The 57,671-nt window shown below is 65.3% G+C and carries 49 protein-coding genes and 1 tRNA gene (2 of these 50 only partly in view); 20 read left to right on the forward strand and 30 right to left on the reverse strand.

The window, feature by feature from the left end; all coding sequences use genetic code 11:
* The 4 genes from egtB to U1872_RS10500 form a co-directional block, all read right to left on the reverse strand.
* On the reverse strand, positions 1-1,228 hold the 5' portion of the coding sequence (gene egtB, locus U1872_RS10485) for an ergothioneine biosynthesis protein EgtB (RefSeq protein ID WP_332793610.1). Its footprint begins 32 nt before the window's first position; the window shows 1,228 of its 1,260 coding nt (coding positions 1-1,228); its start codon is at positions 1,226-1,228; the stop codon falls past the left edge of the window.
* An 88-nt stretch (positions 1,229-1,316) separates the two neighbouring features.
* The gene (locus tag U1872_RS10490) at positions 1,317-1,901 is read right to left on the reverse strand and encodes a cob(I)yrinic acid a,c-diamide adenosyltransferase (protein ID WP_332792854.1); all 585 of its coding nucleotides are present in this window, start codon (positions 1,899-1,901) and stop codon (positions 1,317-1,319) included.
* 24 nt (positions 1,902-1,925) lie between these two features.
* Entirely contained in the window at positions 1,926-2,165 is a 240-nt protein-coding gene (locus U1872_RS10495; RefSeq protein WP_332792855.1) for a twin transmembrane helix small protein, read from the reverse strand.
* A gap of 9 nt (positions 2,166-2,174) precedes the next feature.
* On the reverse strand, positions 2,175-3,134 hold the full coding sequence (locus tag U1872_RS10500; protein ID WP_443025370.1) for a glutamyl-Q tRNA(Asp) synthetase: 960 nt from the start codon (positions 3,132-3,134) through the stop codon (positions 2,175-2,177).
* A gap of 136 nt (positions 3,135-3,270) precedes the next feature.
* Between U1872_RS10500 and U1872_RS10505 the strand changes: the two genes are divergently transcribed.
* The 3 genes from U1872_RS10505 (at position 3,271) to ppc (ending at position 7,007) form a co-directional block, all read left to right on the forward strand.
* Positions 3,271-3,837, forward strand: coding sequence for an HNH endonuclease (locus U1872_RS10505; RefSeq protein ID WP_332792856.1), 567 nt, complete (start codon positions 3,271-3,273; stop codon positions 3,835-3,837).
* Between the two features lie 108 nt (positions 3,838-3,945).
* Positions 3,946-4,296 carry an EF-hand domain-containing protein gene (locus U1872_RS10510; RefSeq protein WP_332792857.1) on the forward strand — a complete coding sequence of 117 codons (351 nt, stop codon included), beginning with the start codon at positions 3,946-3,948 and terminating at the stop codon, positions 4,294-4,296.
* Between the two features lie 47 nt (positions 4,297-4,343).
* Positions 4,344-7,007: a phosphoenolpyruvate carboxylase gene (gene ppc / locus U1872_RS10515; protein WP_332792858.1), complete on the forward strand. Its 2,664-nt coding sequence runs from the start codon at positions 4,344-4,346 to the stop codon at positions 7,005-7,007.
* A 143-nt stretch (positions 7,008-7,150) separates the two neighbouring features.
* Here ppc and U1872_RS10520 read toward each other — a convergent pair whose 3' ends face one another.
* The 4 genes from U1872_RS10520 to U1872_RS10535 form a co-directional block, all read right to left on the reverse strand.
* Positions 7,151-7,777 (reverse strand): YbhB/YbcL family Raf kinase inhibitor-like protein, encoded by a 627-nt coding sequence (locus U1872_RS10520; RefSeq protein WP_332792859.1) that lies wholly within the window; start codon positions 7,775-7,777, stop codon positions 7,151-7,153.
* A gap of 65 nt (positions 7,778-7,842) precedes the next feature.
* Positions 7,843-8,232: an acyl-CoA thioesterase gene (locus U1872_RS10525; RefSeq protein WP_332792860.1), complete on the reverse strand. Its 390-nt coding sequence runs from the start codon at positions 8,230-8,232 to the stop codon at positions 7,843-7,845.
* Positions 8,229-8,804 (reverse strand): DedA family protein, encoded by a 576-nt coding sequence (locus tag U1872_RS10530; protein ID WP_332792861.1) that lies wholly within the window; start codon positions 8,802-8,804, stop codon positions 8,229-8,231. The genes U1872_RS10525 and U1872_RS10530 overlap by 4 nt, the downstream gene beginning before the upstream one ends.
* Positions 8,805-8,927: 123 nt before the next feature.
* Positions 8,928-10,988: a S9 family peptidase gene (locus U1872_RS10535; RefSeq protein WP_332792862.1), complete on the reverse strand. Its 2,061-nt coding sequence runs from the start codon at positions 10,986-10,988 to the stop codon at positions 8,928-8,930.
* 207 nt (positions 10,989-11,195) lie between these two features.
* Here U1872_RS10535 and U1872_RS10540 point away from each other — a divergent pair, with 207 nt between their 5' ends.
* The gene (locus U1872_RS10540) at positions 11,196-12,989 is read left to right on the forward strand and encodes an aminopeptidase P family protein (RefSeq protein WP_332792863.1); all 1,794 of its coding nucleotides are present in this window, start codon (positions 11,196-11,198) and stop codon (positions 12,987-12,989) included.
* On the opposite strand, the gene U1872_RS10545 is transcribed toward U1872_RS10540, so the two are convergent.
* Positions 12,979-13,113 carry a hypothetical protein gene (locus U1872_RS10545; RefSeq protein WP_332792864.1) on the reverse strand — a complete coding sequence of 45 codons (135 nt, stop codon included), beginning with the start codon at positions 13,111-13,113 and terminating at the stop codon, positions 12,979-12,981. The genes U1872_RS10540 and U1872_RS10545 overlap by 11 nt on opposite strands.
* An 80-nt stretch (positions 13,114-13,193) precedes the next feature.
* Here U1872_RS10545 and U1872_RS10550 point away from each other — a divergent pair.
* The 7 genes from U1872_RS10550 (at position 13,194) to U1872_RS10580 (ending at position 25,388) form a co-directional block, all read left to right on the forward strand.
* Positions 13,194-13,268 (forward strand) — tRNA-Thr (locus tag U1872_RS10550).
* Positions 13,269-14,982: 1,714 nt separating this feature from the next.
* Positions 14,983-15,486 (forward strand): RNA polymerase sigma factor, encoded by a 504-nt coding sequence (locus U1872_RS10555; protein WP_332792865.1) that lies wholly within the window; start codon positions 14,983-14,985, stop codon positions 15,484-15,486.
* Positions 15,483-16,520 carry a FecR family protein gene (locus U1872_RS10560; protein WP_332792866.1) on the forward strand — a complete coding sequence of 346 codons (1,038 nt, stop codon included), beginning with the start codon at positions 15,483-15,485 and terminating at the stop codon, positions 16,518-16,520. Before U1872_RS10555 ends, U1872_RS10560 begins: the two co-directional genes overlap by 4 nt.
* 108 nt (positions 16,521-16,628) lie before the next feature.
* On the forward strand, positions 16,629-18,959 hold the full coding sequence (locus tag U1872_RS10565) for a TonB-dependent receptor (RefSeq protein WP_332792867.1): 2,331 nt from the start codon (positions 16,629-16,631) through the stop codon (positions 18,957-18,959).
* A 93-nt stretch (positions 18,960-19,052) separates the two neighbouring features.
* On the forward strand, positions 19,053-21,158 hold the full coding sequence (locus U1872_RS10570) for a TonB-dependent receptor (protein WP_332792868.1): 2,106 nt from the start codon (positions 19,053-19,055) through the stop codon (positions 21,156-21,158).
* A 14-nt stretch (positions 21,159-21,172) separates the two neighbouring features.
* Complete coding sequence (locus U1872_RS10575; RefSeq protein ID WP_332792869.1) at positions 21,173-23,173, forward strand: S9 family peptidase; 2,001 nt, start codon at positions 21,173-21,175, stop codon at positions 23,171-23,173.
* Positions 23,174-23,267: 94 nt separating this feature from the next.
* A complete protein-coding gene (locus U1872_RS10580) occupies positions 23,268-25,388 on the forward strand; it encodes a prolyl oligopeptidase family serine peptidase (protein WP_332792870.1) in 2,121 nt (706 codons plus the stop codon).
* Between the two features lie 312 nt (positions 25,389-25,700).
* Here the strand turns inward: U1872_RS10580 and U1872_RS10585 are convergent, their stop codons facing one another.
* Positions 25,701-26,156 (reverse strand): Lrp/AsnC family transcriptional regulator, encoded by a 456-nt coding sequence (locus U1872_RS10585; protein WP_332792871.1) that lies wholly within the window; start codon positions 26,154-26,156, stop codon positions 25,701-25,703.
* 110 nt (positions 26,157-26,266) lie between these two features.
* On the opposite strand from U1872_RS10585, the gene phhA reads away from it, so the two are divergent.
* On the forward strand, positions 26,267-27,130 hold the full coding sequence (phhA, locus tag U1872_RS10590; RefSeq protein WP_332792872.1) for a phenylalanine 4-monooxygenase: 864 nt from the start codon (positions 26,267-26,269) through the stop codon (positions 27,128-27,130).
* Complete coding sequence (locus U1872_RS10595; RefSeq protein WP_332792873.1) at positions 27,127-28,329, forward strand: amino acid aminotransferase; 1,203 nt, start codon at positions 27,127-27,129, stop codon at positions 28,327-28,329. The genes phhA and U1872_RS10595 overlap by 4 nt, the downstream gene beginning before the upstream one ends.
* A 674-nt stretch (positions 28,330-29,003) precedes the next feature.
* Here U1872_RS10595 and U1872_RS10600 read toward each other — a convergent pair.
* The 3 genes from U1872_RS10600 to U1872_RS10610 all read right to left on the reverse strand — a co-directional run bounded on the left by U1872_RS10600 (position 29,004) and on the right by U1872_RS10610 (position 33,495).
* Positions 29,004-30,167, reverse strand: coding sequence for a CehA/McbA family metallohydrolase (locus U1872_RS10600; RefSeq protein WP_332792874.1), 1,164 nt, complete (start codon positions 30,165-30,167; stop codon positions 29,004-29,006).
* 65 nt (positions 30,168-30,232) lie between these two features.
* Complete coding sequence (locus U1872_RS10605) at positions 30,233-32,743, reverse strand: TonB-dependent receptor (RefSeq protein ID WP_332792875.1); 2,511 nt, start codon at positions 32,741-32,743, stop codon at positions 30,233-30,235.
* Between the two features lie 56 nt (positions 32,744-32,799).
* Positions 32,800-33,495: a TetR/AcrR family transcriptional regulator gene (locus U1872_RS10610; RefSeq protein ID WP_332792876.1), complete on the reverse strand. Its 696-nt coding sequence runs from the start codon at positions 33,493-33,495 to the stop codon at positions 32,800-32,802.
* Positions 33,496-33,598: 103 nt separating this feature from the next.
* Here U1872_RS10610 and U1872_RS10615 point away from each other — a divergent pair, with 103 nt between their 5' ends.
* On the forward strand, positions 33,599-34,192 hold the full coding sequence (locus U1872_RS10615) for a tannase/feruloyl esterase family alpha/beta hydrolase (RefSeq protein ID WP_332792877.1): 594 nt from the start codon (positions 33,599-33,601) through the stop codon (positions 34,190-34,192).
* Positions 34,193-34,314: 122 nt separating this feature from the next.
* On the opposite strand, the gene U1872_RS10620 is transcribed toward U1872_RS10615, so the two are convergent.
* The 7 genes from U1872_RS10620 to U1872_RS10650 form a co-directional block, all read right to left on the reverse strand.
* Positions 34,315-34,704: a nuclear transport factor 2 family protein gene (locus U1872_RS10620; protein ID WP_332792878.1), complete on the reverse strand. Its 390-nt coding sequence runs from the start codon at positions 34,702-34,704 to the stop codon at positions 34,315-34,317.
* 47 nt (positions 34,705-34,751) lie between these two features.
* Positions 34,752-35,930, reverse strand: a complete 1,179-nt coding sequence (locus U1872_RS10625) for an NADH:flavin oxidoreductase/NADH oxidase (protein WP_332792879.1) — start codon at positions 35,928-35,930, stop codon at positions 34,752-34,754.
* A 65-nt stretch (positions 35,931-35,995) separates the two neighbouring features.
* Positions 35,996-36,739, reverse strand: coding sequence for an SDR family oxidoreductase (locus U1872_RS10630; RefSeq protein WP_332792880.1), 744 nt, complete (start codon positions 36,737-36,739; stop codon positions 35,996-35,998).
* Between the two features lie 77 nt (positions 36,740-36,816).
* The gene (locus U1872_RS10635; RefSeq protein WP_332792881.1) at positions 36,817-37,920 is read right to left on the reverse strand and encodes an alkene reductase; all 1,104 of its coding nucleotides are present in this window, start codon (positions 37,918-37,920) and stop codon (positions 36,817-36,819) included.
* Complete coding sequence (locus U1872_RS10640; protein ID WP_332792882.1) at positions 37,917-38,366, reverse strand: SRPBCC family protein; 450 nt, start codon at positions 38,364-38,366, stop codon at positions 37,917-37,919. Before U1872_RS10640 ends, U1872_RS10635 begins: the two co-directional genes overlap by 4 nt.
* Positions 38,367-38,398: 32 nt before the next feature.
* Positions 38,399-39,055, reverse strand: coding sequence for an NAD(P)H-binding protein (locus U1872_RS10645; RefSeq protein ID WP_332792883.1), 657 nt, complete (start codon positions 39,053-39,055; stop codon positions 38,399-38,401).
* Between the two features lie 67 nt (positions 39,056-39,122).
* Entirely contained in the window at positions 39,123-39,509 is a 387-nt protein-coding gene (locus tag U1872_RS10650) for a nuclear transport factor 2 family protein (protein ID WP_332792884.1), read from the reverse strand.
* A 25-nt stretch (positions 39,510-39,534) separates the two neighbouring features.
* Here U1872_RS10650 and U1872_RS10655 point away from each other — a divergent pair, with 25 nt between their 5' ends.
* Complete coding sequence (locus tag U1872_RS10655) at positions 39,535-40,281, forward strand: TetR/AcrR family transcriptional regulator (protein ID WP_332792885.1); 747 nt, start codon at positions 39,535-39,537, stop codon at positions 40,279-40,281.
* A gap of 29 nt (positions 40,282-40,310) precedes the next feature.
* On the forward strand, positions 40,311-40,544 hold the full coding sequence (locus tag U1872_RS10660; protein ID WP_332792886.1) for a hypothetical protein: 234 nt from the start codon (positions 40,311-40,313) through the stop codon (positions 40,542-40,544).
* A gap of 162 nt (positions 40,545-40,706) precedes the next feature.
* Here U1872_RS10660 and U1872_RS10665 read toward each other — a convergent pair whose 3' ends face one another.
* Both U1872_RS10665 and U1872_RS10670 read right to left on the reverse strand, forming a co-directional pair.
* Positions 40,707-41,762: a sugar phosphate isomerase/epimerase family protein gene (locus U1872_RS10665; protein WP_332792887.1), complete on the reverse strand. Its 1,056-nt coding sequence runs from the start codon at positions 41,760-41,762 to the stop codon at positions 40,707-40,709.
* The gene (locus U1872_RS10670) at positions 41,759-42,889 is read right to left on the reverse strand and encodes a Gfo/Idh/MocA family protein (RefSeq protein ID WP_332793612.1); all 1,131 of its coding nucleotides are present in this window, start codon (positions 42,887-42,889) and stop codon (positions 41,759-41,761) included. Before U1872_RS10670 ends, U1872_RS10665 begins: the two co-directional genes overlap by 4 nt.
* On the opposite strand from U1872_RS10670, the gene U1872_RS10675 reads away from it, so the two are divergent.
* Both U1872_RS10675 and U1872_RS10680 read left to right on the forward strand, forming a co-directional pair.
* Positions 42,873-43,835 carry a 3-keto-disaccharide hydrolase gene (locus tag U1872_RS10675; protein ID WP_332792888.1) on the forward strand — a complete coding sequence of 321 codons (963 nt, stop codon included), beginning with the start codon at positions 42,873-42,875 and terminating at the stop codon, positions 43,833-43,835. The genes U1872_RS10670 and U1872_RS10675 overlap by 17 nt on opposite strands.
* A 111-nt stretch (positions 43,836-43,946) precedes the next feature.
* The gene (locus U1872_RS10680; RefSeq protein ID WP_332792889.1) at positions 43,947-45,167 is read left to right on the forward strand and encodes an MFS transporter; all 1,221 of its coding nucleotides are present in this window, start codon (positions 43,947-43,949) and stop codon (positions 45,165-45,167) included.
* 151 nt (positions 45,168-45,318) lie between these two features.
* On the opposite strand, the gene U1872_RS10685 is transcribed toward U1872_RS10680, so the two are convergent.
* Positions 45,319-47,691 carry a beta-glucosidase gene (locus tag U1872_RS10685; protein ID WP_332792890.1) on the reverse strand — a complete coding sequence of 791 codons (2,373 nt, stop codon included), beginning with the start codon at positions 47,689-47,691 and terminating at the stop codon, positions 45,319-45,321.
* Positions 47,692-47,756: 65 nt separating this feature from the next.
* Positions 47,757-48,854 carry an LLM class flavin-dependent oxidoreductase gene (locus U1872_RS10690; protein WP_332792891.1) on the reverse strand — a complete coding sequence of 366 codons (1,098 nt, stop codon included), beginning with the start codon at positions 48,852-48,854 and terminating at the stop codon, positions 47,757-47,759.
* Positions 48,855-49,049: 195 nt separating this feature from the next.
* Here U1872_RS10690 and U1872_RS10695 point away from each other — a divergent pair, with 195 nt between their 5' ends.
* Complete coding sequence (locus U1872_RS10695; RefSeq protein WP_332792892.1) at positions 49,050-49,625, forward strand: TetR/AcrR family transcriptional regulator; 576 nt, start codon at positions 49,050-49,052, stop codon at positions 49,623-49,625.
* Positions 49,626-49,940: 315 nt separating this feature from the next.
* The gene (locus U1872_RS10700; protein WP_332792893.1) at positions 49,941-50,552 is read left to right on the forward strand and encodes an NADPH-dependent FMN reductase; all 612 of its coding nucleotides are present in this window, start codon (positions 49,941-49,943) and stop codon (positions 50,550-50,552) included.
* A gap of 2 nt (positions 50,553-50,554) precedes the next feature.
* Here U1872_RS10700 and U1872_RS10705 read toward each other — a convergent pair whose 3' ends face one another.
* The 6 genes from U1872_RS10705 to U1872_RS10730 form a co-directional block, all read right to left on the reverse strand.
* Positions 50,555-51,511, reverse strand: coding sequence for a fumarylacetoacetate hydrolase family protein (locus U1872_RS10705; RefSeq protein WP_332792894.1), 957 nt, complete (start codon positions 51,509-51,511; stop codon positions 50,555-50,557).
* A 31-nt stretch (positions 51,512-51,542) separates the two neighbouring features.
* Complete coding sequence (locus U1872_RS10710) at positions 51,543-52,322, reverse strand: cyclase family protein (RefSeq protein WP_332792895.1); 780 nt, start codon at positions 52,320-52,322, stop codon at positions 51,543-51,545.
* 14 nt (positions 52,323-52,336) lie between these two features.
* Positions 52,337-53,785 (reverse strand): MFS transporter, encoded by a 1,449-nt coding sequence (locus tag U1872_RS10715; RefSeq protein WP_332792896.1) that lies wholly within the window; start codon positions 53,783-53,785, stop codon positions 52,337-52,339.
* Positions 53,786-53,820: 35 nt separating this feature from the next.
* Positions 53,821-55,515: a GMC oxidoreductase gene (locus U1872_RS10720; protein ID WP_332792897.1), complete on the reverse strand. Its 1,695-nt coding sequence runs from the start codon at positions 55,513-55,515 to the stop codon at positions 53,821-53,823.
* Positions 55,515-56,132 carry a gluconate 2-dehydrogenase subunit 3 family protein gene (locus U1872_RS10725; RefSeq protein WP_332792898.1) on the reverse strand — a complete coding sequence of 206 codons (618 nt, stop codon included), beginning with the start codon at positions 56,130-56,132 and terminating at the stop codon, positions 55,515-55,517. The genes U1872_RS10720 and U1872_RS10725 overlap by 1 nt, the downstream gene beginning before the upstream one ends.
* A gap of 145 nt (positions 56,133-56,277) precedes the next feature.
* Positions 56,278-57,671 carry the 3' portion of a TonB-dependent receptor gene (locus U1872_RS10730; RefSeq protein ID WP_332792899.1) on the reverse strand. It continues 943 nt past the right edge of the window, so 1,394 of the gene's 2,337 nt are visible here — the last part of the coding sequence; its start codon lies off the right edge, out of view; its stop codon occupies positions 56,278-56,280.

Genomic DNA, 57,671 nt, shown 5'->3' on the forward strand with positions numbered 1-57,671 from the left:
ACTGCCAGCGCTGATGCGGATAGAAGAAATTGCGATAGCTCGCACGCGCATGCCCGCGCGGCGTCGCGCACGATCCGCCGCGCAGCACGCACTGACCGCTCATGAACTTGCCATTGTACTCGCCGACCGCCCCTTCGACCGCGCGGAAGCCGGGATACGGGCGGAACGCGCTGCCGGTCCATTCCCACACGTCGCCGAAGAAAGCAGGGCCACCCGCCGACGGCCGCGGCTCGACCGGGCCCGCTGCGTCGAGTTGGTTGCCGCCGTTCGAATCGAAGCCGCTCGCCGCGACTTCCCATTCGGCCTCGGTCGGCAAGCGCGCGCCAGCCCAGCTGGCATAGGCATCGGCCTCGAAAAAGCTGACATGCGTCACCGGCGCGGCGGGATCGATCGCGCGCCGCCCGTCGAGCCCGAAGCGCGTCCAGCCCGACTCGGACTTTTCCCAATAGAGCGGCGCGACGATCTGCTCGCGCTTGACCCACGCCCAGCCGTCCGACAGCCAGTGGCGCGGCTCCGAATAGCCGCCGTCGGCGATGAACGCCGCCCATTCGCCATTGGTCACGGTCCGGTCGGCGATCGCGTGCGGACTGAGCAGCACGCCATGGCGCGGGCCCTCGGCATCGAACGCGAAGCCGTCGCCGTCATGGCCGATTTCGGCCACTTCGGCAGCACCTTCGATCCAGCAGATCGGGCCGGGCATCGCGACGGGCACCTTGCGCGCGGCGGGCCAGATCGCCGGCTCGACCGGATTCTGCGCCATCAGATGCAGGATGTCGGTGACGAGCAATTCCTGATGCTGCTCCTCATGATGGCAACCGAGCGCGATCAGCTCGCGCGCCGCCTCGGGCAGATCGGGCAAGGCGGCCAGCACCGCGGCATCGACATGCGCGCGGTAAGCGATGATCTCGTCGAGCGCCGGGCGCGTCACCATCCCGCGCCGGTTGCGCGCATGGCGCTGCCCTTCGGCTTCGTAATAGCTGTTGAACAGGAACGGGAAGCGCGCGTCGTAGAGCGTGTAGCCCGCCACGAAATCGCGCAGGACGAAGGTCTCGAGAAACCAGCTGGTATGTGCAAGGTGCCATTTGGCGGGCGAGGCGTCGTCCATCGACTGCGCGGTCGCGTCGGCATCGGACAAGGGCGCGACCAGAGCGACCGTCAGGTCGCGCACCGCACCGAAGCGCGCGGCGAGCATGGACTGGTCAAGCCGAGGAGCAGTGTGCGGTAGCATCGTCATGTCCCCGTTTCGAGCGACCCGCCGCCTGGCCGCCGCAATCGGACAACCTAACGGAAAGCGGAACCCGGCGGCGACGTCACGATCAACGCGTTGCACCCGGTCGCCACAGAACGTCGCCACCCGCCTTTTGGTTCACTGCCCGGGCGGCAACGAACAGATAATCCGACAGCCGGTTGAGATAGGCCAGCGCAAGCGGGTTGATCGCAACCTCGCGCGCTGCCGAAACGCCAGCGCGTTCGGCGCGGCGCACCGTGGCACGCGCGACGTGCAGCGCCGCAGCAGCAGGGGTGCCGCCAGGCAGGATGAAACTGGTCAGCGGGCTCAGCTCGCCGTTCATCCGGTCGATCTCGTCCTCGAGCCGATCGACCTGCGACGCGACGATCCGCAGCGTCATCTCTGATGGCGCGAAATCCTCGCCGGGCGTGGCCATGTCGGCGCCCAGATCGAACAGGTCATTCTGGATGCGCTCGAGCAAGGCGGCAAGCCATGCCAACTCGATTCCGCTGGCGCGAAGTGCCACGACGGCAACGCCGATCGTGCTGTTGGCCTCATCGACATCGCCGATCGCCGCCATCCGCGGGGCATCCTTCGGCGTGCGCGACCCGTCGACCAAGCCGGTCGTGCCGTCGTCACCGGTCCGCGTGTAGATGCGGTTGAGCTTGACCATCGATACCCCCCGCCGATCCGGTGCTCAGCTCTTGCCCGCGAGCCACATGAGCAAGACGACCAGGAAGATGGCGATCGCCTGGAACATCACGCGATATTGCATCATCTTGTTCGACTTGATCGACGAGGCGGAGACGCGATCGTTGGACGTCCCGTCGCGCAGATCCTGGCTCGCGCCGAGCAGGAAAACCACCAGCCCGCGGACCAGAACGACGACCACCGCGATCATCGCGGCAACCAGCAGGATGGTGAGGAATGTGCTCATCGCATCAATCTAGGCGTTCGTCGCGACAAAGCCAATGCCCGCACGCAGCGACTCCGCCAGCGCCGCCCCGTCCTTTCCCGTCAGGCGCAGACTCTCGAGCGTCGCGGCCCCGTTGCGCTTGGCGAGCCGCGCGCCGTCGGGTCCCGCGATCAGCGCGTGATGATGATACACCGGCGTGGGGAGCCCGAGCAGTGCCTGCAGCAGGCGGTGAACATGCGTCGCGGCGAACAGGTCGACCCCGCGCACGACGTGCGTGACGCCCTGCGCGGCATCGTCGACCGTCACCGCGAGGTGGTAGCTGGCAGGCGCATCCTTGCGCGCGAGGATCACGTCGCCGTGCGAGAGCGGGTCGGCGATGACGGTGCCGGCGATCTCGTCGGTCCACGTCAGCGTCCCGCGTCCTCCCCTCCCTGGAAGGGAGGGGATCGAGGGGTGGGTCGGCCCGTTATCGAACGCCACGCCAGCCTCAGGCCGACCCACCCCCAGCCCCTCCCTTCCAGGGAGGGGAGGCGCGAGGGCGACCGCCTTGCCCATATCAAGCCGCCAAGCATGCTGAGCCCCACTCCCAATCCGCGCAGCGCGCGCGTCGTCGTGCAGCCCCCGGCAAATCCCCGGATACACCGCCTCGGGCCCATGCGGCGCACTCAGGCTCGCCGCAATTTCAGCGCGCGTACAGAAACACGGATAGAGCAGCCCCATCGCCCGCAGCCGATCGAGCGCGGCGGCGTAGACGTCGAGCCGCGTCGACTGGAACAGCACCGGCCCGTCCCACGCCAGCCCGAGCCAGCGCAGATCCGCCTCGATCGCTACGACATGCTCCGGCCGCGAGCGTGTCCCGTCGATATCCTCGATCCGCAGCAGGAACCGCCCGCCCGCATATCGCGCGCGATCATGCGCCTGGATCGCCGAAGCGGCGTGTCCCAGATGCAGCCGCCCGGTCGGGCTCGGCGCAAAACGCGTGACGATCACGGGCAGCTGGCCCTTGACCGCGAGTCGCCCGTCGTGCTGAAATCGGTAAAGACGGGTAGCGCTGTCATGACAGCGTCATCCTAATGGGCTTGAAGCCCGGCAGGAAGCGCCACTCAGTGGTAAAGGAGGGGCCGAAGTGTACCATCCCGATCTGATCCGCCACCCCGATGGCTGTCCCGCGCTCGTGCTCAACGCGGACTACACCCCGCTGAGCTATTATCCGCTGTCGGTCTGGCCGTGGCAGACCGCGATCAAGGCGGTGTTCCTCGACCGCGTCGACATCGTCGCCGAATATGAGCGCGAGGTGCGCAGCCCGACGCAGCGGATCAAACTGCCCTCGGTGATCGCGCTCAAATCCTATGTCCGGCCCAGCGCCTTTCCCGCCTTCACGCGCTTCAACCTGTTCCTGCGTGACAAGTTCGTTTGCCAATATTGCGGCGCGGGCAACGATCTGACCTTCGACCATATCGTCCCGCGGGCGCAGGGCGGCCGGACGACATGGGAAAATGTCGCGACCGCCTGCTCGCCGTGCAACCTCAAGAAGGGCGGCCGGACGCCCAAGCAGGCGAGCATGCCGCTCCACATCGACGCGATCCGCCCTACCAGCTGGCAGCTGCAGGAGCATGGCCGGCGCTATCCGCCCAACTTCCTCCACGATACCTGGCACGACTGGCTCTATTGGGACGTCGAACTCGAGGCCTGAGCTGCCGGGCCAGATCCCATCACCGGCACCGGAACGATCCCCGCGGCGCGCCGTTCACCCCTTCAACGGGAGAACATAATGCGCCGGCTAATGATTACGACTTGTCTAGTGCTGCTTGCCGGATGCGGGACCAAACCCAGCAACGACGAATATGCCGCCAATTTCGTGCCGCCGACGCTGCTCAAGCGCGCCGAATATGAGACCCTGCTCGAATCGCGCTGGACCCGGCTCGACCGCAATCTCGACGGCGACATCGTCCAGTCCGAAATTCCGGTCAAATATGCCGACCGGCTGACCGCGCTCGATGCCGACCATGACGGCAAGATCACCCACCGCGAATTCATCAGCGGCAGCCTCGCGCGCTTCGACCGCGAAGACACCAATCACGACGGATTGCTGACCAACGTCGAGAGCAGCGCTGCGCGCGCGGCCGAGAAAGCCGCCGGCACCGCGAAATAGCGCGGCAGGCGATTGACCCGCATGCTGCCGCAATGCAGCATGACGGGATGGCTGACCTCCCCGGTATCGCAAACAATCCCGACATCCGCTTCCTGGGCAAATTGCTCGGCGATGTCATCCGCACCTATGGCGGCGAAGCGCTCTATGCGCGCACCGAGTCGATCCGCACCGCCTCGGTCGGCCGCCACCGCGGCGAACGCGAGACCGAGCTCGGTCTCGATGCGCTGAGCCTCGACGAGACGCTCGATTTCGTGCGCGGCTTCATGCTGTTCTCGATGCTCGCCAATCTCGCCGAGGATCGCCAGGGCGTCGCGGCCGAGCAGGGCGCCGACCTCGCCTCAGCGCTCGAGCGGCTCGCCGGCGAAGGCATCGACAAGGCGCAGGTGATGGCGCTGCTCGACCATGCGCTGATCGCCCCGGTGCTGACCGCGCACCCGACCGAGGTGCGCCGCAAGTCGATGATCGACCATCGCAACCGCATCGCGGCGTTGATGCGGCTGCGCGATGCCGATGTCACCGAAACGCCCGACGGCGACGATGTCGAGGAAGCGATCCTGCGCCAGATCGCGCTTCTTTGGCAGACGCGCGTGCTTCGCCGCGAGCGGCTGTACGTCACCGACGAGGTCGAGATCGCGCTCTCTTACCTGCGCGACGTGTTCCTGCCCGCGCTTCCCGCGCTCTACCAGCGCTGGGACCGTGCGCTGGGCGAGCGCGTGCCGAGCTTCCTCAAGCCCGGCAGCTGGATCGGCGGCGACCGCGACGGCAATCCGTTCGTCACCGCCGACAGCCTCAAGACCGCGCTCGCCAAGGCGAGCGAGGCGGTGCTGGGTTACTATCTCGACGCGGTCCACGCGCTCGGCGCCGAACTGTCGATCTCGACCAATCTCGCGCCGGCCGACGATGCGGTGGTCGCGCTCGCCAACGCCAGCGGCGACACCGCCGAAAGCCGCAGCGACGAACCCTACCGCCGCGCGCTGTCGGGGATCTACGCCCGCCTCGCCGCGACGCACCTCGCGCTCACCGGCAAGCCCGCACCGCGCCCGGCGGCGCTCGACGGCGAACGGTACGCCGATCCGCAGGCGTTCCGCGCCGACCTCGTCACGATCGCGCGCGCGCTGCGTTCGGGCGGCGGAGCGCTGTCGTCGGGCGGCGCGCTCGGCCGGCTGATCCGCGCGTGCGAGACCTTTGGCTTCCACCTCGCCACGCTCGACCTGCGGCAGAACAGCGCGGTCCACGAACGCGTCGTCGCCGAGCTGCTCAAGCGCGCCGGCGTCGAGCAGGACTATCTCTCGCTGAGCGAATCGCAGCGCGTGTCGCTGCTGCGCCACGAACTGTCCAACGCGCGGCTGCTCGCCAGCCCGTTCGCCGACTATTCCGACGAGACGCGCTCCGAACTCGCGATCATGCAGGCCGCCGCACAGGCGCACGCGACCTACGGCCCGGCGTGCATCACGCAGCACATCGTCTCGATGGCGCAATCGGTGTCGGATCTGCTCGAGCTCAACGTGCTGCTCAAGGAAGTCGGGCTTTACCGCTCGGGCGACTCGGCGAGCGCAGCGATCATGGCGGTGCCTTTGTTCGAGACGATCGGCGATCTCGAGGCGGCGCCCGGCATCATGGCCGAATGGTTCGCGCTGCCCGAGGTGCGCGGCATCACCGCGGCGCGCAGCTTCCAGGAAGTGATGATCGGCTATTCCGATTCGAACAAGGATGGCGGCTACCTCACCTCGACCTGGAGCCTGTCGAAGGCGTCGACCGCGCTCAAGGGCGTGTTCGCCGGCGCCGGGGTCGGGATGCAGCTGTTCCACGGCCGCGGCGGCGCGGTCGGGCGCGGCGGCGGCTCGGCCTTCGCGGCGATCCGCGCGCAGCCGCCCGGCACGGTGCAGGGCCGCATCCGCATTACCGAGCAGGGCGAGGTGATCGCCGGCAAATATGGCACGCGCGAAAGCGCGATCACCAATCTCGAGGCGATGGCGTCGGCGACGCTGCTCGCCAGCCTCGAGCCCGACGCCCTATCGGCCGCCGACACGCGGCGCTTCTCGGCGGCGATGGACACGCTGTCGGCCTCCGCTTTCGAAGCCTATCGCGGGCTGGTCTATGGCACCGAGGGTTTCCGCACCTTCTTCCGCCAGATGACGCCGATCGTCGAGATCGCCGGGCTCAAGATCGGCAGCCGACCGGCGAGCCGCACCAAATCCGACAAGATCGAGGATCTGCGCGCGATTCCCTGGGTGTTCAGCTGGGCGCAGGCGCGCGTGATGCTGCCGGGCTGGTACGGCGTCGGCCAGGCGCTCACGGCCTTCGAAGACAAGGGCCTGCTTGCCGAGATGGCGCAGGGCTGGCCGTTCTTCGCCGCCAGCCTCGCCAATATGGAGCAGGTCATCGCCAAGTCCGACATGGCGATCGCCGCGCGCTATGCCACGCTGGTCGAGGACAAGACGCTCGCCGACGCGATCTTCCCGCGGATCAAAAGCGGCTGGCAGCAGGCGCATGACGGTCTGCTTGAGATCACTGGCCAATCGCGGCTGCTCGAGGCGCACCCCGCGCTCGACGCCTCGATCCGGCTGCGGCTGCCCTATATCGAGCCGCTCAACCTGCTCCAGATCGAACTCATCAAGCGCCGCCGCGCCGGCGACGAGGACGAGCGGATCGGCGAAGGCATCCTGCTGTCGATCAACGCGATCGCCACCGCGCTGCGCAATTCCGGATAAATCCTCCCCCGCGCAGCGGGGGAGGGGGACCCTGAGCATTCAGCGAAGGGTGGAGGGGGCCGATGCACAGCGCAGCGCGTGTGGCGGCCCCCTCCGTCAGCCTTCGGCTGCCACCTCCCCCGGTTCCCGGGGGGAGGATTGATTTACGCCAGTGCCGCTCCGCCGATCGCGCCCGTATCCCGCACCGGCGCATCGACCACCTCGCCGCGCGAATAGAGCCCGGTCAGCATCCCCGCGCCGATCACATGCCCCGCCATCGCGTTGAGCACAGCGCCGCGCCCCGGCCCGTCACCGAGATCCTCGGGCGGGCAGTCGAGCGCGAACAGCTGGAAGACATAGCGATGCTCGCCATGCCCGCTGGGCGGATCGGGCGCGAGCCAGCCTTGCGACAGATAGGAGTTGATCCCGATCGCGCCCGCCGCGCCGTCGGCCGCGATCGCGCCTTCGGCCAGCCCGGTGGTGGCGACGTTCATGCCCCACAGGATCGCGTGGACGAGCGGCGCCGGGGTCGGCGAATCGGCATCCTCGACGATCAAGGCGAGGCTCTGCGTGCCCTCCGGCACGGTGTCCCACTGCAGCGGCGGCGAAACGCTCGCGCCGTCGGCGGTGAAGCGCGCCGGCATCTCGCTCCAGTCACCGAAGGCAGGGCTGCTGAGCGCGATCGGCGCGAAGCCGCCGCCGAGCGCGGGCTGGACGATGGTGAGATGTTCGGCGCCGGCGCGGACGTTGCGCAGGCTCGCGCCAAGCCATTCGGGAAGATGTTCGAGCATCGCTGCGGCCTTTCAAAACCCTGAGACGATCAAGCCCTTGGGCGCGCTACAGGTTCCGCCCGCTTTTACAAAAACGGCGCGGCAATATCGTCGCGAACACGCGCGAGCCGCCCGGTCGCGCGGTCGAGCATCGCCCAGGTCGTCACCGCCTCGACCTTCACCTTGCCGTCGCTGCCGACAAAGCGCACGTGCCGGTCGAAGCGCGCGCCCTTGGGCGGCGCGGCGATCCACGTCTCGCCGGTCACCGTCTCGCCGACGCCGACATTGCCGCGATAATCGACCTCGTGCCGTGTCACGACCCAGACATAGGCCGCCTGGTGCTCGGCCGGCGCGACTGCGACCCAATGCGCGACCGCAATCTCCTGGATCCAGCGCACCCACACCGCATTGTTGACGTGCCCGAGCTCATCGATGTCGGCCGGCGTCGCGGTGATCGTCTGGCTGAAGCGCGTCATGCGTCGCTATGCCCGCGCGATCGCCACCAATGCACCCCGCCTACAATCACCGCGATCGCGACCAGTCCGCCTGCGAGATACAGGACGGTGTGGCCCTGCGGCATGAAACGCTCGATCAGCTTTTCGAAACTGTGCCCGAACAGATAGCCGATGCCGGTGAACACGATCCCCCACACCACCGCCGCGATCGCGTTGATGATCACGAACAGCCTGGTCTCGACCTTGGTCGTGCCGATCGCGATCGGGCTGATCGTGCGGAAGCCGTAGATAAACCGGAATGCGAAGATGAAGCCAATCGGGTAGCGTTCGAGCAGGCCCAGCGCGCGTGCGAAGATCGGGCGCTGCTGTTGGCGTTTCACCCATGCCTTGCCACGGAAATAGCGCCCGGCGCTGAAGAAGATCTGGTCGGCAACGAACGACCCCGCCGCCGCGGCCGCCATTGCGCCGGGCAAGGGCAGCAGCCCCTTGTGCGACAGCAGCCCACCGGCGACGACGACGGTCTCGCCCTCGAGGCCGGCGCCGAGGAACAGCGCGGCCAGGCCATATTTCGCGATGATCGTTTCGATGCTCATCGGCGCATAACACTCAACCCGTCACCCCGGGCTCGTCCCGGTGCCCACCGTGCCGCAAATTCTGCGCCGGCACTATGCGAACCACGGCGCCCCCGGCTTAAGGCCGGGGTGACGAAAGGCAGCTCACCCCTCGACGCCGAGCTGCCACAGCACGAAGGCATGCTCCTCGGCCGCCTCGCGCAAGCTTTCGAAGCGTCCCGACTTGCCGCCGTGCCCCGCGCCCATATTGGTCTTGAGCAGCAGCACATTGCTGTCCGTTTTCACGCTGCGCAGCTTGGCAGCCCATTTGGCGGGCTCCCAATAGGTCACGCGCGGATCGTTGAGCCCGCCCGAGATGAACATCGGCGGATAGGCCTGCGCCTTCACCTGGTCGTATGGCGAGTACCCCCGGATCAATTCGAACGCTGCGGTATCCTCGATCGGGTTGCCCCATTCGGGCCACTCGCCCGGCGTCAGCGGCAACTCGGCGTCGAGCATCGTGTTGAGCACGTCGACGAACGGCACGTCGGCGATCACCGCGCCCCACAATTCGGGATCCGAATTGACCACCGCGCCCATCAGCTCGCCACCAGCCGAACGGCCCGCGATCGCGATCTTGCCGGTCGAGGTCCAGCCGCCCGCGATCAACCCCTTCGCCACATCGACGAAATCGTTGAAGGTGTTGGCGCGCTTCTCGAGCTTGCCGTCGAGATACCATTGCTGGCCGAGATCGTCGCCGCCGCGGATATGCGCGATCGCATAGGCGAAGCCGCGATCGAGCAGCGACAGCCGCCCGGTCGAGAAGCCCGGCGGGATCGCATAGCCGTACGCGCCATAGGCATAGAGATAGATCGGCCGCGACCCGTCGCGCGGGAAGTCCTTGGGGTAGACGATCGACACCGGCACCTCGGTGCCATCGCGCGCGGCGATCTTGAGCCGCTCGGTGCGATATTTGTCGCCGTCATAGCCGGAAGGGATTTCCTGCACCTTGAGCGTCGTCAGCGTGCCCGTCGCGACGTCGTAATCATATTCGGTGCCCGGCGTGACCATCGATTCATAGCCGACGCGCAGCACGTCCATCGCATATTCGGGATTGTTGCCGAGGCCGGCATCGTAGCTCGCCTCGGGAAAGACGATCCGCTGCGGCGCGATGGCGTCGTCGTAGCGGTGGATCTCGATCTGATCCAACCCGTCCTCGCGCCCGTCGACGATAAAGAAATCGCGAAAGCAGTCGATCCCGGTCATGTAGAAATGCCGCGACGGCCCGATCTTCTCGACCCACTCGCCCGGCGCCGAGATATGCGCGGTGCACAGCCGGAAATTGGGGTCAGTGTCGTTGGTGTGGATGAACAGCGTGTCGCCGTGCATGTCGACATCGTACTCGCGCCCGACCTTGCGCGGCGAAACGCACAGCGGCGTGGCAAGCGGGTCGGTCGCCGGGAGCAGATAGATTTCGCTCGTCACATGATCGCCGCTCGAAATCACGATCCACTGGCGGTCGCTCGTCTCGCTGACGCCGACGCGGAAGCCCTCATCGGCTTCCTTGAACAGTTCGACATCGTCGGCGACGGGCGTGCCGAGCCAGTGCAGCCGCGCATTGTCGGTGCGCCACTGCTCGTTGGCGAGGCCGTAGAGGAAGCCCGTGTCGTCGGCGGTCCAGACGATCTCGGACAGCATGCCGGGGATGACGTCGGGCAGATGCGCGCCGCTCGTCAGATCCTTGACGCGCACCTCGAAACGCTCCGAGCCATTGTCGTCGATCGCATAAGCGAGCAGCCGCCCGTCGTTCGACACCGAAAAGGCGCCCAAACGGAAATATTCCTTGCCCTCGGCGAGCGCGACCTCGTCGAGGATCAGGTCGGGCTCACCCCCGCCGACCGGCTTGCGCCACCACTTGCGATACTCGCCGCCCGTCTCGAACGAGGTCCAGTACAGCCAGTCGCCATCCTTCTGCGGCACCGACGCATCGTCTTCCTTGATGCGGCCCTTCATCTCGGCATAGAGCCGGTCGATCAGGCCCTTGTGCGGCGCCATCACGCCTTCGAAATAGGCGTTCTCGGCCGCGAGATAGGCGAGCACGTCGGCATCGTCGACCTCGGGATAGTTGGGATCCTTGAGCCACGCATAGGGGTCTTCGATGGTCTGCCCGTGCGCGGTGAAGCTGTGCGGGCGGGTCTGGGCGACGGGGGGCGTGAGATCGGTCATCGCCAATCCCTACCCGCTCGCGGCAGGGCAAGTCGAGATGCGCGCCGTCAGGCGATCGCCAACACGTCGGCCGAAGCGCGCGTGCCCGGTGGCGTGGCACCGCTTCGCGCGCGCCCCCTGTTTTCGGGCCGCGCGTTCTGCCAAGGTCGCGCGACGCCGCGATCGATCCTGCATCGCCCCCGCCACCCGCAGCCACGAGACCCCAGCATGTCGATCCACTCCAGCCGCCTCGCCGCGCTCCGCGCCCAGCTCGCCCGCGATGGGCTCGACGGCTTCGTCGTGCCGCTGACCGACGAGCATATGAGCGAATATGTCGGCGCCTATGCCCAGCGGCTCGCCTGGCTCACCGGCTTCCAGGGCTCGGCCGGCAGCGCGGTGGTGCTGGCGGACGCGGCCGCAATCTTCACCGACGGGCGCTACACGCTGCAGGTGCGCGAACAGGTCTCGGCCGACGACTGGGCCTATGTCGCGGTCCCGGCGACCAGCATCGCCGCCTGGCTGCGCGACCATGCGCCCGCGGGCGGCCGGATCGGCTATGATCCGTGGCTGCACACCCGAGCCTGGGTCGACAACGCCCGCCAGGCGCTGGCCGAGCGCGGCGCCGAGCTGGTCGCGGTCGCCGCCAATCCGATCGACGCGATATGGCCCGAGCGCCCTGCCCCCTCGCCGGCGCCGCTCGTCGTACAGGCCGATGACCATTCGGGCGCGGCCTCGGCGGCCAAGCGCGCGCAGGTCGCCGACTGGCTCGGCGAGACAGGCGCCGATGCGGTGGTGCTGACCGCGCTCGATTCGATCGCCTGGGTGCTCAACGTGCGCGGCAGCGACGTCGCGCATACGCCCGTCGCGCTGGCCTATGCGATCGTCGACGCCGACGGCACCGCCGACCTGTTCGTCGCGCCCGAAAAGATCAGCGACGCGGTGCGCCAGCATCTCGGCAACGCCATCCGCCTCCATCCGCGCGACGCCTTCGCCGACGCGCTCGGCGGCTATGCCGGCAAGCGCATCGCCGCCGATCCGGAGCGCGCGGTTTCGGCGGTCCTCGACCGGCTCGAGGCCGGCGGCGCGCGCCTGCTCGCGCTGCGCGACCCCGTAGTGCTCGCCAAGGCGACCAAGAACCCGGTCGAGCTCGCAGGGCACCGCGCCGCCTCGGCACGCGACGGCGCCGCGCTCGCCAAGTTCCTGCGCTGGGTCGAGGCCGAGGCGCCGCACGGCGGCCTCACCGAACTGATATGCGTCGACAAGCTCCAGGCGTTCCGCGAGGCGACCGGCGTGCTGCTCGACACCTCGTTCGACACGATCTCGGCGACCGGCGCGCACGGGGCGAGCCCGCATTATCATTCGACGCCCGAATCGAACGCGCCGCTCGAGCTCGGCCAGCTCTATCTCGTCGATTCGGGCGGGCAATATGCCGACGGCACGACCGACCTCACCCGCGTGCTCCCCATCGGCGAACCGACGCCCGAAATGCGCGATCGCTTCACGCGCGTGCTGCAGGGCCATATCGCGCTCGCCACCGCGGTCTTCCCGCTCGGCACGACCGGCGGGCAGCTCGATTCGTTCGCGCGCGCGCCGCTGTGGGAGGTCGGGCTCGATTATGCGCATGGCACCGGCCACGGCGTCGGCGCCTATCTGTCGGTGCACGAGGGGCCCCAGCGCATCGCCCCGCCGACCTATCCCGGCGGCGGCGCGGCCGAGCCGCTGCGCGCCGGCATGATCCTCTCGAACGAGCCGGGATATTACAAGGCAGGCGAATATGGCATCCGGATCGAGAATCTGATCCTCGTCGAGGAGCGCCCGTTCGCGCACGGCACGACGATGCTGGGGTTCGAGACGCTCACCTTCTGCCCGATCGAACGCTCGCTGATCGTGGCGGAGATGCTGAGCCCGGCGCAGCGCGCGTGGCTCGATGCGTATCATGCGCGGGTGATGGCGGTGATCGGCGGCTATCTCGATGCCGACGAACGCGCGTGGCTCGCGGCGAAATGCGCGCCTATCGCTTGATCTCCGATTCGGGCGCGCCGTCGGCGACCGCGTCGATCGCCCGTTCGCGTCCCTTGCGGCGCTTGAGGTTCTCGCGCAGCGCGGCAGCCAGCCGCGCGGCTTTCTCGTCTTCCTTGGTGCCCATCTGTCATACGCTCCTTGACATTCCCCGCGGCAACGGGTCTTAGGCCGCTTCCGCACGCGCCGTAAGGCCTGTGCGGGCATGCTGCCGTAGCTCAGTGGTAGAGCGCATCCTTGGTAAGGCTGAGGTCGTGAGTTCAATCCTCACCGGCAGCACCAGTTTCTTCTGACAAATCAACTGCTTAAATTTTCCCTTCGGGGGCTCGTTCGGGAACGAGACCGAACTGGAAGCAGTTGGAAGCAAATTCCGGCGTCGCATCACGGGGTATTTTTGGACAGGAAAGGCGCCCCGACGCTTGGGTCGTCGCGTCCACAATGAGCGATTCGCCGGTGACCGTCGGAAACCGGCATGTGCGGCCTTGCCGCTGCGTCCCCTCAATACCGCGGTGGCTCGCGTCGACGATAAGCCTGTGGATAACTTGTGCTCACGCTCGTGCTATCGGAAACCATGCGGCTCGTGCCATCAAAAACCGAAGCAGGCCTTAAAGTGTTGATATATAGGTATTTTTCCAACACCTGACTGAGCTAACATAGAATCCTTCGGATTCTTTCTAACGCGTGCTGCGCTCAAACGCGCGGTCAGGCGTCCCGCGCTGCCGTGCGGCCAAGGGCACGGGTGCGGATCCGTCCCTCACCCGAAAGGTGAAGGCTGTCGCGCGCGAGATGCACGATGAGCCTGCATTCGCGGCTGCTTCCACTTCATCTAGCGTAATGATGGATTTCGTGTCCGAGGCTTATGGAGCGGCAATAACGACAGGTATCATGAAAGCACCTGCTGCCCACAATCGCGCGCGTCGCTTGGGCCGGCCTTCGGCCTGTTGGCGTTTCAATAAAGCACCAAGCATTGGCGCAATACCCCAGCCGCGATTGCGGCATTGGACGCACCGGTGACCGCCAAACGGCGGCCAAGCGCGCTTCCTTGTGAAACGCATGAATAATGCAGCGCTTTCCCAAGTGCATCTATTTTGATGCGTGGAATAGGAGAATTGCCATGCCACCCCCGGTCTTCCACTTTCTTGCAGGCTTCGCCGTGATGACCATAATAGTAAGCGGCACCGCCGGCGCCGAAGAGCCGCAGCCTCCGACCAAATTCTCTCAGTCTGCCCAGATCTGGATTACAATCTATGTAATTGACGGTTTGTCAGGCCGGGTGCTGTGCCTCACGCCAAGCAAGCACGCCAAAGCGCTCTTACCTGCAGCGACGGTGTCGCGGCGAACATGCCTCTCGACGCGCAGTTGGGCTGCAAGACATGTAACTTTCCCTGACGAGCAATCGATTCCACTCACGGATCCTTTTGAACGCCAAACTCAAGGCATTGGTAAATCTCGAAATTAAGCACGTATTCCCAGAGAGAAAAGTCGGTGCACGGCCGGATATTACACCCAAATCGTACGTGCCGTATCGATAGGGTTGGCTTGACCACTGTAGTAACATCTTGATACACTCGCCCACGCGTTGTGCACGTCGAGACGCTAGCCTGAATGCCGCTGGTTTGCAGGGTGTTGGCGAAACTTGGCCTTCGGCGTAGGGTGGGTACTTGCAGCGAGCCGTGCCCTCGAGCCATCGCGACTAATCGGCGATCGACTCCACAGTGGCCAATCAGGATAGATCATCCCGCTCGTGATCATCCGTACCGCGCGATCGCGGACCGCGGGCGCAAACTTGTTCGTCGTCTTGCTTGTCGTGGCTCCTTCTCAGGAGTTGGAGCCTGCGACGAACTCGGGGCGATTCCGATCGTCGCGGTGTGAAGCGTGAACCGATAGCATCCTAGGGCCAGCGGCCGTGGCGCTTTGATCTTTGATGGCGAATCAGGCACTGTCCCTGCGAAGCGCATGTGCGTCCTGCAAGCCGATGAGTAGTCGCGAACATACGATGGCAGCGGATGACCAGGACATGGTGCCGGACGATCTGGTGCGCCGATGGCAGCCCGCGCTGCGAGCGTTTTTCATGCGTCGTATCCGCGACCATGCCGACGCGGAGGATCTGACCCAGGAAGTGCTCATCCGTTTGCTGAACCAAGGAGAAGCGCGGAACGATAGCTACGTGTTCCAGATCGCGCAGAACTTGCTGACCGACCGGCATCGCCGTCACATCGTACGCGAGCAGTATCGCTCCGTCACGGCTGCCACGGCGGCACGTGACCACGATCCCTTGAACGCGCATGAAATCATGAGCGGGCAGCAGCAACTCGCTTTGGTGACGGCAGCCCTGTCGGCGCTTCCCGAACGAACCAGGACAATCTTCATACTCTACCGCTTTGAGAAATTGAGCCAGGATGAAATTGGAAACTCCTTCGGAATCTCCGCCAGCGCCGTGAAGCAGCAGGTTGCCAAGGCAATGGCAGCGCTCGCGAAGGCTTTGAGGGACGACCGATGAGTCTGTTAGATGGCACGGCCTCGCCGGATCGTGATGAGGAAGCGGCGCTCTGGTGCCTCGACCTCTCGGAAGGCCGGCTACCGTCCGAGCGCCAGCTGGCATTCGACAGGTGGCGCAGTGATCCTGAAAATTATGCGGCGTTTCAAGTGGCGGCCGCGACGTGGGATACCGTCGAGGCTGTCGCCGGGGCGCCGGAAATCGTCCATCTGCGTGCCGGGGCGCTAGATTCCTACAGACGCGCGAACCTGCGCCGATGGCAACGCCTCCGCCCGTCGCGACCTCTTTTCTGGGGCGCGGTAGCCTCGCTTGCTGCGGCGATCCTGCTCATGATCGGTTGGTCGGCCATGCCCGCCGGCCGGGTGTTTCGGACGACGATCGGCGAACGGCAGGTGGCAATGCTGGAAGACGGATCGCGGCTGTCGCTCGATGCTGCAAGTGAAGTGGACGCGACGTTCGACAAGCAACGGCGCACCCTCGCTCTGGTGAAGGGGCGGGCGAAGTTCGATGTCGCCCACAATCCGCTGCGTCCGTTTTCGGTGGCGGTGGGCAACACGCTCGTCGTCGCCACGGGAACCTCGTTCAGCGTGGAGCGCGTCGGTACCGAAACGCGGGTAATCCTGTTCCAAGGGCATGTCGCGATCCTCGATACCAGCGGCACTGCAATTCCTGCGCCCGACGGCGGCGCGATCGACCGACAGCTGATACCGGGGCGCGAAGTGACAATTCCCGACGCCGCGGCCCCAAATGCAGCGGTGACCGATGTTGCGTCGATCCGAGACATTTCCCAGGACGATACGCTCGCCTGGCTCGGCGGGCAGCTCAGTTTCGACGACGAGCCCTTGCCGCGCGCGGTGGAACGAATGAACCGGTATCAGCGGGATCCGCTCGTCGTCGGCAACGCCAAGGCGGCCGGCGTCCGCGTGAACGGCGTATTCGATGCAACCGACCCGGCCGCCTTCCTTGACGGATTGCGCCAGGTCAGCGGCGTTCGGACCGAACGAAAGGGCGGGAAGGTGTTCCTCACCGCACGATGAGCACGAGGCGTCCAGTCGTATGCCGGGGAGGGCATGGCGCCGGGGATGCCGGCCGAACCGGCAGCGGATAGGCGATCGATGCTGGCGCGATTGGCAAATTTTGGCGTTGTGGCCGCGGCGGCCCTCGTTCCGGCGCCCGCCGCGGCACAGGAGAATCGCCTTCGATTCGATATCCCGTCGCAGGACATGGCGGCGGCGCTCCGGAGCTTCGCCAAGACTGCGCGGAGCCAGGTGGCCTTCGACGGCATGACGGTGGAGGGGAGACGATCGCAGCCGCTCGCGGCCACACTCACGCCAGACGCGGCCCTGAAGCGGCTCCTGCGCGGCAGCGATCTCGTGTATCGTCGGGGTGTGTCGGGCCTGTTCATCGTCAGCCGGATACCGGCAAGGCAACCCCGTCGCATCCCGGTTCGCCGGCCCTACAAGGCTCCGCTCACCGACGACGTCCTGCCTGCCGACATTGTCGTCACCGCCCGGAAACGCGAAGAGCGGGCAATCGACATTCCGATCGCGGTCAGCGCGATGTCGGGCAGCACGTTCGAGCGGCTGGGCATGCGCAGTACGGAAGAGGCGCTCGGTGCGACCCCGGGCGTGGGGGTCTATGCGACGGGCAACGGGCTGCAGATCGTATCGATCCGAGGCATTTCGACGTCGCTCGGCGGGAATGCCAATGGCTATTATCTCGACGATGCCCCCTTTACCGGCGTGACCGTTCCGCTCGTGCCGGACGTGCGGGCGTGGGACCTGGACCGCGTGGAAGTCCTGCGCGGTCCGCAAGGCACCCTGTTCGGCGAGGGGTCGCTGGGCGGGACCGTACGGATCATCACCGCGGCGCCGGACCTTGGCCACTGGCAGGCGAAAGCGGACGCCTATGCCTCCGATACCGAGGACGGCGGCACCAATCTGGGCATCAAGGGCGCGATCAACCTGCCGCTCATCCGCGACGTGCTTGCCGTACGGGTTGCCGGCACGCACGAGGTGCTGCCCGGCTGGGTCGATAACGATTCGGCCGGCCGAAGGAATCTGAACACCGAGCGGTACGACACGCTGCGCACCAGGGTCACCCTGAAGCCGTTCGACGGCCTCACGCTGGGCGGCAGCTACTGGTACTACCGGGCGGCGAACCCCATCAACGGCTCCGCGGCGACCGACGACGGTCAGTTTAGTCGTTCCAGCGCGGTCGGGACACGTCTGACCTACCGGCAATATGCGGGCAACGTCCGCTACGCCGCGGCGGGAATGGAGGCGTTCTACGGCTATTCGCACACCGCCTTCGCGTTTCCGATCTCGGGTCTGTTCGTGGACGAACCGATTCAGGGGGTGATCGCGATCTCGATCGACACGCACGAGGCGCGGCTGACATCGACTCGCGCCGGGCCCGTGCAATGGACGATTGGCGCTTATTCGCGCGACGCGCGCCGCCACGATGTCCTCGAAGCGCCCTTTTTCGGGGTGGCGAACGTCTCGCGCACGACGAGTTCGGCGCGTGCGGTGTTCGGGGAGGTCAGCTATACGCTGCCGGCCATCCCGGTCGATCTGTCTGCGGGGCTGCGGCTCTATACGGAGCGGCTCGCGGCACGGCAGACCGACGATGCGGTTGCGGTCAGTCGGTTGGGCGGCCGGTACGATAGCTGGAATCCGCGGGTGGCGGTGTCCTGGCATCCGACCGCGGACTCCACGCTCTACACCAGTGTTGCCAAGGGTTTTCGCGCGGGCCAGTTGCAACCGAGCTATTCGATCGAGCTCGCCGCGGCGGCGGGGGTCTCGCTGCCCCCGGCGCTGAAGCAGGATGCGATCTGGACGTATGAGATCGGCGGCAAGGCCGAATTGCTCGATCGTCGCCTGTTTGTCGATTTCGCGCTGTATCACAGCGATTGGAAGAACGTCGCCGTTCGCCAACCGATTGGGACGAGCGGTTTCAACGGGCTCATCAATTCGTCGGGCACGCGCACCGACGGTGCCGAGATGGCGCTGACCTTCCGGCCGGATCCGGCCTTGTCGATCACGTCAAGCGCCACTTTCGTCCGTGCGCGCTACAACGCTGCCGTTCCCGGAACATTGATCACGCGGGGTCAGCCGGTCGACGACGTGCCGAAGTTCAGCTGCAGTCTCGCCGCCAGCTATCGCCACCCCGTCGCATATCGTCGCACTGCCTTCGCAACGACCGGATGGCGCCACAATTCGCCGAGAACCAGTCGGAGTTTCGCTTTGTTTCAAAGCGGTGACGTGATCGACCTCGTCGATACGCGGGTCGGCCTCGACTTCGGCACGGGCAGCATCGCCGTCTTTGCGGACAATCTCACGAACGAGGGGGGCGCGCTATCCTACCGAACGGTCCAGCCGCTGGCGGATGGTACGAACGACATCACCGCGCCGCGTCCAAGACCGCGCACGATCGGACTCGAGATATCGTTCAAGCTCGGTGGCGACGGATCCTGAAGGAGCGCGGACGCAATAAAAAATTCATAAACTGCTGTCCGGTGACGGAACCAATGCGTCCTACCTGAAGAACAGGTACGAAAGGGACAAAAGATGGGGGTTTCGATCTTTGGCCGGGCAGCGCAGGCGTGCTCGGTGCTCGCACTGGCCGTAGGTGTCTCGTCGGGCGCGGCGGCACAGGAAACGCCGCCCCAGACGCAAGCCGTCGGCAGCGACGATATCGTCGTGACGGCGCGTAAGCGCGACGAGCGGGCGATCGACATCCCGATCGCGATCACGGCGATCACCGGTGACTCGCTCGAAAAGCGCGGCGTTAACAACATCGCGCAAGTGCTGCAGGAAGCGCCCGGCGTCGGTGTCTACGACACTGGCAACGGTCTCCAGAAGATCACCATCCGTGGCATCTCGACGTCGCTTGGCGCAAACGAGAATGGCTATTATCTCGACGATCTGCCGTTCACCGGTGTCACGGTCCCGATCAGCCCGGACGTCCGAGCGTGGGATCTGGACCGCATCGAAATCCTGCGCGGACCGCAAGGCACGCTCTTCGGCGAGGGCTCGCTCGGCGGAACGATCCGGACCCTGACCAAGGGCGCGGACCTGAACAATTGGGAAGCCAAGGGTATGGGCTTCGTTTCGGGTACCGAGGGCGGCGGCACCAACCGGGGAATCAAGGGTGCGTTCAACGCACCGATCGTGCCCGGCGTGCTGGCGGTACGCGTATCGGGAACGGGCGAACGCTTCCCCGGCTGGATCGACAATCCGACAACCGGCGGGCGCAACCTCAACGACCAGACCTTCACCACCTTCCGCGCGAAGGTGCGGTTCGACCCGACGTCGCGCTTGTCGATCAACGGCAATTACTGGTTCTACCGGGGTGATTTCCCAGGAGGTGGCAACCAGGCCACCGACGATGGCCAGCAGTCCCAGTCAGCCGTCTTGAGCAACGCCGTCAAATATCGCCTGTACGGCGCGAGTGCTCGCTACGACCTCGGTTTTGCCGAACTCTTCTACGGCTATTCGCAAAATGATTTCGATTTGCCGCAATCTGGAGATCTCTTTGGGGGAACGCTCGAGGCTTCGATCAACATCAAGGTCAAGGCGCACGAGGTGCGGCTGGCATCGTCGGGATCGGGGCCGTTCAAGTGGACCGTGGGCGGGTATGTGCGGGATGCGTTACGGACCGATGACTTCCAGTTTGCGCTGTTCGGTATCAACAATATCAGCGTAACGGACTCGAAGGCGCGGGCCGTGTTCGGCGAGGGGACCTATACGCTGCCGTTCGCGCCGATCGATCTGACCGCGGGCCTGCGCTATTATTACGAGAAGTTCGGGGGTTCCGAAACCAATTCGGGTGTCGTCGACCCCGCAGTACCGCGGAAATATGAAAGCTGGAACCCGCGCTTCAACATCGCCTGGCATCCGATGGCGAACGCGACGCTATACGCCAGTGCAGCCAAGGGCTTCCGGTCGGGCCAAGTGCAGCCGAGCGCGGTGGGACCGCTCGCTGCCGCCTTGGGCATCGCCCTGCCGACCGTGCTCGCACAGGACTCGATCTGGACCTATGAGATCGGCGCCAAGGCGGACCTGTTCGACCGAAAGCTGACCTTCGAGGGCTCGGTTTTCCTGAGCGACTGGAAGGACGTCGCCGTGCGCCTGCCCATCGCCACCACGGGTTTCAACGGCTTGATCAACTCCAAGGGAACGCGCACCAAGGGCGTCGAGCTGAGTGCGATCGTGCGGCCCGTTGCCGGTCTTTCGCTGACGGCAAGCGGCGCGTACAACGATGCCGCCTATGTCGCCGCGGTGCCGGGAACGGCGATCCTCAAAGGCACGCCTGTCGACGAAGTCGCCAAATTCACGGCGAATGTGTCGGCCGATTATCGTCATGCCATCTCGAACGATGTCGCGGGTTTCGGGCGGATCGGCTTGCAACATACCTCGCCGCGTCGCTTCCCTTCCTTCCCCGCTTATCTGCCGGGTGACACCATCGACGCGATCGATGCCCGCATCGGCGTCGATCTCAAGGCGGTGACGATTGCGGTGTTCGCCGACAACCTCACCAACGACAAGGGTGCGACCACCTTCCGCCAGGTCACCCCGATCGCACCCGGCGTCAACGACATCGTAGCGAACCGCCTGCGTCCCCGCACGATCGGTGTCGAGCTCAGCGCACGCTTCGGCGGACCGGCACGTTGAAAAGGCAATCGGCTATGTGGAAGACAACCTTCACGGTGGCGCTCCTTGCCACTACCACGACGGCGATCGGGCAGGACATCCGGCTGGATCCCAAACGCCCGGGGGTAGCGGTCCTGACGGGTGCCCCCGTTCGGCCGCTGACCGATCCGCGCGGTCTCGTCTCGCTGGCGAAGCCGGACGCCACCCCGGTGCCGATCGCGGACCTGTTCTTCACGCGATCGAGCTGGTTTGCGTCCTGGACGCCCGACGGTCAGGTGGTGATGGCCACTGATCTGACCGGTCGCACCAACCTGTGGCGCGTGCCGAAGGGGGGCGGCTTCCCGCTCCAGCTGCAGCAGTCGGAGGATAAAACCTTTTATCCGCAGCCGACGCCGGACGGTAAGTTCGTGCTCTACGCATCCGATGTCGGCGGACGCGAGATCTTCGACATCTGGTCGATCCCCGCGGCCGGCGGGGCTGCGGTCAATTTGACCGCGACGCCCGACGCATCGGATACGGGTCCCTTCGCGATCACGCGCGATTCCCGCATGATCGCCTTCAACCGGCGGGTTGCGACCGAGCCGAGCACGAACGTCGCGGTCATGTCGCTGGCAGACCGCAAGGTGCGGGTGCTGAGCCACGAGACCGAGGCGGGCACCTATTGGTTCGCGCGCGCCTTCGACAGCACCGGTCGCTATCTGTATGCGGACCGGACGGATGCCGCGATGACCGGCAGTTCGGTCTGGCGGTTCGACGTCGCTACCGGCGCGTCGGTCAAGATCGCGGGTGATGAGCGCCACGTCTTCGAATCCCTCAGCGCGCTGTCGCCAGACGATCGCACGCTGTCGCTGACCAGCCAGAACGCCGCCGGGCAGCGGCAAGCGGTGCTGTTGAATATCGCGGACGGCACGCGGACCCTGATCCGACCCAGCCCCTGGCCGCAGACCGCAGGCGCGTTTTCGCCCGATGGAAGGACCGCGCTCGCGATATCGAACGTCGATGGACGCGACGAGGTCTATCGCTACGATCTCGCCAGCAAGGCGGTGAGCCGTCTGCCGTTGCTGGAGGGGAAGGTCAGCGACTTTTCCGGAACGCTCCCGGCGTTTTCTCCCGATGGCGCGCAGCTGCTCTTTCCGCATTCCTCGGGCAGCGCGCCGTTCGATTATTGGACCTATGATGTCGCGGGTGGCACCCCGAAGCGGCTGACCCAGCTCGGTCTCGCCAGTATCGATCCCGCCGCGCTGCCGAAGAGCAGCGTCGTCAGCTACAAGAGCGCGGACGGCACCGTCATCAGCGCGATCCTGTGGATGCCGTGGAACCTGAAGCGCGACGGATCAGCCCCGGTCGTGGTGCTCGCGCACGGTGGCCCGACGGGCCAGACGTTCGACGATTTCGACCGCACCGCGATCGCGCTCGCGTCGCGCGGGTATATGGTGATCGCGCCCAACGTCCGTGGGTCGACGGGCTATGGCGCCACGTTCGAGGCCGCCAATCGCGGCGATCTGGGTGGGCGCGACCTCGAGGACGAAGCCTGGGGTGCCAAGTTTCTCGTCGCGTCGGGGTATGCCGATCCCAAGAAGATCGGGATCACCGGAGGATCGTACGGCGGCTTCATGACGGTGATGGCGGTTGCCCGTATGCCCGACTTCTGGGCGGCGGGGGTCGAGGAATACGGCATCGTCAACTGGAACACGATGTGGGAGCGGGGGTCGCCGGCGCTACGCGAATATCAGCGTGGGCTGATCGGCGATCCGGCGAAGGACAAGGACGTGTACCGACGCGTCAGTCCGCTGACCTATCTGCGGGACACCAAGGCGCCGCTGCTCGTGCTCCAGGGCGCCAACGACATCCGCGTACCGGCCCATGAAGCCGAACAGATCGCCGACGTACTGAAGGCAGCGGGCAAGACGGTCGATTCCAAGGTCTATGCGGAAGAGGGCCACGGGTTCCTCAAGCGCGAAAACCAGATCGATGCCGCCGAACGCACCGTCGCCTGGTTCGACACATATCTGAAGGGCCGCACGGATGCGCGGTGACGGAGCGGAGCGCTCGGCGACGCCGCGGTAGGCGCTTCTGCGACCCTTTTCACGATCGAATTGCCGGCGGTCGCACCGCCTGCGGGAGAATATGATGCGCAATAGAACGACACTTGCCGCCCTGCTCGTTGCTTCGTGCCTCGCGACGCCGGTCGCGGCACAGGATCGCTACCAGTGGCTGGAGAACCCTACCGACCCCAAGGCGCTCACCTGGGCCAAGCAGGAGACCGCGAAGGCGCAGACAGCGATCGCCGCGATGCCGAACCATGCGGCGATCGAGGCCGAACTGAAGCGCCTGCTGGCCGCCGGCGATCCCCCACCCGACTTCATGCTGATGGGGTCGGTCACGCTGCGCTTCCAGCGTTCGGTTGCGCATCCGCACGGCGTCATGGCGGTTGGTCGCCGCACGGGTAACGGCGCGCCTGGTGACTGGCGCGACGTTCTCGATGTCGATGCGCTGCGCAAGGCCGAAGGAAAAGCCTATGAGCTGCACTTTGGCGGCGGTTCCATCTCCTGCGCGGCGCCCACCTATTCGCGCTGTCTCATTCCGCTGTCGCCTCAGGGCGGCGATGAAACCGAACTGCGCGAATTCGATCTGGAAACCGGCAAGTTCGTTGCCGATGGCTTCCGAACCGACGCGAACCGGACGTCTGCAACCTGGTTCGACAAGGACCGGATTCTCATCGAGCACAGCCTGAACGGCGCGCCGAAACTGGCGACGGGCTGGCCGGCTACCGTCTCGCTGTGGACGCGCGGCACACCGCTCACCGCGGCGAAAGTCGTCTACCGCGCGCAGCCGACCGACGCGCTCATGTCGATAGGAGTGACCGGCGATGGTGCCGATCGCGTCGGCGTCATCATGCGTGCGATCGATTATTCCAACTTCGAGCATTTGGTCGTGCGGGGGGATGGATCGGTCGAATCAACGCCGATCCCGCGCCGGGTGAAGATGCTCCTGACCAACAGCGGTGGCGGCCGCATCTTCGCGCAGCTCGGTGAAGCCGCCACGGTGGGCGGTCGGTCGCTGCCAGCGGAGACGGTCATTGCCTACGATACGCGGGCAGGCACGCCGCAAACGCAGCGGCTTGGCGTCGTCCTTTCGCCGACCGAGGGAGAGTTCCTGACCGATACGTATTTCGGTATCGCGCCGGGCCGCAGCGGCGTGAAGTTGGTGCTGACGCAGCGTGGCGTCCAGCGGATCGCGACCGCAACCCAAGGCAAGCAAGGCTGGACGGTGGTCCGTGACGAAGCCCAGCCGGCGGGGACGGCGATTGCATTCAGTGCAACCGACCCTGGAAGCGACGCGGTGATCGTTCGTCGTGCCGGCTATCTGCTTCCCAACCGGCTCGAACTGATCGACGACAGTGGCAAAGCGCAGCAACTGTATGCCGAAGCGCCGGCGTTCGATGCGAGCGGTCTGGTCACCGAACTCAAAACCGCGATATCGAAGGACGGGACGCCGATCGATTACTATCTCGTCCGGCCGAAAGCGTCCGCAGGCGGCGCGACGCCGCTCCTGATGACGGGCTATGGCGCGTTCGGCATCTCCTTCGCCCCCGAATATCTCGGCTACACCATCGGCGGCAAGTCTGTCGTGCCCTGGCTGACACGGGGCGGGGCGCTGGCATTGCCGCTGATCCGCGGCGGCGGCGAGCGTGGCGAAGCCTGGCACCAGGCAGCGATCCGCGAGAAGCGTCAGAACAGCTACGACGATTTCGCCGCTGTGACGCAGGCGATCATCAAGGACGGGCTCACCACGCCGGCGCATATCGGGGTGTTCGGCAGTTCCAACGGCGGTCTGCTGGCGGCCGTGATGGGAACGCAGCGTCCGGACCTGTACGGTGCGGTCGTCAGCGACGTGCCGCTGACCGATCTGGTGCGCATGCCCTTCATGGGCATGGGCGCTGCATGGACGAACGAATATGGCGATCCGAAGGATCCGGCCATGGCGGCGGCGATCAATCGCTACTCGCCGTACCAGAACGTCGTTGCCGGCAAGAAATACCCGCCTTTCATGCTCACGGTCGCGACGTCGGATAATCGGGTCGGTCCGGGGCACGCGCGCAAGCTTGCCGCGAAGCTGAAGGATGCCGGCTCGCAGGTCTATTATCTGGAGGACCAGGAAGGCGGACACGGTGTCAGCGACCCGCTCAGCCGTCCCGAACTGATGGCCAATCGCATGACCTTCCTGATCGACACGCTCGTTCCGAAGTGATCGCCCTTCACTGCGCGCTGCAGCGCGCGCGGTAGGCCCATCGGTGCCAGGCAGTCTCCGGGAAGGCCTGGCACCGAAGCTTGCATGGTCGAGACCGAAGCGCCGGACGTGATCGCCGCCTCGCATGCGCCGATCGCGTCCGCTGCTCACGCGCGTTGGGGTCGGGACCGTTCCCCCAGGTCCGCGTGTCCGAGCCCGGCCGTTTCCACGGAAACCGAGATTTGGTGTTCTCGAAACCGGAGGGTGAAAGTGCAACGACGCAAGTTCAACCGTTCGCAGGCTCCAACGGCTGACCGCGTGAAATCTCTCGTCTCACTCGAGGGGCAATGCCGTCGTATATTTCGTCTGCGACATCGCGAAATGCGAGGACGCGGTTGCCACGCATGGATGTTCCAGCAGGGTTCGCATCAGGAAGCGATCGTACCCCGCGATGTCGGCGGCGACGATCCGCAAAAGATAGTCCCATTCGCCCGACATCGAATAGCATTCCAGAATCTCGCCCCGGGTCCCAACGAAATCTTCAAAGCCGGCCCGGTCGTCGCGCGCATGGCTGCGCAACCGCACATGACACATCACGTTGACGCCACAACCGACCTTCGCGGCATCGACCAGCCGCACCGTTCCCAGCAGCACGCCGCTTGCCTCCAATGCCTTGATCCGGCGCCAGCACGACGCCGTCGACGCCCCTACGCGGCTGGCCAGTTCGGCATGGCTGAGGGCACCGTTCGCCTGCAGCGCCGACAGGATGGCGCGATCAATCTTATCCATGAGCAGAACTTTTCATTCTTGGCCAATCAGCGAAATATATTCATCAACCTCTTTGATAGAAGCGAGATAAATGGAACGCAATTTCACCGTGGCCTTGCGATACTGTCCGCATGACGAGTAGCATGATCGAGCGCCCGGCGGGAAGCGACGAAGACTGGACCATTCCGCAGAACTGGTCCGCTTACACCGAGACCGAACACGCGGTTTGGGATACGCTGTTCGAGCGTCAGGCGCGAATGCTCCCCGGTCGCGTCGCACCGCAATTCCTCGACGGGCTCGACATCCTGCGGATAACCAAGCCCGGCATCCCGGACTTCGCCGAACTGTCGGAACGGTTGATGCAGGCAACCGGCTGGCAGGTCGTCGCGGTTCCCGGACTGGTGCCTGACGCGGTGTTCTTCGACCATCTCGCCAATCGTCGCTTCGTCGCAGGCAACTTCATCCGGCGCCCCGATCAACTCGATTACCTTCAGGAGCCGGACGTCTTTCACGATGTTTTCGGGCACGTCCCGCTGCTCGCGGACCCGGTCTTTGCTGACTATATGCAGGCTTATGGTCGCGGCGGGCAGCGCGCAACGCAATTGGGCATGATCGACCGACTTGCCCGGCTGTACTGGTATACGGTGGAATTCGGCCTGATCCGGACCGGCGGTGATCTCAGGATCTATGGCGCCGGGATCGTCTCGTCTTATGGCGAGTCGATCTTCGCGCTCGATGACCCCTCACCCAATCGCCTGGGGTTCGACCTTCGGCGGCTGATGCGCACGCGATATCGGATCGACGATTTCCAGCAGAATTACTTCGTGATCGACAGCTTCGAAGACCTCCTCGAGCAAACCCTCAGTACCGATTTCGGCCCGCTCTATGCCGAGATCGCGAACCAGCCAGACATCGAGATCGAGACGATCCTGCCCGGCGACCTGATCCATAGTCGCGGTACGCAGGCCTATGCACGCGGGAAGGCAACGACATGACGACGGCATCGACCGGCTCCACACCAATGTTTAGCTCGCTGGAGCGCCAACCGCCCGACGCTCTGCTCGCCGTGATCGGTCTGCATCGTGCCGATCCCCGGCCCGACAAGATCGACCTCGGCGTCGGCGTCTATCGGGACGCGACCGGCGCGACACCGGTCATGCGCGCGGTCAAGGCGGCCGAGGCGCGTCTGCTCGCGGAACAGCCGAGCAAGAGCTACCTCGGCGCCGAGGGCGATCAGCGCTTCACCGATCTGCTCGCGCCGATCGCGCTGGGAACAGCGCGCGCGCGCGATCAACGGATCACCGGCATCCAGACCCCAGGCGGGACGGGCGCGTTGCGGCTGGCGGCGGAGTTGATTGCACGGACGCGGCGCGCGCCGACGATCTGGATCGGCACGCCGACCTGGCCGAACCACGCCCCGATATTCCACGCCGCAGGGCTGGCAGTGCGCGCGCATCGCTATTACGACGCCGACCGTTCCGACATCGACTTCGATGCCTGCCTTGCCATGCTGGGCGAGGCCGAAGTCGGCGACGTGGTGCTGCTGCATGGCTGTTGCCACAATCCCACCGGCACCGCCTTTTCCGACGATCAGTGGGTCGAGCTCGCCGCCCTGATCGCAGTACGCGGCCTCGTGCCGCTGATCGATCTCGCCTATCAGGGCCTAGGGCGCGGGCTGGAGGAAGACGCGTCGGGCGCCCGCGCCGTGCTGGATGCGGTGCCCGAGGCACTGGTCGCCTATAGCTGCGACAAGAATTTCGCGATGTATCGCGAGCGGGTTGGCGCGCTGTGGGTGCAGGCGGCGACGCCCGCCGCCGCGCTGCCGGTTCGCGAAACGATGCTGGTGCTCGCGCGCAGCCTCTGGTCGATGCCGCCAGACCATGGCGCGGCGGCGGTCCGCCTGATCCTGGAAGACCCGGCGCTCGCCGCCGACTGGCGCGACGAACTCGACGGGATGCGTCTTCGTATCAATGGCTTGCGGGCTTCGCTCGGGGCAGCGCATCCCAAATTGGAATGTATCGCCCGCCAGCAGGGCCTGTTCGCCTTGCTGCCGATCGACCGCCTGGCGGTCGCTATGCTGCGCGCGGATCATGGCATCTACATGCCGGACTCGGGTCGGATAAACATAGCCGGACTGAACGATGCGCGTTGCGCGCGCTTCGTTGCCGCGCTTTCTCCGTGTCTGGAAGGCTGACATCATTATCGACTGGATCACACCCGCGGAGCGTGCCGCGGCGGTCGAGACACTTCCGGCATGGACGTTTGATGAGGAACGACAGGCTTTGCGTAGGCGGCTCTAATTCGCGGACTTCGCCGAGGCCTTCTCTTTCATCGTCGGATGCTCGAGAGGGCGCGGCTGGATTAGCGCACTCGAGCGGACCAATATGTCATCGGAACGGCAATCTCGATATGGTAGTTCGATCACTTTCATGAGCCACGCTGAATACCCGTCGCACAATTATGACCCGATGCTCCGAATGTCATCAACGAACTCGTGCCGCCGATGAGGCCCACAGCTTTCCTGATACGACATGCTGCGACATCGTTTTGTGCAAACGGAGAGCCACGAGCCGCGAGCTTTTCTTCGAAACTCGAGCGAGCGTAATCGCCGCATCACCGAAGGCATCAATTTGACGTATTTTTGCCTCACGCAATGACTCTTGTTACGATTGAACGCGTTGAGGTATCCCTCGCAAACGCTCGTGCCGCCTCGGCATGCTTCATCACGAACGCGACCTGCGCCTCGCCAAATTGCGATTACTTGCCCCAAACAACAATGTCGCAGCTCAAAGCTGGTCAAGGAAACGGGCCGCAGGTCAATTTGGTGGCCGTAGCCAGCCGCACCGGATCAGTCTTCAGCTCGAACTCTCAAAAGTCGGGATCAAAGTTGAAATAGATGGGATTCGAAAGCGCGATCATCTTGCCGCTCAGCACGGTCGAAACCGGCACTTGCGGATACGGGGTTTGCGTGCCTTCGACCTCGACGCGGTAATAGTTGCGCCCCTGCGCAGTGGGCGTGTCGGTAAAGCTGACCGCGTTGCTGGCGGGATCGGTATCATAGGCGCCGAGCGGCTCGCCATTCTTGATCACGCGCACATGATAGACCGCGCCTGCTATCCCACCGCCGACGAGGCGAACCTGAAAGGTGACTGGCTTTCCGGTCGGTCGCGCATCATCGCCCATCATCATGTCCATCCGCCCGTCGCCGTCGAGATCGGCGCGGAGCTCGACGCGCGGGTCGTATGGGTTCGCGCTGATCGACACGCGACCGTTGGTCAGCGCATCGACCACGCCTTTTGCATCGCGAGTCTTGGCAAACACCCAGGTCGTCGGCGTGCCAACATAATTCGCGTTGCGCTCGGCCGTGTGTGACGTCTTCTGCTCGGGCGTAGCGGGCGTGCCGTGATGCGAGTCACTACCGCCGCGCCCGGTCAGCTTGCGGCCCGATTTGAGCATGTCGTCCCAGATCATCAGCGCTGCGGTATTGTTGGGCCAGATCGCCGAATTCCACACTTCGAGCGAATCGAGCAGATCGAAGCTGAAGCCGAAATGGTCCTTGCCGGCGGGATGGTTGCCCGAAAGGTGGATACCGAGCGCCCGCTTTACCGCGAGGATCTTCGAATCGCGCGCATCGCGCACGTCGAACAGCCGCTGATGATCATACGGCTTGGCCGAGAAGACGTTGCCGTGGCCGCGCTCGGTCGTCCATTCGGCGCCGTAGAGCAGGATCACCGACTTGGATGTGAATTCGGGATCGCTCCACGTATTGTGCGCGACATCGCCCGCGACGTGATTGTCGTGATCAGTGATGGCGAGGTAGTCGAACCCGATATCCTCGGCGAACTTGATGATCTTCGCCTCGGGATTGTTGGTCGAATCCTTGCTGTGGCGCGAGTGCAGATGCAAATCGCCCTTCAGCCACTGCCCGTCGGCCAAGCTCGCGACAAGCGGGATGCGCGGCGCGTCGCCCGGGGCGGCAAGCAGCGGAGTCTGCGCCAGGACGAGCGCCAGCAGAGTAAGACCAACACGCACGGCAAAATCCTTTCAAAGCTGGGAAACGGGGCGCGGCGTGGTGACGTCCACGCTGCGCACAGGCATCAGAAGCGGTAGGTGAGCGACCCGCGATAGTTCCGCTGGTAGAGCGAGCTGCCGATATAGACCGGCTGGCCGGCTTGGCTGTTGTCGATCGTCCCTGCGCGCGGGTTGCCGTTGACCAGGCCGAAGGCGTTGGTGACGTTTGCCACGATAAGCCCAAATTGCAGCTTTGGCGTGAGCTGGAACTGCGCGTCGAAATCGACCGACCAATAGCTCGGCAGCCGGATCTGATTGGCGACGTCGGTATAGATCGGTCCGATGTAGTTGACGTCCGACTGGAGCCGCACCTTGCGGTCGAACAGCGTCAGGCCGGGCGTCACACGGAAGGTATTGTCGGGCACGCCGTTGACGCGGTGGTGCGAATAATCGGTCAGCACGCCGGCGCTATTGGTATAGACGAACTTGCTGAAGCGGTTATCCTGCCATGTCCACGAGGCGTGGAGATCGAACCAGTCGGTCGGCCGCCACGTCCCCTCGATCTCGGTGCCGGTGGTCTTGGTGTCGCCATAAACCGTCACCGGGGAGAGCAGGCCGTTGGCGAGCCTTTGAAAGTCACTGATCGCGTAGCTGTTATACACCGTGCGGAAAGCGGTGGCGTAGAGATCGACCTTGCCGCGCGAATATTTGACGCCGCCTTCGAGCATGTTGAGCGTCTGCACGACGGGTGCCGCATTAGCGTTGGTGATAAAGCTCGACACAGCGGGAAGTCGGAACGTGTCTGTATAGCGCGCGAACACCCCGAAAAACGGACGGAGTTGATAATTGGCGGCAGCGGTCCAGCCGACGTGATCGTATTTGCGCGAGAAGGGCGCGAACACGCCGGTGCCGACGCCGACCGAGTCGTCGGCGCTCGTCGCGCTCTGGCCGAGATTGGCCTTCTTAGTGCCCTCGACCTGCCCGCGCGTCTTGATTTGCTCGTAACGCACGCCGCCCTCCAGCCGGAACTTCGGGGTCAGCTGCCACTCGTCGCTGGCATAAGCGGCGATATTGTCCGAGCTGCCGCTAGCATTGGCATATTCGGCGCCATATTGGATGACGCCATTGTCGCTGATCTTGAACAGCTTGTTGCCGCGCGCATCGACGAGATAGGCATCGAGCACTTCGGCATGCGCCTTGACATCAGTCAGCACTGCAGCGCTGAGCGCGTTATAATCCTCCTGCTCGCGGGCGTAATAGACGCCAAATGCGAGGTTGTGCGCGCCTAGCAGATGGACCTTGCCGACCAGCCGGGTATCAGTGATAAACTCGTCGAGCGGCACGGTGTGCGTGCGCGCGAGATTGACCAGAGCGAGGCCGTTGCCGTTCTGGTTGGCGAGATTGAACGCAGCCCCGCTGTCGCGATAGACCAAGGCGTAGCTCGTCCCCGTAGCAGGCTTGCCGAAGGTGCTGGTCAGCAGCGCGCTCGCCGATGCGGCGACGGTATACGGCGTGATGCTGTTCCGTTGCGTCCAGCTCGTGCGATAGCGCACATTCTCTTCCAGCTTGAAGCTATCACTCATGTCGTAATGCGCCTGGAAGCTGATCTGGTTTAGCTTGATGCTGCTACCGATGCCATTGTCGAACTTGACCGTGCCGTTGGGCGTCAGGAAGTTGAAATAGCGGGTGTCGGGGCCGACAACATTGTCGATCTTGTTATCGAGTCCTACGACGTTTCTCGGCGTTCCGTCGGCACTGCCAGCATAGATGCCGCCGCCCCAATAGCCGACACGCTCGTCGATCCGCTTTAGGCCGAGGGTAATCGCGCCGCGCTCGAATTCCTTGGAGAGATTGACGCGGAACTGGCCGCCACGATCCTGCGTAAAGCCTGAATTGTGCGGGCCATCCGACACGCGATAATAGCCGCCGCCAAAGAAATGCCAGCCGCTCGCGCCGATCGGTCCGCCGATCCAGCCGTCGACGCGGTGCGAATTGTAGCTTGCCGCTTCGTAGCGGACGAGCCCTTCGAGCGTGTCCCGACCCTTGCGCGTAATGAAGTTGATCGCAGCGCCCGGCGCGTTCGAATAGAAGATCGCCGAGGGCCCGCCGCGCACCACTTCGATCCGCTGAACGCTCTGATCGATGCGCAGCGACTGATCGCCGTTGAGCCAACCGAGACCTGGGTCGCCCTGGATCGGGATGCCATCCTCGAGCAAGGCGACCGTCTGATAGCCATCGCTCGGAATGCCGCGCACGCGCACGCCGCCGGAAACTTCCCCCGAGGTCGGCGCGCTGTAGAAGCCGGGAACCTGCTTGAGCGCTTCGGCGACACCGATCGGAGCGCGGATGCGCAGATCCTGGTCCGAAATCGTCGAGATGGCATAGCTCGTTTCGACCTTGCGCTGGCGCGACGTGCCAGCGCGCCCGGTCACCACGATATCGTTGCCATCGGCGACGCGTGTCTTGTCGGGCTCTTCTGCCGTGACGGCTGCCGGATCGGCGGCAATATTGTGCTGCGCGAAGACTGGCGTGGCCATTGCCGCGCCACCCAGCAGGGTGCCGACCAGTGCCGACCGATGAACGAAGGAATGGATCATTGTGCGCCCCGATTGATTCGTGTCGACGGCGCATATGATAGTAGTTGATATCGTTTTTATGACAGGTCAGGAGATGTCCGTGAGGCGTTGAGCGGCGATGTCTGTCCAGTCGGCGCGGCTACGGCGGGCATCGGCGGCGACCTCGCTAGATCGGGATGATAATAGAGCGACCGAAAAATATAGGTCAGGTCTTCAAAGACCTCGTCGCGCACGCCCCCGTCTTCCTTGAGCATCTCGTCGACGGAATAGGCGATCTCAACCGCCAGCCGCGTGCGGCGGCGTACCAGGTCGCGCGGCACGCCGGGCAGATATGGCATATACACGTCCGTCATCAGATCGGTGACGAAGTGATGCGATGCGAGGCGAATATGGGCGAGGCTCGGCACCGCGCGGAGCGCCCGCATGATCCAGATTGCGCCCGGTTGCTGGCACGTAATCGCGTCCATTTCGCGGACAAGGTCCTCGATATGGTCGACCAACACATCATATCCCGCATCGCGGTAGCGGTCGATCCAGCGCAGAAGCGCTTCGTTCTGACGCTGGATCAACCGTTCCGCCAGAACCTCGATCAAGGCATATTTGTCATCGAAATAGCGGTAGAAAGCCGGGGACGTCAGGTTGGCACGCTGGACGATCAAATTGCTCGAAATTCGCTCGACGCCAACTTCTTCTAGGAGCGTTTCCGCAGCCGCGAGCAAAAGCTCGTAGGTCTTACGCGACCGTGCTTGCATCGGCTTGCGGTGATTGCTCAAAACGCTTCTCCAGCCGCGTTTTGCGACCCCGCCGACCTTCCCATGATCGATGCACAACGGCAACGCGATATCGATAGCTATCGTTTTAGCGAACGGTCCGCTGATGGCGACGGTCGCGCAGCACTCGCTGCGATTTCTGAACTTCCCCTCGGCCAGGCCGACCTACGACTATCGGACGTTCGACTGGGACCGTGACGTCCGGGACGTCGAGGCTGCAGCCGCGACCTATGACGCGGTCGCACCAGGGGCAGCGCCGCGCCTTGACGCCTTCCGCCAGCGGGGTGGCCGACTGATCGCCTATCATGGCAGCTACGACTATGGCGTTCCCCCGGCCGGCATGATCGATTATTATGCGCAGGTGTGGACGCGGGGCGGCGGGCTTGCTGCGACGCGCGACTGGTTCCGCCTGTTCATTGTGCCCGGCATGTTCCACTGCCGCGGCGGCGATGCGCCGAACAGCTTCGACATGCTGACCGAAATCGTCAACTGGGTCGAGCACGCCCATGCGCCGGACGGCATCATCGCCACGCAGCGCGATGCAGCGGGCGCCGTGCAACGCTCCCGACCGCTATACGCCTACCCCGATGTCGCCCGCTATACCGGGCATGGCGACGCCAACGTGGCGGCGAACTGGGCCCGCAAGCCGCTACAAGCGGGCGACGACCGGATCGACTGGCTCTGGAAACCGAAGTCCTGAACCGCGAAGGCCCCCCCCTCCCGTCCGACCCGCTCGCGCGACGCCGCCATCAGACGCGATGGCGGCGTTCGCCGACGGGCTGACGTCCCGACCGTCAGCTTCGGTGGTGAGGGATGCTTCCGTCAGGCGGCAGGGGTCGCATGGGTGTGATAAACCTTGCTGATGACCGTCCACTCGCCATCGACCTTCAGCAGGTTGAAATAGTCGGTGAAGCACAGGCTGCCCGACATGTCGTTGCTGTCGATGCGCGCGCTGGCGGCGCTGCCGCTGATGTCAATGTAAGCAAAGGCCGAGCGGGCCTCGGGTGCGGGCGTGAAGCCGGCGTCGATCCCGTCGAACAGGGTCTGGATCGGGCCCCCTGTCAGCGCGCCATCGACCACGCCGAACATCGTCGCCTCGGCAGCAAAAGCGGGTTTCATGATCGCGCTGTCGGCCTGTTTGCAGCCGTCGATATATTTGGTCAGCACCGTGGTGATCGCTTCATGGTCGTCGATATAGGTCGGCTTGGTCATGGTCGGTCCTTTCGTGGAGGATGGAGGTGCGGTCGGATGACCGGTCGTCAGGCGGCTTCGCGAACCGGAGCCGGCGCTTGAACCGGTACTTGAACCCGTACTGGGCCGAGCGCGGCGAGGCGCCCGGCGCGGTGATCGAGCCACCAGCCCATCTGCGTCGGCCAGTTCGCAAATGGCGCGGCCGGATCGGCCGCGCCGAGCGTCTGTTCAGCGTGGAACGCGAAATTGGGATTGTTCAGCGCGGCATGGCCCAGCGCGACGATATCGGCCTCACCATTGGCAACGACCGCTTCGGCCTGCTGTGCGTCGACGATCAGGCCCACCGCCATCGTCTTGATCCCCGCGCCTTCGCGCACCCGCGCCGCGAACGGCACCTGGAAGCCGTAACCGGTCGGGTAGTGGAACACGCCGAACCCGCCGGAGGAATTGTCGATCACATCGACACCGATCTCCTTCAGCGCCTTGGCGAAGGTGACCGAATCCTCGATCGTCCAGCCCTCGTGGCTGCCGTCGACCGCCGAGATGCGGACGAACAACGGCTTGTCGTCGGGCCAGATGGCGCGCAGGTCGCGGGCGATCTCCAGCGGCAGGCGCATGCGGTTCTCGAGGCTGCCGCCATAGGAATCGGTGCGCGTGTTGGTCAGCGGCGACAGGAACGCGTTGAGCAGGAAGCCGTGCGCGGCGTGGATTTCGACCACGTCGAACCCTGCCGTCAGCGCGCGGCGCGCGGCGCTGGCGAAATCGGCACGGACCTTGGCGATCCCGGCGTCATCGAGCGCGGTCGGCGCGTCCCAGCCCTCGGCGGCGGGAACCGGACTCGCGCCGAACGTCGGCCAGCGGATCTCATCGGCGAATTTCGGCGTTTCCAGCACCGGCGAATTTCCGTCCCACGGCCGCAGCAACGAGGCCTTGGGCCCGGCATGACCGAGCTGGATGCCGGGAACCGCGCCGTGCTGCTGGATCGACGCAGCAATCCGCGCGAGACCATCGACCTGTTCGTCGTTCCACAGGCCGAGATCGCCATGCGTGATGCGGCCCTCGGGCGACACACCCGTCGCCTCGACCATCACGAGGCCGAAGCCGCCGAGCGCGAACCGGCCGTAATGGATCAGGTGATAGTCCGCCGCAAAACCATCGACGGCCTGATATTGGCACATCGGCGACACCGCCAGGCGGTTGCGCAGGGTAACGCCGCGGATCGGCAGGGGTGTGAAGAGCTTCGACATTGTTCATCTCTCGTAACGCGATGGGGGATGGACGGTCGCCCGCGGTGCGCGGCGATCGTCGTGTTTTACCAGTTCTGCTTGGTGGGCGAGACGATCAGGTCGTTGATCGTGACGTTCGCCGGCTGGTCGAGCGCGTAGAGCACCGCGCGCGCGACGTCCTCGGGCGCGATCGCGACCTTGTTGAGCTCCTGCGCGACCTTGCGACCGGCGGGGTCGCTGACCTTGTCGGCCCAGCCGGTGTCGATGACGCCGGGGCTGATCGTGCTGGCGCGGATGCCGTGGTGGACGCCCAGATCCTTGCGCATCGACTCGGTCATCGCGTGCACGAAGAACTTGGTCGCGCTGTAGATGCCCGCCCCGGCATCCACCTGATGCCCGGCGACCGACGCCATGTTGAGAATCTGCCCTGCCTTCTGCTCGAGCATGATCGGCAGCACGCCGGCGATCATGTGGAGATAGCCCTTGATGTTCACGTCGATCATCTTCTCCCAGTCGTCGACCGCCAGGTCGCTCCACTGCGAAAACAGCATCAGGCCGGCATTGTTGACCAGAATGTCGACCGATCCGTAGCTGTCCTTGGCGAAGGCGGCGAGCGCCGTGGCATCGTCGCGGTCGGCGACGTCGGTGACGCGCACCGCCGCAGTGCCGCCCGCCGCCGTGATCTCGGCGACCAGCGCGTCGAGCAGGCCCTGGTCGAGCGCGGCGCCGACCACTTTCGCGCCAGCGGCGGCCAGCGCCAGCGCGGCGGCCTTGCCGATGCCGGAGGAGGCGCCGGTCACGATGGCGACCTTGTTCTTGAGATGGCTCATCATCTGTCCTTTGTGGCCGGCCACGGCGGGATCGCTGCGTGGCCGGCGAGAATATGAAGTGTTGGGAGGATGCGGCGTCAGCGCGCCAGGGTCGGCCAGTCGGTGTAGCCCTCTGCCCCACCGCCATAATAAGCGTCCTTGGGCGCCTCGATCAGGTCGGCGCCGATGCGCAGGCGCTCGACCAGATCGGGATTGGCGATGAACGGCCGCCCGAACGCCACCGCATTGACCTTGCCCGCGGCGCGACGCGCAATCGCCAGATCGAGGTCATAGCCGTTGTTGCCGATATAGGCGCCGTCGAACTGCGCGCGCAGCACGTCGAGGTCGATGCCCGCTGGAAGCTTGCGCGTGCCGCCGGTCGCCCCCTCGACGAAGTGGAGATAGGCGAGATCGAAGCGGTTGAGGCTGCGGATCAGGTGGCCATAGGTCGCCATCACGTCGCTGTCGGGCGGGGTGTTGCCGGCATCGGGCGTGGTCGGCGAGAGGCGGATGCCGACGCGGCCCGGCTCCCACACGCCGAGCACCGCCTCGACCACTTCCTGCGTCAGCCGGGTGCGGTTCTCGATCGACCCGCCATAGCGGTCGGTGCGCGTGTTGGTGCTGTCGCGGATGAATTGGTCGAGCAGATAGCTGTTGGCCGAATGCACCTCGATCCCGTCGAAGCCCGCACGCTTCGCATTCGCCGCCGCGCGGACATAGTCGGCGATCAGCGCGGGGATCTCGTCGGTCTCCAGTGCGCGCGGCATGGACACTTCCTGCATGCCGGTGTCGGTGAAGGTCGGGCCTTCCGCCTTGATCGCCGAGGGGGCGACCGGTGCCGCACCGCCGGGTTGCAGGCTGGTGTGGCTGAAGCGGCCGACGTGCCACAATTGCGAGACGATCTTGCCGCCGGCCGCATGGACCGCGTCGGTCACCTGCTTCCAGCCAGCGACCTGTTCGTCGCTCCAGATGCCGGGGGTCAGCGCATAGCCGCGCCCCTGCGCGGAGATGTTGGTCGCCTCGGCGATGATCAGGCCAGCCGTCGCGCGCTGCGCGTAATAGGTCGCCTGCAATTCGCCGACCACGCCGTCGTCGCTGGCGCGGCTGCGGGTCAGCGGCGCCATGACGATGCGGTTGGCGAGGTCGAGCGCGCCCAACGTGGCGGGGGCGAACAGGTCGGTACGGGTTGAAGTGTCGGTCATGCTACTGCTTTCTGTGTCAGGAATTGGCCAAGGGCGTCGTGTCCGCCGGCGACGAGCCCGCGGATGACGGCGACCTGTTCGGCCGGATCGTGGCCGGGCCGCACGTCGAAGCGCGCGGTCCAGCGGATGAAGCTGCGCGGCTCGCCGGTGATCGGCACCAGCGCCACGGTGAGGCGATAATCGTCGACCGGCAGCGGCGCCGCGTCGAAGCGATAGGTGAGGCTGCGGTTGGCATCGTCGATCGCCAGCAGGCGTTCGCGCAGGGTTCCGCCATCGGCGAGACGCAGGACGCGGACGCAGCCCGGCGTGCCGTCGGGAATGTCGCCGTCGATCCGGCCCTCGGCGATCTCCGGGTGCCAGTCGGCGATCGCGCCGAAGCGCTTGACGATGCTCCAGACGCGGTCCGCATCGGTGTCGAGGATGGCGGCGTGTTCGACGCTCGGCATGGGATAAAATCCTTCGGTAATGCGGGGCGCGATCAGCGCGCGGCGAGGCGATCGAGCGCGGCGCCGATCGGCGTATCGCCCGCGGTCAGCTCGATGATCGTGCGCGAGATGTCGGGCCGTTCGAGAATGCCCGCCAACGTCGCCGCAACGTCGTCGCGGGTCACGTCGCCATAGGGGATCGCGGCATCGGCGCGGACGTGGCCGGTGCCGGCGTCATCGCTGAGCGTGCCGGGGCGCACGATCACCCAGTCGAGATCGCTGGCTACGAGATGCGCGTCGGCGAGCTTCTTGACCCGCGCATAATTCTCGAACCCTTCGTTGCGATCACCGTCGCGCAGCGCGTCGGGAAACACCGAGACGAGCAGAAAGCGCGCGATGCCCGCCGCCTGTGCCGCTGCAACCGCGCGTTCGAGGCCGCGGCCATCGATCGCGTTGGTGACCTCGATCCCCGCACCGCCCGCGCCGGCGGCGAAGACGACCGCATCGCTGCCCGCCATCAGTGCGGCGTGCGCCGCATCGGACAGCGCGGTCAGGTCGCCCTGGACCGGTGTTGCACCCATTGCGGCCAGCGGAGCGGCCTGCTCGGGCTTGCGATGCAGCGCGATAGCGGTGGTGCCCTTCGCAGCGAGCACCCTGGCCAGGCGCGTGCCGACCTTGCCGGCCGCGCCGACGATGAAAACCTTGGCCATGACGGCTCCTGTTGGAAAAATTGGGCAAGGGCGGGCGGGGCGTCGAGCAACGCCCCTCCGCGCGGGGTCAGCCCTCGTATTGGTGGTAGGTCTTGGCGACGATCTTCCAGCCACCGTCCTGCTTCAGCAGCGTGTGGAAGTCGGTATAGTCGGCGCCGATCGCGTCCTTTTCCATGTCGACGCGCACCACTGCGGTCGTCGGCGTGATCGCCAGCACGTCGATCCGCGTCTTGATGTCAGGAGCGGCACCGTTCTCCGCCACGAAGGCATGCAGGTTGCGCGCGGTGCCGCCCAGCAGTTCACCATTGGTGAAGCCGAACATGACCGCGTCCGCGTGGAAGGCGCGCATCGTCGCATCGGCGTCGCCGATCCGCAGGCCCTCGACATAGGCCTGCGCCGTGGCAACGACGGCGTCAAAATCGCTGGTCGGGATGGTCTTGAGGTTCTTGGACATGGGAAACTCCTGAAACGGCTTGTATTTGAGCTATGCGCGTCACATACTGTATCGTGCGCTACAGAGGCTTATCTGTAGTACTCGCTACAAATCGTCAACCCCGGAAGTGAAAAAAGTGTCTACGCCTGCCGTTCAAAGCCCCATCGAACCCCATCGTGCCAAAGGTCGCCCGCGTTCGTTCGATCGTGCGCAAGCCCTCGAGGCAGCGCTCGGCGTGTTCTGGAAGAAGGGCTTTGCCCCTGCCACGATCGCCGAACTCTGCGCGGCGATGGGGATCAATCCGCCCAGCCTGTACGCCGCCTTCGGCAACAAGGCGCAGCTGTTCATGGAGGCGGTCGCGCATTACGAGCGGCTGTACTGGGATGATGCCTGGGACCAGATTGGCGCCGAGCCCGACGTCCATGCGGCCATCGGGGGTTTCTTCACCAGCGCAGCGCGCATCCTGACGACCCCGGATGCGCCGTGCGGCTGCGTCGTGGTTATGGGCGCGATCAACGTTCCGGCGGAATTCCAAAGCGTCGCGGACGCCTTGCGCCAGCTGCGCGAGGAGGGCCGCCGCCTGTTCCTCGGACGCCTCGAGCGGGGCCTGTCGGATGGCCAGCTGCCGGCCGGCACCGATGTCGAAACGCTGGCGACGACGCTGAACACCTTGCTGCAAGGCATGTCGATCGAGGCGAGCGACGGCGCCTCGCGCGCGCGTCTCGATCAGGTCGCGGTCGGGGCCAGCGCCGTGCTTCCCCAATCCTCACCATCCATCAGGAGACACATATAACGCTGCCTCCCTTCCATCTGGGTTTTCCCGTGCACGACATTGCGGTCGCACGGGCTTTCTGGGGTGATGTGATGGGCTGCCCCGAAGGGCGCGGTTCAGACCAGTGGATCGACTTCGATTTCTACGGCCACCAGATCGTGACGCATCTCGCTCCCGGCATACAGGCGCCCGACGCGGGCGGCAACGCGGTGGACGGCCATCACGTGCCCGTCCCGCAGGCTGAGGTCGTGAGTTCAATCCTCACCGGCAGGACCAGTTTTTGAAAAGCGTTAATTCGGCGAGCCCTAGAGCTCGCCGAGGTCGCCGCACCGCTGCATGCCCGGCGACGTGCCCAATGGTGGCAAGGCCCAGAACAGGCGTCGACGCGATGCCCCGTCGTACGCTACGGGGCCTCGCTTCGACGCCGGGGCACGGCTTCTGCGCGCTTAGCGGATTCCCATCATTTGCCGGTTGCGGATGCTGTCGGCGCTTCCGGCGGCGAAATCGTCAAAGGCGTGGTCGGTCACGCGGATGATGTGGCGGGCGATGAACGGCGCGCCCTCGGCGGCGCCCTGCTCGGGATGCTTCAGCGCGCATTCCCACTCCAGCACTGCCCAGCCGGCGAAATCATAGTGCGCCATCTTGGAGAAGATCGCCGGAAAGTCGACCTGACCGTCGCCCAGCGAGCGGAACCGGCCGGGCCGGTCGACCCAGGATTGATATCCGCCATAGACCCCGGACCGTCCGTTCGGCCGGAATTCGGCATCCTTGACGTGGAAGCAGGCAATCCGCTCGTGGTAGATGTCGAGGAACGCGAGATAATCAAGCTGCTGCAGCACGTAATGGCTCGGGTCGTACAAGATGCGCGCGCGTGGATGACCGCCGACGCGATCGAGGAACATCTCGTAGGTCACGCCGTCGTGCAGGTCTTCGCCCGGATGGATCTCGTAGGCGAGGTCGATGCCATTACCGTCGAACACATCGAGAATGGGCCGCCAGCGCCGCGCCAGCTCATCGAAAGCATCCTCGACGAGCCCTGCCGGACGCTGCGGCCACGGATAGAGATACGGCCACGCTAGCGCACCCGAGAATGTCGCATGCGCGCTGAGCCCGAGCCGGCGGCTCGCAACGGCAGCATGTTTGAGCTGCTCGACCGCCCATTGCTGGCGCGCGGTCGGATTGCCATGGACCTGCGTCGGCGCGAATGCGTCGAACTGCGCATCGTAGGCAGGATGGACGGCAACGAGCTGGCCCTGCAAATGCGTCGACAATTCGGTGATGGCGAGGCCCTTCGACTCCAGCATCCCTTTCACCTCGTCGCAATAATCCTGGCTTTCCGCAGCCCTCGCCAGATCGAAGAGGCGGCCGTCCCAACTGGGAATCTGCACGCCGACATAGCCGAGCCCGGCAGCCCAATCGGCTATGCTGTCGAGGGTGTTGAACGGCGCGACATCTCCTGCAAACTGCGCGAGGAAAATGCCGGGTCCCTTGATCGTTTTCATCGTTTCGCTCCGTTAAGATTAAGCTGCGTCCAGCCGGCGGACGCCAGGCTTGCGGCAACGGTTGTCGAAATGAAGGCCATTCCGCGCACCCCATCGTCCAGACGCGGCAGCAGCGGTGCGTCGCCGCCCCGCAACAGCGTGGCAAAGTCACGGTAGAGGTTGGCGAACGCCTCGAGATATCCTTCCGGATGACCACCCGGCGTGCGCGTCGCGGCACGCGCATCCTGGCCCAACCCGGCGTCGCCTGCGCGAAGGAGCGTGGTTGTGCCGTCGAGCGCGTGGAGCGTCAGCGTGTTGGGATGCTCCTGCCGCCACGCCAGCCCGCCCCGGTCGCCATAGACGCGGATACGCAGGCCGTTGAGTTCCCCGATCTCGATCTGCGACGCGAGCAAGACCCCGCGCGCACCACCTTCGAAGCGCAGCAGCACCGAGCAATCGTCGCCAAGCGCGCGCCCCGGCACGACGGAGCCCAGATCCGCGCAAATTTCGATGACGTGAAGCCCGGTTATGAACTCCGCGAGGTGAAAGGCATGGACCCCGATATCCGCGACGCAGCCCCCCTCGCCCGCTTGTGCCGGATCGACGCGCCATTCTGCCTGTTTGCCGCTCGCCCCGCCCGCCAGCCAGCCTTGCGGATATTCCACCACGACTTTCCGGATCGTGCCAATCGCACCGGCGGCGACCCGCGCTCGCGCCTCGCGCACCAGCGGATAGCCCGAATAAGTATAGGTGAGCGCATAGGGGACCGTCATTTCGCGCACGACGTCTGCCAATTCGAGCGCCTGGGCAAAGGTCGCGGTCATCGGCTTGTCGCTCAGCACGGGAATGCCCGCCGCGATCGCAGCACGCGCCGCCGGCAGATGATGGTGGTTCGGGCTGACGATCGTCACGAAGTCGATCCCGTCGTCGCGCTGCCGCTCGGCCGCGAACATCGTCGCCAGATCAGGATAACCGCGATCGGGGTCGATCCGATAGCCCTCGGCAGCCGAGCGCGAACGACCGGCATCGCGCGCGAAGACGCCAGCGACCAGTTCGATCTCGCGATCCAATTCAGCCGCGATGCGATGTACGGGCCCGATGAAAGATCCCGGTCCACCGCCGATCATGCCCATGCGCAGGCGTCGCATCATCCGCTCCCTCCTTGTTTATTTGAATCACCGTTCTAGTATTGAACTATTGAACCGGTCAACCGGTGGATGGCGTGGAGGCGTGAGGATGAACGTGGGAGTGGATCGCCGGGCGCTGTTGCGGAGCGGCATAATCGGCGCGAGTGCCGTGCTCAGCGGGTCGATTCCCGCGCTCTTGCGCGCCGCCGCCCCCCTCAATCCCTGGCAATTGCTGTTCAACGGTGTCGATTTGACCGGCTGGAGCTTCTATCAGGATGGGGTAGGCACGGTCGATCGGCTTGGCGCGGTGGCGATCGACGACGGCGTGCTGCATTTTATGGGACCGCGCTACCAGCGCAGCCCGGGCGGCGGATTTGGCCGCCTCACGACGCGCGACAGCTACGCCGATTATCATCTCCGGCTCGACTTCCGCTGGGGTATCGAACGCTTCGCGCCGCGCACGCTGGCCAAGCGCAACAGCGGTATCCTGTATCATATGGCACCGGGCGACACCGTTCTTTATCCCGACTGCATCGAATATCAGATGGAGGAGAGCGATCTCGGCGATGCCATCCTGGTCAACACCCAGGGTCTGGAGGGGGCCAACCTCGGAGGCACGCCGGTCTGGCCGACCTATCCGCCGTTCCTGCCAAAAACCTATCCCGACCCCGTCGTGGCCGGCGGGATTGCGCGGCAATGGTACAAGAAAACCGGCGATTTCGAACTGCACGACGGCTGGAACACGCTCGATCTCATCGCTTTCGGGGATCAGGCGGCACACATCGTCAACGGGCGCATCGTCACCACGCTGTTCGGCCTGCGTCAGCGCCCGGTTGACGGCCATCCGGGCGCACCGCTGCGCGACGGCCGGATCGCGCTGGAACTCGAAGGTGCCGAAATCCTGTTCCGCAACGTCATGATCCGCCGGCTTTCCGGCGACGATATCGCGACCCTCAAGCGCGGATAACGCTGCATCTGCCAAGGCGGGAATCCCGTCGAAACGGTCCTTGCGGTGGCACCCATACGCGTCTTATACGATATTAGAACATGGGTTATAAAACCCAGCTGGAGAGTTTTGATGAAGGCGCTCGCCGATTATTTCCGCAGTCTGACGCTAAAACCCCAAGGCATCACCGTGGTGATGGCGGGATTTCTGCCGCTGTTCGCGATCGTATCGATGTTCCCCGTCGTGGCCTCGATGATCCAGCATTTCGCCGATGACCCGGACGCCAAGGCGAAAGTCCCGCTGATGGTGACGGCTCCCGGCCTTACCATCGCCCTGCTGGCACCGTTCGCCGGTTTCTTCGTCGATCGGTTCGGCCGCCGCACGCTGCTCTTGTGGTGCACATTCTTCTACGGCTTGTTCGGCACAGCCCCGTTTTTCCTGAACGATCTCGATACGATCTTCGCATCGCGGTTGCTGCTTGGGGTTACTGAGGCCGGTATTCTTACAATCGTGAACACGCTGATCGGCGACTATTGGGATGACCGCGGCCGCCGCAACTGGCTGTTCCTGCAAGGCATTGCCGGACCGTTTCTTGCCAGCGGCGTGATTCTGCTGACCGGCACCGTCGCCTCGTTGCGCTGGAACGGCGGCTTCCTCGTCTATCTCGTCGCCTTCCCGATCTACTTCGCAATGCTCGCCTACATGTTCGAGCCGAAGCGACCCGAAATTGTCGTCGCGCCGTCCGCGCCGGCGCGCGTCGTGCACCCCTTTCCGATGACGACCGCGTTGCAGGTCGCCGCGCTCACCCTGTTCGTCTCCGCGCTCTATTACGTCTTCATCGTCAACGGCAGCCTGGCCTTCCAGGAGATCGGCGTCACCAGCCCGCAGCGGGTCAGCCAGTTGAGCTGGATTCCCAGCCTGTTCGTGATGTTCGGCGCGCTGCTGTTCCGCTTGCTCGCCGGCCGGTCGAACGCGGTGCAGCTCGGCGCGTTCCTGGTCGTGCTCGGCGCCGGGCTGACCGGTATCGGTCTTTCGACCACCGTTCCCGTCATGGTCATGTCGCTGGTGCTGCAACAGACCGGCGCCGGCATGGCGATCCCGACCCTGATCGTCTGGGCGCAGACCAAGTTCAGCTTCGAGCATCGCGGGCGCGGCATGGGATTGTGGACCGGCGCCTTCTTCCTCGGACAGTTCGTGTCGCCGTGGCTGGTCCACCGGCTCGACCTCGCCACCGGCTCGATCCACGGTGCCTTCCTGGTGGCGGGGCTCGCCGCGCTCGGCGTGGCGGTCGGGGCCCTCGTGGTCGCGCTGCGCACCGGCCTGGGCCGCTCCGCTTTGGCCGAGGGCGCCTGACGCCGGTCATCGCGCCGCCGGATGGCGCGTCGCGATGATCAGCGCGCACGCGAACGGACAGCGCACCGATCCTTCGGCGCGCCGTCCGGTCGCGACGTATCATTTCAAACGAACCGGGGCGGGCTGATCGACGACCAGCCCGCCCACGGGCTCAGCCAGGCATCGTCAGATCAAGCGCGATCCCGCTATCCTCGACCGAGCGGGCGAGCCGCACGCCGACCTGACCGGTCGGGAACACCCATCCATCCTGCCAGCGTCGCAGCCGTGCACGGTCGACGGTCATCGTGACCGTTTCCTCGGCGCCGGGCGCGATCATGACCTTGACGAAGCCGATCAGCGCGCACTCGGGCGTGTCCCGGTATAGCTGCAGCACTTCGCTACCCGCCCGCGGCGAAACGTTGCGAACGGTCGCCGTGACCGTCAGTCCGTCGGCACTCGCCCCTTCGACTGTAAAGCGCGCATAGCCCATGCCGCTGCCCAGCGGATGCCGCGCGCGCTTGCCGTTCGCCACCAGTCCACGATAGCCGATATGCGTGCCCTCGGCATAGGCCAGCTTGCCATCCGGGCCGGGCTTGACGTCCAGCCCGGGATAGTCCGCCTCGTCGCGCGCGATCGTTACCGGCATCCGACCGCCGGGCTCGCGGTCGCCCGCCAGCACCTCTGCCAGCGCATCCCCAAACCCCTGCCCTGGATACCAAGTGAGCAACAGCGCGGCGGCACGGTCTTCCCAATCCGTCGCGAACGCATGACCGACATTGGCGATGATCGCGGTGCGCGGGTTGGCGGCGGTAATCGCCTCGATCAGCGCGATCTGCTCGGGCGCGATCTGCGTGTCGGGACGGTCCTTGCTCTCGACGCTCGAGTCGGACGTCTCGCCGACGATCAGCAGGACCGCATCGGCATCGCGCGCGGCGGCGACCGCACGCGCCAGCATCGCCTCGGCGCTGTCGGGACGGCGGATGCCGTACCACAGCCCCTGCACCCGGGCGCCTTCGTAGCGGAACTCGATCGTGACGTGGATTTCCTGCCCGGCGCCAAGCGAAAACGCCACCATCTCGGCATCCCCGCTCTTGAGCGCGCCCATCACGTCGGATGCGGGAAGCGCGCGCCCGGCCCGCAGGATCTCGACGCCGTCGACCATCAGGCGCGCCTCACCCGTCGCGCCGAGGTAGAACAAATGCTCGCCCGCCTGTTCCGCGATGAAACGTCCGCTGGCGCGGACCGAGCCCGGCCGGTCGAACCGGCCCTGGTCGTGCACCCCGACGAACCAGACCATCGAGTTGGTCGCCCGCGTCTCGCGCGTCAGCGGCTCGCCCGAACAGTCCGTGCTCGCGAAATATTCGAGCGTCATGCCGCTGGTGCAGCCGTCGCCGATATCGCTGGCCGGCATGACCGGCATGTTCGGCAAGCGTGGCTGAGGATCGACACCCGGCTCGAACACGATTTCGCAGGCGGCGCCGTAGCGCGCGCGGATCGCTTCGATCGGGGTCGCCGCGTCGGGCGTGACCGCGATCTTGGCAAAGGTGCCGCCCTGATAGCAGGGCGCCGCGGCATTGGGGCCGATCACCGCGATGCGCCGCGCAGAGCCCGGCAGCAAAGGCAGCATCGCTCCCTCGTTGCGAACGAGCACGAAGCCGGCAGCCGCGGCCTCGATCAGCAGCGCATCGCTCTCGGCCTTGGAGAGCGGCTCCGCCTTGCCGGTCGCAAGTCGCGCCGCAGCGCCCGCAACGCGCTGCGCCGCATCGGCCACGCGCGCCGGACTGACCTGTCCCGCAGCGACCGCCTCGGCGACCTTCGGCCCGAGGAAACGCGCCGGACCCGGCATTTCGAGATCGAGCCCGGCGTTGATCGCCGCCTCGGTCGAGTGCGTGCCGAACCAATCGCTCATGATGAGGCCGCCATAGCCCCATTCGCCCTTGATGATGTCGGACAGCACATGCGCCTGTTCAGCGCACCAGTCGCCATTGACCTTGTTATAGGCCGCCAGCATTCCGACGCAGCCTGCCTGTGCGGCGAGTTCGAACGGCAACAGATAGACTTCGCGCAAGGTGCGCTCGTCGACCTGGACGTCGATCGTGTCGCGATCGGTTTCGCTGTCGTTGCAGACGACATGCTTTGCCACCGCACCCGTGCCGGTCGACTGAACACCCTCGATCCAGGCCGCCCCCAACACGCCGGCCAGCACCGGATCCTCGGAGAAATATTCGAACGCGCGGCCCGCCAGCGGGCTGCGCGCGAGGTTGAGGTTGGGCGCGAGGATCGCGTCGACGCCGCGCGCGACGGCTTCACCCCCGATCAGCATCCCGACGCGACGGCACAAGGCGATATCCCAGCTCGCGCCCAGGGCGGTCGGGCACGGCGACAGCAACGATACGTCGCGTTCGTCGATCCGACCGCTCGCAATGCCCATCGGTCCGTCCGCCATGGTGAAGGACACCACCCCGGCATCGGGGATGGCCACGCTCGACCACATCGCCCCGCCGGCCGTCAGCGAGGCCGACTCGTCGATTGAGAGATCGCGCATCTACAGGCTTCCTTATCGTGGTAACGCCGGCGCGAACCCGCCCGGCCAGTCGTGAAGGGCGACGATCAGCGGAGGCGCGGCATCACCTTGGTCGAGAGCAAGTCGACCGTCTGCGTCGCGAAATCGAGCCGCTGCTGCGTCAGCGGCCCCGTCGTCGTACCACACAGGATATTGCCGATGCCAAGCTCGGCATAGGGCGCCAGATGCTCCGCAACGGTATCGGGCGAGCCGTACAGGCACCAGGTGCCGATCCAGTCATCCGAGAGCGCGTCGGGCGTCCGGTCAGTCTTCTTGTTGGCGTCGTCGCTTTCGGCGCGGGCGTTGAATTCGGCCTCGCGCTCGACCGCGTCCTGATACGCCCGCAGGATGATCTCGAGCTCTTCGCGCGCCTGGTCGTCGCTCTCGGCGACATGCACCGCCTGATAGGTATGCGTCGTCCACGACAGCGCGTCGGCGACGACGGCATCGTCATGGCCAGCCGCCAGCAATTGCGTCTTATAGTTTTCGAAATGCTTCTTCACGTGAACGAACGGTTCGGTCCCGCCGATCTTGGGTGGGGTGAAGGCGGGGATGAAGGCGGGCCAACCATTTTCGGCTGCACGGCGAACGCTGCTTTCGCGGAATGCCACCGGCATCAAGCGCGCATGCTTGGCACCATAGGCCGCAGGCGCGATCCGCTGGATGACCTTGCCCTGATGCGGTCCGTTGTCGATCACGATGGCGGGATCGTCCATGCCCTTCGCCCACAGCGCCTCGGCCAGCGCGAGATTCCGCTCGGCAATCTCGCCGGATTCCTTGTAGTTGACGCCGAAGCCGATCATCTCTTCGGGCGTCGTTCCCGATCCGACGCCGATCAGCAGCTTGCCGTCGGTGAGCTGGTCGAGAATGTTGATCCGCTCGACGAACCGCACCGGGTGGTGCAGCGGCACCGACACTACGGAAAAGCCGAAATACATGTCGGGCAGCTTGGCCGCGAGGTAGCCGGCGAAGATGAAGCTGTCGCTCGCGACGGGCATATAGCCGTTGAAATGGTGATCCGGCATGAAGATCGCCTCGAATCCCGCCTTCGCCGCGTGCGTCGCATGACGCTCGAGGTTCTGGATCAACGCACGATCTTGCTCGGGTGCCATCGAACGCGCATTGAGAAATACCGAGAAACGCATGTAACCCCTCCTTGCTGGTGGGTGGTCCCACCATGCCGATCATACAATTAGAATTGACGTTCTTATTTTGATAGGGTTTGTTCGCTGCTTATGTCAACCATCTTGAATCCAAGTTCGGCAAAGCCTTCGGCATCGACCGACGACTCTGTCAGTCGGAAGCCCCAGCAGGGTCGCAGCAAGGCGTCGCTCGAACGCATGTTGGCCGCCACCGAGCAATTGATGCTAGAACGCGGCAGCGAAGATTTCACGCTGCAGGAAGTCAGCACGGTCGGTTCCGTGTCGGTCGGCTCGATCTATCTGCGCTTCGAGAGCAAGGATAATCTGGTTCGCGCGGTGATCGCGAGCGAGCTCGAGCGCGTCATGTGCGATGAAGACGCGATGCTCGCCGAGGTGCTCGCCGCGGCATCGTCGATCGACACCTTCATGCCGCGCTTTGTCGAATCCTATTCGGAGGTGCTGCGGCATCATTCGCCCCTGCTGCGGATCATAATGCAGCGGGCTGCGCAGGACCCGCTGGTCTCTGAATCGGGTCGGCGCAGTGCGCATCGATCGGAGAACGCCGCGGTTGCGGCGATCCTGTCGTTCAAGGACGAAATTGGCGGCGATAATGCACAGCAGCGCGCTACCGCGACCTTCCACATCATCTTTGCCACCCTTGCGCGTCAGCTCAGCCTGGGTTCGACAGACGAGTCGGCCGGCGATCTGGACTGGGCAGAACTGAAGATACAGCTTGCCGAGATGTGCGCGGCGTATCTCAAAAAGGCCGGATAGCGCCCCGGCGCTTCGTCGGCCATCGCCGACGCGGAAACCCGGCGACATCTTCGGGCAATCACGGCATGCCCGATCGGATCGCGGCGCAAGATCACGACCCTTGGCGACACGCCCGCAACCAGCTGGTCGGTTTTCCAAAGCCACCCGCTTCGGCGTTTTTCGCGCCTTTGGCGCATCGTGCGGGCAGCTCTCACTGTTCTGGCGGCGCCCGCGACTCCGCGGCCGAAGAAGAGTTCGCGCCGCGGCAAATTTGACAGGCACCCGCCAGTCTGTATTATAATCGCTGTTCTAATATGAAATAGCGGAGTGCTTCCTGTGACCCCTGTATCGGCCGGCAAAATTCCGAAGATCGTGGGATTCGGCGGTACGACCCGCCCGGGTTCGTCCGGTGAGCGTGTCGTCCGCGCCGTGCTGGCCGAATGCAGCGTAATGGGCGCCGACACGCACATGTTCGGCGGCGACGAATTGGCGCAGCTCCCGCATTTCGCGCCCGAAAACGACCAGCGGACCGCGGCGCAGACAGCGTTTGTCGATGCGATCCGTGGCTGCGACGGCATCGTCATCGGCACGCCTGGCTATCATGGCGGCGTGTCGGGTCTGGTCAAGAATGCGATCGACCTGCTCGAAGATCTCAACCGAGACGAGCGCGTCTATTTCGACGGCCGCGCGGTCGGCCTCGTGGTGACGGCCGCCGGGTGGCAGGCGTGCGGCGTGACGCTGCAGGCCTTGCGCGGCATCGTGCATGCGATGCGCGGCTGGCCGACCCCCGTCGGTCTGGCCATCAACACCGTCGAACAGAAGCCGTTCGATGCGGACGGACGTGTCGTGGATCCGGGCCTGAAGCAGCAGATCGCGCTGCAGGCCCGACAGATCCTGTTCCTCGCCGGTGCGAGCGCAGGGCCGGCGGTCACAGCCGCCGTCGCCTGACGCTATCGCTGCACGACGCGTTGGTCGATGGCGCCGAAGATCGACGCGCCGTCGGCCACCACCTCGATCCTCACGCGATCACCGAAGCGCATGAAGCCTGTGGTCGCGGCGCCATTGTCGACCATCTCGATCGCGCGGCGCTCGGCGATGCAGCTCGATCCGACCTCGCGATAGCTTTCGTTCGACACCGTGCCCGACCCGATGATCGTCCCGGCACAGAGGCTGCGGGTGCTCGCGGCGTGCGCGACGAGGTCGTGAAACCCGATCTGCATCGCGCCGCCCCCGGCCGCCCCGAAGCGCCTGCCGGCATAGTCGACCAGCATCGGCAGATGGATCCGGCCGTCGCGCCAGGCGGCGCCGAGCGTATCGGGCGTCACCGCGATCGGCGCCAGGCTCGAGGCCGGCTTGCCGCGCACCCAGCCGAAGCCGGTGCGCATTTCGGCGGCGCCGATCGCGCGCAGGCTCCAGTCGTTGAGCAGCAGGACGAGCTTGATATGACCGAGCGCCGTTTGCGCGTCGGTCCCCATCGGGACGTGATCCACGACAACCGCGAATTCGGCCTCGAAGTCGATCCCGTGCGCTTCGTCGGGCAAGGCGACGTCGGCATGGCCGGACAGGAATTCGTGCGACAGGCCCTGATACATCAGTGGCGGCCCGGGCGGAATCGGGGGCAGGTCATAGGCTTGCTGCAACAGCTCGCCGTGGCTCGGATAGGCCGACCCGTCGAGAAACTGCCACGCGCGCGGCAGCGGCGCCAGGGTCGCGGCGACATCGAAGCGCTCGCTTCCGGAGCCCGTCGGGTCGAGCGCAGCCAGCGCCGGGGCGCAGCGTGCCCAATCCTCGATCGCCTCGCGCAGCGAGCCGGCAATGGGGTCGGCGCCGATCATCCGGGTGGCGTCGTCCGACACGCGAACGAGGCGACCGTCGGGCGTGCCGTTGGCGAGTGTCGCAAGCTTCATTTCGTCACTCCGTTCGAGCGTGCCGGGCGCGTCATTGCTCGAAGATCGCGACGGCGCGGGTCCAGCCCGCCGAGGCGCCCTTGATCTTGTAGGGGAAGCACGAGACGATGAAGCCGCTCGCCGGCAACTGGTCGAGATTGGCCATCTTCTCCATGTGGCAATAGCCGATCTCGCGCCCCGCCTTATGGCCTTCCCAGATCAGCGAGGTATCGCCCGTCTCCGCCACCCGCTGCGCGGTGTAGCTGAACGGCGCATCCCAGCTCCAGGCATCGGTCCCCGTGACGCGCACGCCGCGCGTCGTCAGGTACATCGTCGCTTCATAGCCCATGCCACAGCCGACATTGACGAAGTCCGGTCGGCCCAGCGCCGCCCCGGCGGCCGTATTGACGAGCACGATGTCGAGCGGCGCCAGCGTGTGCCCGATCCGCGCCAGTTCGGCCTCGACCTCGGCGGCGGTGACGACATGACCATCGGCGAAATGCCGGAAATCGAGCTTCACGCCCGCCTGGAAACACCATTCGAGCGGCACTTCGTCGATCGTCGCGGCGGGTGCACCCCCGTCCATCGTCGGATGATAGTGCCACGGCGCATCGAGATGCGTGCCGTTGTGGGTCGACAGCGTGATCGTCTCGGCCGCCGCGAAGCCGAGCCCGCCCGGCATCTGCTCGGCGGTTACCCCGGGGAAGAAGTGATTGGCCTCGGCCATCGTCGTGGCATGCGTGGTATAGTCGATCTTTGGGCGCATGAACGGCGGGTCGCTGACCACGTCATTGGTGAGCGCGATGGACAAGTCTACGAAGCGACGCGGCATGCGGATCTCCTGTATCAAACGGCCGGGACGCGGACGTCGACCGTCGCGCCATCCGGCTTGGGAAAGACGTCGCGCGGCAGCAGCACCGCGGCGATGGCGCAGATGACGAACAGCGTTTCGATCAGCGCCAGCGCCGCCAGAATCGGCGGCACGCCGACCACGCCCGACGCCGCGAAATAGGCCGCACCGACCAGCGCCACGCCGAGCGCGCTGCCCAATTGCTGGCTCGTCTTGAGCAGGCCGCTTGCCGCACCGGCGTGCGCGCGATCGATCCGCGCGACCGCGATCGGCGGGATCGGTCCCGACAGCATGCCCATGCCGACTCCGGCGGCAAGCAGCACCGGCACCAGCAGTACGGTTTGCGCGCCCCCGCCGAGGATCCACAGCATGATAAAGCCGACCGACGCCGCCAGGATCGCCGCCCCCCCCACCAGCACCCAGCGGCCATAGCGCGGCACCAGTCGCCGCCCGATCAGGCCGATGCCGATCATCACGCCGATGCTGAACGGCGTGTGCGTCATGCCGGCGCGCAACGGCGAATACCCCAGCACGCTCTGCAGCGTATAAGCGAAGAGGAACAGGAAGCCGGTCATCCCGGCCGAGAAGCTGACCGCGATCAGCAGGCCCTGGCGAAAGGTCGCCACTGCGAACAGCGCCGGGTCGAACACCGCCGGACGGCCGGAGGCGACGCGCCGTTTGAGATAGTGCCATCCCAGCAGCAGCAGAAGCGGCCCCAGCGCGAGCGACGCCCAGTTCCACCACGCCCACACGGCATCGCGCTCGCGCACCAGCGGCAGCAGCAGCGCGGCGAGCCCGGCGCCCATCAGCAGCGTACCGACGGCGTCGACCCCCGCCGCCCGCGCCGATCGCGCGCGGGGCAGGAGATACCACGCCGCGACCAACGCCAGCGCGCCGATCGGCACGTTGATCAGGAACACCGCACGCCAGCCCGTCCCGAACAGATTGGCGGCGATCAGCAGACCGCCGAGGATTGGACCGAGAATCGCCGAAAGGCCGCCGATCACGCCGAACCACGACAGCTTCCCGACGCGTTCGAGCGGTGCGTACATCACCTGCATCAGCGCGAGCACCTGCGGCGCCATGATCGCCCCCGCCGCGCCCTGCACCAAGCGCGCGATGACGAGTTGCAATGCATCCTGCGCCAGGCCGCATAGCAGCGAGCCGAGCGTGAAACCGCCGACTCCGAGCAGGAACATCGCGCGATAGCCGAACAGGTCGCCGAGCCGCCCGCCGAGGATCAGCAAGACGGCAAAGCTCAGCGAATAGCCGGCGACCACCCATTGCAGCAGCACCGCGCTGGCCGCGAAATCGTGCTGGATCGAGGGAAGCGCGGTATTGACTATCGTCGTATCGACGATCTCCAGCACCAGCGCCGAGATCAGCGTGAAGAACGCCAGCGACTTCTGCCGCGCGGTCATCGCGTCGGCATCGAGCGGCGGCACTACGCTGTTGGCGGTCCCGACCGCGCGGGAGCCGCTCAGAGCGCGCCCTCCTTGAGCATCCGCACGGCCGCATCGCAGGCACGCGCGGTCAGCGCCATATAGGTCAGCGACGGATTCTGGCACGCGGTCGAACTCATCTGCGCGCCATCGGTGACGAACAGATTGGGCACATCGTGCGCCTGGCTCCAGCGGTTGAGCACCGAGGTCTTCGGATCCCAGCCCATCCGCGCACCGCCCATCTCGTGGATCGCGGTGCCGCCCGGCCCCGGCGTGTCCGAGCCCATGATGACGGTGCCGCCGGCCTCGGTCAGCATCGCGGTGGCTTCGGCCTTTGCCTCGGCCAACGCGGCATGCTCCTCCTTGCCGAAGGCGAAGGCGACGTCGAGCACGGGCAATCCGTTGGCATCGGTCTGCGTGCGGTTGAGCGTCAGCCGGTTCGACGCGCGCGGCATGCAGTCGGCGAAGCCGACCAGCACCATCCGCCACGGACCGACTTCGCGCAGCGAATCCTTATACTCCGCGCCGATCCCGGCTTCGCGCTTGCCGCGCGACCAGCCGCTCTGCAACGCGCCGCCCTGGAAGGAGAAGCCGCGGCTGTGCCCCTTGCCGTCGAGCGTATCCATGTTGCGGAAGCGCGGGATGACGACACCGGTCGGCCGGTTGCCGAAGCTGGTATGCTGTTCGTAGCCCGGCATCAGCGCCAGCGCCGACAGGGTGTTGGCGTGATCCATGATGTGCGTACCAAGCACGCCGCTCGAATTGGCGAGCCCGCCCGGATGCGCTTCGGTCGCCGAGTTAAGCAGCACATGGACGCTGTTGAACGCCCCGGCATTGAGGAACACGACGCGCGCGGTGGCGCGTTTGCGCTGCTTCGATGTGGTATCGATGAACCGCACGCCGGTCGCGCGGCCGGTCCGCGGATCGGTTTCAATCGCCTCGACCACCGAGTCGGTCACCACGGTCAGCAGGCCGGTCTTCATCGCTGCCGGCAAGGTGCTGCTCTGCGTCGAGAAATAGGCGCCGTAGGAGCAACCGCGCGCGCAGATCGAGCGATATTGGCAGGCCGAACGGCCTTCCTTTTCCTGCGTCAGATTGGCGGTGCGGCCGATCGTCAGCCGGCGTTCGGGCCATTTCGCGCCGATCCGCGCGCGCGCGGCCTGTTCGACCACGTTGAGCGCCATCGGCGGCTGGAACTTGCCGTCGGGCAATTGCGCGAGTCCCTCGGCCGCACCCGACACGCCGATGAACTCCTCGACCTTGTCATACCACGGTGCCAGCTCGGCATAGCGGATCGGCCAGTCGGTGCCGAACCCGTCGCGCTTGTTCGCGCCGAAATCATAGTCCGACCAGCGATATGCCTGCCGCCCCCAGGTCAGCGAGCGTCCGCCGAGCTGATAGCTGCGGAACCAGGTGAAATCGGTGCCCGGCTCGGTCGAATAGGGATTCTCGCGATCGTTGACGAAATGGTTCTGGGTGAATTCGGTGAAGTGGCGATTGATGCGCTGGACCGGATACTCCTTGGCGAACAGCTCGGGATCGCCGAGACCGCGAAACGGCAGGTCCCACGGCGCCAGCGTTTCGGTCACATAATCCGACCCATGCTCGATCTTGCGACCGCGCTCGATCATCAGGACCTTCAGCCCAGCCTCGGTAAGTTGCTTTGCCGACCAGCCGCCGGTGATGCCGGAGCCGACGACGATCGCATCGAATTGGGGGGGGGTGTCAGGCATCATCCGAAATCCACTGCTGTCCAGTCGCTCGACCAGGCGCGATCTCCGGGATGGAGCGGCAGGTCATTATCGTACCGGCCCGGGACCAGTTCGTAGCGCAATTCCTTCGAGGCGCCGACCTGCGACGTGTAATAACCGATCAGGATCAGCGACTTGATCTGCTTCCACGGCGACGCGACGGCATTTGCCGCATAAGTGGCGGCATCGACCCGCCGCAGGATGCCGGCGCGTTCGGCCGCGGTGCGCGCGAGGAAGTCGCCACGGGCGTGGCGGTCGAGCTCTTCCTCGAGCCAGGGGACATGGCGGATCGATCCGTCGCGGCGCAAATAGCGGGGAAATTGCGGGGCTGCCGCGCTCGCCACCGGCACCAGGCTGCCGTCAAGTCCGGCAGCCAGCGCCATCAGCACGAAATCACCGACCGCGATATCGCCTGCCCCGGCGGTCGCGGTGCGCGGCAGCGTCAGCTGGCTGACGTCCCGCAACAGCGCCCGCTGGCGGTCGGTCGGCGCCTCGTCGTCGCCCGACGCGACCAGCTTGAGCGTGGCGATCGGGGCGCCGACCACGAGCGCCAGCAAGGCTGCCCCGCCAGCAAAATCGCGGCGGGACCAGGTTCGCACGCCAGACACTTCGGGCAACATCCGTCTCCTGTCGGCCACTTCATGGCCTTTCGCCGGACATATCCGAACGATTATTCTATTTCTAGCGCAATCGTGCCGCGCGGCGACGAATGTTGCCCTTCGCCAGAGTGATTATGGCGCTGGATCAGAAGTTGACCGAGGCGCGGAGGCCATAGGTCCGCGGCGTGCCGAACTGCCAGTTGAAGACCCGGTCGGGACCGGCGGCGGTGAAGCCGGCAAACACCAGCGGCCGGATGTTTTCGAGGTTGCGGACATAGGCCTGGATCGCGAACCTGCGGCTGGCCGGCCGATATTCGAGGTTCAGATCGGTCGACGTATAGGCGGTCTGACGCGAATCGCGATAATTGAAGATGTCGAGATAATAGTCGCTCTTGAAGCGCGAATAGGCCTCCGCGGTTAGAGAGCCGGCGCTCCCCAGATCGAACACGTGCTGATAATCGACCGAGATGACATATTTCGGCGTTTGCGGAATACGATTGCCGCTGAGATCGGACAAAACCGGCTTGCCCGCTGCATCGATCAGCGACGTGTTGCCCGGGGTGGTCAGATCGATCAGCGAATAGGTCGCGGCGAACTGGTTGTAGCGGGCATGCAAATAGTTGAAGCTCGCCGTGAAGGTATCGTTGCGCGAAAGCTTGATGACGGTGTCGGCCTCGACGCCATAGATCGTCGCCTTGCCGGCATTGAACGTCTGTTCGCCGACGGCGGCGTCGAGCAGCACGTCGTTCTGCAGATTGCGATAGTCGTAATAGAAGCCGGCGACGTTGAAGATATGCTGCGAGCGCTCGCCGAACTTGAGCTTCAGTCCGCCTTCGTAGGCGGTATTCGACTCAGGCTCGAACGACCTGACCGGGTCGAACCCACCCGCCTTGTAGCCGGTCGACACCTTGGCGTAGACCAGCGTGTCGCTGTTCGGCTTGTAGTTGAGGCCTGCCAGCCAGGTGACCTTGTTCCCGCTATAGCTGAGCGCAAGGTTGGTCGGGGCGGCATTGGTCAGCGGGACGGCGCCCGAATTGAACACGAAACCGTAGTTGCGATAGATCGCATTGCGGCTGTCGTCGGTATAGCGAAGTCCGCCGACCGCAGTGAACTGCTCGCCAAGCGGCACTTCGACCTGGGCGAAGGCGGATTTGCTTTTGCTCGTCGTCGGATGCTTGAAGTAGGTGATGTAACTGCCGTTGGGTCCGATAAAGGGCGAGTACAGCCCGCCGTCGGTATCCTGGTCTTCCTTGAAGTAGAACAGGCCGCCTTGGTAGATGATGCCGTTAAGCACGCCGTTCAGGCGCAACTCATGGCTCTGGGTCTTCACCGAAGCGGCGAAATTGGTGAAAGCATAAGCGGGCGACAGCGTGTTGTAGCCCGAGTTTCCGACGTCGCGATACCCGCCAGTGTAGGTCAGCGTGGCAAAACCGAGATCATAGGCGACGCGACCGCGAACCGCGGTCGAGCGGAGGATATACCGGCCCGTGCCGAGCAACGGCGTGTCGTACGACTCGCGGTTGATCTTGCCGAGGAAGT

This window comes from Parasphingomonas frigoris (genome assembly GCF_036663815.1).
Lineage (GTDB): Bacteria > Pseudomonadota > Alphaproteobacteria > Sphingomonadales > Sphingomonadaceae > Sphingomonas.

Bases quoted from the DNA above. Each gene is read 5' to 3' on its own strand.
- U1872_RS10490 (WP_332792854.1), bottom strand. From the start codon at position 1,901: ATGGTCAAGCTCAACCGCATCTACACGCGGACCGGTGACGACGGCACG.
- U1872_RS10495 (WP_332792855.1), bottom strand. From the start codon at position 2,165: ATGAGCACATTCCTCACCATCCTGCTGGTTGCCGCGATGATCGCGGTG.
- ppc (WP_332792858.1), top strand. From the start codon at position 4,344: ATGGCTGACCTCCCCGGTATCGCAAACAATCCCGACATCCGCTTCCTG.
- U1872_RS10520 (WP_332792859.1), bottom strand. From the start codon at position 7,777: ATGCTCGAACATCTTCCCGAATGGCTTGGCGCGAGCCTGCGCAACGTC.
- U1872_RS10525 (WP_332792860.1), bottom strand. From the start codon at position 8,232: ATGACGCGCTTCAGCCAGACGATCACCGCGACGCCGGCCGACATCGAT.
- U1872_RS10530 (WP_332792861.1), bottom strand. From the start codon at position 8,804: ATGAGCATCGAAACGATCATCGCGAAATATGGCCTGGCCGCGCTGTTC.
- U1872_RS10535 (WP_332792862.1), bottom strand. From the start codon at position 10,988: ATGACCGATCTCACGCCCCCCGTCGCCCAGACCCGCCCGCACAGCTTC.
- U1872_RS10540 (WP_332792863.1), top strand. From the start codon at position 11,196: ATGTCGATCCACTCCAGCCGCCTCGCCGCGCTCCGCGCCCAGCTCGCC.
- U1872_RS10545 (WP_332792864.1), bottom strand. From the start codon at position 13,113: ATGGGCACCAAGGAAGACGAGAAAGCCGCGCGGCTGGCTGCCGCGCTG.
- U1872_RS10555 (WP_332792865.1), top strand. From the start codon at position 14,983: ATGGCAGCGGATGACCAGGACATGGTGCCGGACGATCTGGTGCGCCGA.
- U1872_RS10560 (WP_332792866.1), top strand. From the start codon at position 15,483: ATGAGTCTGTTAGATGGCACGGCCTCGCCGGATCGTGATGAGGAAGCG.
- U1872_RS10570 (WP_332792868.1), top strand. From the start codon at position 19,053: ATGGGGGTTTCGATCTTTGGCCGGGCAGCGCAGGCGTGCTCGGTGCTC.
- U1872_RS10575 (WP_332792869.1), top strand. From the start codon at position 21,173: ATGTGGAAGACAACCTTCACGGTGGCGCTCCTTGCCACTACCACGACG.
- U1872_RS10580 (WP_332792870.1), top strand. From the start codon at position 23,268: ATGCGCAATAGAACGACACTTGCCGCCCTGCTCGTTGCTTCGTGCCTC.
- U1872_RS10585 (WP_332792871.1), bottom strand. From the start codon at position 26,156: ATGGATAAGATTGATCGCGCCATCCTGTCGGCGCTGCAGGCGAACGGT.
- phhA (WP_332792872.1), top strand. From the start codon at position 26,267: ATGACGAGTAGCATGATCGAGCGCCCGGCGGGAAGCGACGAAGACTGG.
- U1872_RS10595 (WP_332792873.1), top strand. From the start codon at position 27,127: ATGACGACGGCATCGACCGGCTCCACACCAATGTTTAGCTCGCTGGAG.
- U1872_RS10605 (WP_332792875.1), bottom strand. From the start codon at position 32,743: ATGATCCATTCCTTCGTTCATCGGTCGGCACTGGTCGGCACCCTGCTG.
- U1872_RS10615 (WP_332792877.1), top strand. From the start codon at position 33,599: ATGGCGACGGTCGCGCAGCACTCGCTGCGATTTCTGAACTTCCCCTCG.
- U1872_RS10620 (WP_332792878.1), bottom strand. From the start codon at position 34,704: ATGACCAAGCCGACCTATATCGACGACCATGAAGCGATCACCACGGTG.
- U1872_RS10625 (WP_332792879.1), bottom strand. From the start codon at position 35,930: ATGTCGAAGCTCTTCACACCCCTGCCGATCCGCGGCGTTACCCTGCGC.
- U1872_RS10630 (WP_332792880.1), bottom strand. From the start codon at position 36,739: ATGAGCCATCTCAAGAACAAGGTCGCCATCGTGACCGGCGCCTCCTCC.
- U1872_RS10635 (WP_332792881.1), bottom strand. From the start codon at position 37,920: ATGACCGACACTTCAACCCGTACCGACCTGTTCGCCCCCGCCACGTTG.
- U1872_RS10640 (WP_332792882.1), bottom strand. From the start codon at position 38,366: ATGCCGAGCGTCGAACACGCCGCCATCCTCGACACCGATGCGGACCGC.
- U1872_RS10645 (WP_332792883.1), bottom strand. From the start codon at position 39,055: ATGGCCAAGGTTTTCATCGTCGGCGCGGCCGGCAAGGTCGGCACGCGC.
- U1872_RS10650 (WP_332792884.1), bottom strand. From the start codon at position 39,509: ATGTCCAAGAACCTCAAGACCATCCCGACCAGCGATTTTGACGCCGTC.
- U1872_RS10665 (WP_332792887.1), bottom strand. From the start codon at position 41,762: ATGAAAACGATCAAGGGACCCGGCATTTTCCTCGCGCAGTTTGCAGGA.
- U1872_RS10675 (WP_332792888.1), top strand. From the start codon at position 42,873: ATGCGCAGGCGTCGCATCATCCGCTCCCTCCTTGTTTATTTGAATCAC.
- U1872_RS10670 (WP_332793612.1), bottom strand. From the start codon at position 42,889: ATGCGACGCCTGCGCATGGGCATGATCGGCGGTGGACCGGGATCTTTC.
- U1872_RS10680 (WP_332792889.1), top strand. From the start codon at position 43,947: ATGAAGGCGCTCGCCGATTATTTCCGCAGTCTGACGCTAAAACCCCAA.
- U1872_RS10685 (WP_332792890.1), bottom strand. From the start codon at position 47,691: ATGCGCGATCTCTCAATCGACGAGTCGGCCTCGCTGACGGCCGGCGGG.
- U1872_RS10690 (WP_332792891.1), bottom strand. From the start codon at position 48,854: ATGCGTTTCTCGGTATTTCTCAATGCGCGTTCGATGGCACCCGAGCAA.
- U1872_RS10695 (WP_332792892.1), top strand. From the start codon at position 49,050: ATGTTGGCCGCCACCGAGCAATTGATGCTAGAACGCGGCAGCGAAGAT.
- U1872_RS10705 (WP_332792894.1), bottom strand. From the start codon at position 51,511: ATGAAGCTTGCGACACTCGCCAACGGCACGCCCGACGGTCGCCTCGTT.
- U1872_RS10710 (WP_332792895.1), bottom strand. From the start codon at position 52,322: ATGCCGCGTCGCTTCGTAGACTTGTCCATCGCGCTCACCAATGACGTG.
- U1872_RS10720 (WP_332792897.1), bottom strand. From the start codon at position 55,515: ATGCCTGACACCCCCCCCCAATTCGATGCGATCGTCGTCGGCTCCGGC.